The organism is Streptomyces sp. E11-3 (assembly GCF_046540415.1).
GTDB lineage: Bacteria > Actinomycetota > Actinomycetes > Streptomycetales > Streptomycetaceae > Streptomyces.
In genome coordinates this window covers 2811298-2868169 of the sequence record NZ_JAZGRL010000001.1, presented here as the reverse complement: position 1 = coordinate 2868169, position 56872 = coordinate 2811298, and the positions used below count along the sequence as shown (strand labels likewise).

General features: G+C 70.5%; 51 protein-coding genes and 1 pseudogene (1 of these 52 cut by a window edge). 32 read left to right on the top strand and 20 right to left on the bottom strand.

The annotated features are described in order from the left end of the window. Window positions 1–872, top strand: partial view of a tripartite tricarboxylate transporter substrate binding protein gene (locus tag U9R90_RS12915; RefSeq protein ID WP_411056585.1) — the 3' portion only. It extends 97 nt beyond the left edge of the window; the window shows 872 of its 969 coding nt (coding positions 98–969); the start codon falls outside the window, past its left edge; its stop codon occupies window positions 870–872. A gap of 502 nt (window positions 873–1374) precedes the next feature. Here the strand turns inward: U9R90_RS12915 and U9R90_RS12910 are convergent. The 5 genes from U9R90_RS12910 to U9R90_RS12890 form a co-directional block, all read right to left on the bottom strand. Next, on the bottom strand, window positions 1375–2130 hold the full coding sequence (locus U9R90_RS12910) for a succinate dehydrogenase iron-sulfur subunit (protein ID WP_411056584.1): 756 nt from the start codon (window positions 2128–2130) through the stop codon (window positions 1375–1377). Beyond that, on the bottom strand, window positions 2130–3884 hold the full coding sequence (gene sdhA / locus U9R90_RS12905) for a succinate dehydrogenase flavoprotein subunit (RefSeq protein WP_411056583.1): 1755 nt from the start codon (window positions 3882–3884) through the stop codon (window positions 2130–2132). The genes U9R90_RS12910 and sdhA overlap by 1 nt, the downstream gene beginning before the upstream one ends. Window positions 3885–3909: 25 nt before the next feature. Further along, a complete protein-coding gene (locus U9R90_RS12900) occupies window positions 3910–4374 on the bottom strand; it encodes a succinate dehydrogenase hydrophobic membrane anchor subunit (RefSeq protein WP_411056582.1) in 465 nt (154 codons plus the stop codon). A gap of 5 nt (window positions 4375–4379) precedes the next feature. Continuing rightward, window positions 4380–4760 (bottom strand): succinate dehydrogenase, cytochrome b556 subunit, encoded by a 381-nt coding sequence (gene sdhC, locus U9R90_RS12895; RefSeq protein WP_411056581.1) that lies wholly within the window; start codon window positions 4758–4760, stop codon window positions 4380–4382. Between the two features lie 136 nt (window positions 4761–4896). Continuing rightward, window positions 4897–5421: a 2-oxo-4-hydroxy-4-carboxy-5-ureidoimidazoline decarboxylase gene (locus U9R90_RS12890; RefSeq protein WP_411056580.1), complete on the bottom strand. Its 525-nt coding sequence runs from the start codon at window positions 5419–5421 to the stop codon at window positions 4897–4899. A gap of 376 nt (window positions 5422–5797) precedes the next feature. On the opposite strand from U9R90_RS12890, the gene U9R90_RS12885 reads away from it, so the two are divergent. The 4 genes from U9R90_RS12885 to U9R90_RS12870 all read left to right on the top strand — a co-directional run bounded on the left by U9R90_RS12885 (window position 5798) and on the right by U9R90_RS12870 (window position 9377). Then, the gene (locus U9R90_RS12885; RefSeq protein WP_411056579.1) at window positions 5798–7453 is read left to right on the top strand and encodes a beta-N-acetylhexosaminidase; all 1656 of its coding nucleotides are present in this window, start codon (window positions 5798–5800) and stop codon (window positions 7451–7453) included. Between the two features lie 149 nt (window positions 7454–7602). Next, complete coding sequence (locus U9R90_RS12880) at window positions 7603–8097, top strand: hypothetical protein (RefSeq protein WP_411057727.1); 495 nt, start codon at window positions 7603–7605, stop codon at window positions 8095–8097. Between the two features lie 146 nt (window positions 8098–8243). Further along, entirely contained in the window at window positions 8244–8801 is a 558-nt protein-coding gene (locus U9R90_RS12875; protein WP_411056578.1) for a hypothetical protein, read from the top strand. Window positions 8802–8960: 159 nt separating this feature from the next. Next, on the top strand, window positions 8961–9377 hold the full coding sequence (locus tag U9R90_RS12870; protein WP_411056577.1) for a DUF6278 family protein: 417 nt from the start codon (window positions 8961–8963) through the stop codon (window positions 9375–9377). 13 nt (window positions 9378–9390) lie between these two features. Here the strand turns inward: U9R90_RS12870 and U9R90_RS12865 are convergent, their stop codons facing one another. The 3 genes from U9R90_RS12865 to U9R90_RS12855 form a co-directional block, all read right to left on the bottom strand. Then, window positions 9391–10167: an SDR family NAD(P)-dependent oxidoreductase gene (locus U9R90_RS12865; RefSeq protein WP_411056576.1), complete on the bottom strand. Its 777-nt coding sequence runs from the start codon at window positions 10165–10167 to the stop codon at window positions 9391–9393. A 100-nt stretch (window positions 10168–10267) separates the two neighbouring features. Further along, a complete protein-coding gene (locus U9R90_RS12860) occupies window positions 10268–11437 on the bottom strand; it encodes an MAB_1171c family putative transporter (RefSeq protein ID WP_411056575.1) in 1170 nt (389 codons plus the stop codon). Further along, the gene (locus U9R90_RS12855) at window positions 11427–11909 is read right to left on the bottom strand and encodes a hypothetical protein (protein WP_411056574.1); all 483 of its coding nucleotides are present in this window, start codon (window positions 11907–11909) and stop codon (window positions 11427–11429) included. Before U9R90_RS12855 ends, U9R90_RS12860 begins: the two co-directional genes overlap by 11 nt. Window positions 11910–12355: 446 nt before the next feature. On the opposite strand from U9R90_RS12855, the gene U9R90_RS12850 reads away from it, so the two are divergent. The 4 genes from U9R90_RS12850 (at window position 12356) to U9R90_RS12835 (ending at window position 15941) form a co-directional block, all read left to right on the top strand. Continuing rightward, window positions 12356–12973 (top strand): RNA polymerase sigma factor, encoded by a 618-nt coding sequence (locus U9R90_RS12850; protein WP_411056573.1) that lies wholly within the window; start codon window positions 12356–12358, stop codon window positions 12971–12973. Further along, a complete protein-coding gene (locus tag U9R90_RS12845) occupies window positions 12970–13884 on the top strand; it encodes a hypothetical protein (RefSeq protein ID WP_411056572.1) in 915 nt (304 codons plus the stop codon). The genes U9R90_RS12850 and U9R90_RS12845 overlap by 4 nt, the downstream gene beginning before the upstream one ends. A gap of 282 nt (window positions 13885–14166) precedes the next feature. Then, on the top strand, window positions 14167–14841 hold the full coding sequence (locus U9R90_RS12840; protein ID WP_411056571.1) for an RNA polymerase sigma factor: 675 nt from the start codon (window positions 14167–14169) through the stop codon (window positions 14839–14841). Further along, entirely contained in the window at window positions 14841–15941 is a 1101-nt protein-coding gene (locus U9R90_RS12835; protein ID WP_411056570.1) for a hypothetical protein, read from the top strand. The genes U9R90_RS12840 and U9R90_RS12835 overlap by 1 nt, the downstream gene beginning before the upstream one ends. 259 nt (window positions 15942–16200) lie before the next feature. Here U9R90_RS12835 and U9R90_RS12830 read toward each other — a convergent pair whose 3' ends face one another. After that, window positions 16201–17124, bottom strand: coding sequence for a L,D-transpeptidase family protein (locus U9R90_RS12830; protein ID WP_411056569.1), 924 nt, complete (start codon window positions 17122–17124; stop codon window positions 16201–16203). Window positions 17125–17371: 247 nt separating this feature from the next. Between U9R90_RS12830 and U9R90_RS12825 the strand changes: the two genes are divergently transcribed. The 12 genes from U9R90_RS12825 (at window position 17372) to U9R90_RS12770 (ending at window position 32421) form a co-directional block, all read left to right on the top strand. Then, window positions 17372–18952 (top strand): methylmalonyl-CoA mutase, encoded by a 1581-nt coding sequence (locus U9R90_RS12825; protein ID WP_411056568.1) that lies wholly within the window; start codon window positions 17372–17374, stop codon window positions 18950–18952. A gap of 324 nt (window positions 18953–19276) precedes the next feature. Beyond that, window positions 19277–20338 carry a hypothetical protein gene (locus tag U9R90_RS12820; RefSeq protein WP_411056567.1) on the top strand — a complete coding sequence of 354 codons (1062 nt, stop codon included), beginning with the start codon at window positions 19277–19279 and terminating at the stop codon, window positions 20336–20338. A 731-nt stretch (window positions 20339–21069) separates the two neighbouring features. After that, on the top strand, window positions 21070–22719 hold the full coding sequence (gene iscB, locus U9R90_RS12815; protein ID WP_411056566.1) for an RNA-guided endonuclease IscB: 1650 nt from the start codon (window positions 21070–21072) through the stop codon (window positions 22717–22719). Next, window positions 22709–23935 carry a M20 family metallopeptidase gene (locus tag U9R90_RS12810; protein WP_411056565.1) on the top strand — a complete coding sequence of 409 codons (1227 nt, stop codon included), beginning with the start codon at window positions 22709–22711 and terminating at the stop codon, window positions 23933–23935. The genes iscB and U9R90_RS12810 overlap by 11 nt, the downstream gene beginning before the upstream one ends. 208 nt (window positions 23936–24143) lie before the next feature. Beyond that, a complete protein-coding gene (locus U9R90_RS12805; RefSeq protein WP_411056564.1) occupies window positions 24144–24482 on the top strand; it encodes a hypothetical protein in 339 nt (112 codons plus the stop codon). A 337-nt stretch (window positions 24483–24819) separates the two neighbouring features. Beyond that, window positions 24820–25875, top strand: coding sequence for a BMP family lipoprotein (locus U9R90_RS12800; protein WP_411056563.1), 1056 nt, complete (start codon window positions 24820–24822; stop codon window positions 25873–25875). A 326-nt stretch (window positions 25876–26201) separates the two neighbouring features. Then, window positions 26202–27797 (top strand): ABC transporter ATP-binding protein, encoded by a 1596-nt coding sequence (locus U9R90_RS12795; protein ID WP_411057726.1) that lies wholly within the window; start codon window positions 26202–26204, stop codon window positions 27795–27797. Next, a complete protein-coding gene (locus tag U9R90_RS12790) occupies window positions 27794–28930 on the top strand; it encodes an ABC transporter permease (RefSeq protein WP_411056562.1) in 1137 nt (378 codons plus the stop codon). Before U9R90_RS12795 ends, U9R90_RS12790 begins: the two co-directional genes overlap by 4 nt. Further along, the gene (locus tag U9R90_RS12785) at window positions 28930–30195 is read left to right on the top strand and encodes an ABC transporter permease (protein ID WP_411056561.1); all 1266 of its coding nucleotides are present in this window, start codon (window positions 28930–28932) and stop codon (window positions 30193–30195) included. The genes U9R90_RS12790 and U9R90_RS12785 overlap by 1 nt, the downstream gene beginning before the upstream one ends. Continuing rightward, the gene (locus tag U9R90_RS12780; RefSeq protein ID WP_411056560.1) at window positions 30192–30581 is read left to right on the top strand and encodes a cytidine deaminase; all 390 of its coding nucleotides are present in this window, start codon (window positions 30192–30194) and stop codon (window positions 30579–30581) included. The genes U9R90_RS12785 and U9R90_RS12780 overlap by 4 nt, the downstream gene beginning before the upstream one ends. 148 nt (window positions 30582–30729) lie before the next feature. Beyond that, window positions 30730–32010 carry a thymidine phosphorylase gene (locus U9R90_RS12775; RefSeq protein WP_411056559.1) on the top strand — a complete coding sequence of 427 codons (1281 nt, stop codon included), beginning with the start codon at window positions 30730–30732 and terminating at the stop codon, window positions 32008–32010. A gap of 60 nt (window positions 32011–32070) precedes the next feature. Continuing rightward, complete coding sequence (locus tag U9R90_RS12770; RefSeq protein WP_411056558.1) at window positions 32071–32421, top strand: hypothetical protein; 351 nt, start codon at window positions 32071–32073, stop codon at window positions 32419–32421. Here the strand turns inward: U9R90_RS12770 and U9R90_RS12765 are convergent. The 3 genes from U9R90_RS12765 to U9R90_RS12755 all read right to left on the bottom strand — a co-directional run bounded on the left by U9R90_RS12765 (window position 32323) and on the right by U9R90_RS12755 (window position 35278). After that, complete coding sequence (locus U9R90_RS12765) at window positions 32323–33312, bottom strand: sigma-70 family RNA polymerase sigma factor (RefSeq protein WP_411056557.1); 990 nt, start codon at window positions 33310–33312, stop codon at window positions 32323–32325. The two genes, U9R90_RS12770 and U9R90_RS12765, sit on opposite strands and share 99 nt — an antisense overlap. 79 nt (window positions 33313–33391) lie before the next feature. Next, the gene (locus U9R90_RS12760; protein WP_411056556.1) at window positions 33392–33949 is read right to left on the bottom strand and encodes an SAM-dependent methyltransferase; all 558 of its coding nucleotides are present in this window, start codon (window positions 33947–33949) and stop codon (window positions 33392–33394) included. An 18-nt stretch (window positions 33950–33967) separates the two neighbouring features. Next, window positions 33968–35278 (bottom strand): MFS transporter, encoded by a 1311-nt coding sequence (locus tag U9R90_RS12755; RefSeq protein WP_411056555.1) that lies wholly within the window; start codon window positions 35276–35278, stop codon window positions 33968–33970. Window positions 35279–35439: 161 nt separating this feature from the next. Here U9R90_RS12755 and U9R90_RS12750 point away from each other — a divergent pair. Beyond that, window positions 35440–36342: pseudogene (locus U9R90_RS12750) on the top strand (LysR family transcriptional regulator); the annotation flags it as partial. Window positions 36343–36702: 360 nt separating this feature from the next. Here the strand turns inward: U9R90_RS12750 and U9R90_RS12745 are convergent. Continuing rightward, window positions 36703–37371 (bottom strand): uridine kinase, encoded by a 669-nt coding sequence (locus U9R90_RS12745; RefSeq protein WP_411056554.1) that lies wholly within the window; start codon window positions 37369–37371, stop codon window positions 36703–36705. Window positions 37372–37458: 87 nt separating this feature from the next. Here U9R90_RS12745 and U9R90_RS12740 point away from each other — a divergent pair, with 87 nt between their 5' ends. Then, complete coding sequence (locus U9R90_RS12740) at window positions 37459–37863, top strand: hypothetical protein (RefSeq protein ID WP_411056553.1); 405 nt, start codon at window positions 37459–37461, stop codon at window positions 37861–37863. Between the two features lie 81 nt (window positions 37864–37944). Here the strand turns inward: U9R90_RS12740 and U9R90_RS12735 are convergent, their stop codons facing one another. The 3 genes from U9R90_RS12735 to deoC are packed head-to-tail and all read right to left on the bottom strand — an operon-like array spanning window position 37945 to window position 41220. After that, window positions 37945–38835: an aldehyde dehydrogenase family protein gene (locus tag U9R90_RS12735; protein ID WP_411056552.1), complete on the bottom strand. Its 891-nt coding sequence runs from the start codon at window positions 38833–38835 to the stop codon at window positions 37945–37947. Further along, on the bottom strand, window positions 38828–40267 hold the full coding sequence (locus U9R90_RS12730; RefSeq protein WP_411056551.1) for an aldehyde dehydrogenase family protein: 1440 nt from the start codon (window positions 40265–40267) through the stop codon (window positions 38828–38830). Before U9R90_RS12730 ends, U9R90_RS12735 begins: the two co-directional genes overlap by 8 nt. 5 nt (window positions 40268–40272) lie before the next feature. Then, window positions 40273–41220, bottom strand: a complete 948-nt coding sequence (deoC, locus tag U9R90_RS12725) for a deoxyribose-phosphate aldolase (RefSeq protein ID WP_411056550.1) — start codon at window positions 41218–41220, stop codon at window positions 40273–40275. Window positions 41221–41310: 90 nt separating this feature from the next. Between deoC and U9R90_RS12720 the strand changes: the two genes are divergently transcribed. Together U9R90_RS12720 and U9R90_RS12715 are read left to right on the top strand one after the other, a co-directional pair. Continuing rightward, window positions 41311–41883: a PH domain-containing protein gene (locus U9R90_RS12720; protein ID WP_411056549.1), complete on the top strand. Its 573-nt coding sequence runs from the start codon at window positions 41311–41313 to the stop codon at window positions 41881–41883. 397 nt (window positions 41884–42280) lie between these two features. Then, window positions 42281–42895 (top strand): Maf family protein, encoded by a 615-nt coding sequence (locus U9R90_RS12715; protein WP_411056548.1) that lies wholly within the window; start codon window positions 42281–42283, stop codon window positions 42893–42895. A 5-nt stretch (window positions 42896–42900) separates the two neighbouring features. Here the strand turns inward: U9R90_RS12715 and U9R90_RS12710 are convergent, their stop codons facing one another. After that, the gene (locus U9R90_RS12710) at window positions 42901–43557 is read right to left on the bottom strand and encodes a DUF1326 domain-containing protein (protein WP_411056547.1); all 657 of its coding nucleotides are present in this window, start codon (window positions 43555–43557) and stop codon (window positions 42901–42903) included. Window positions 43558–43844: 287 nt separating this feature from the next. On the opposite strand from U9R90_RS12710, the gene U9R90_RS12705 reads away from it, so the two are divergent. The 3 genes from U9R90_RS12705 to U9R90_RS12695 all read left to right on the top strand — a co-directional run bounded on the left by U9R90_RS12705 (window position 43845) and on the right by U9R90_RS12695 (window position 48219). Further along, window positions 43845–44588 (top strand): DUF2182 domain-containing protein, encoded by a 744-nt coding sequence (locus U9R90_RS12705; RefSeq protein WP_411057725.1) that lies wholly within the window; start codon window positions 43845–43847, stop codon window positions 44586–44588. A 26-nt stretch (window positions 44589–44614) separates the two neighbouring features. Beyond that, window positions 44615–47623: a helix-turn-helix transcriptional regulator gene (locus U9R90_RS12700; RefSeq protein WP_411056546.1), complete on the top strand. Its 3009-nt coding sequence runs from the start codon at window positions 44615–44617 to the stop codon at window positions 47621–47623. Window positions 47624–47802: 179 nt separating this feature from the next. Further along, complete coding sequence (locus U9R90_RS12695; RefSeq protein WP_411056545.1) at window positions 47803–48219, top strand: DsrE family protein; 417 nt, start codon at window positions 47803–47805, stop codon at window positions 48217–48219. 81 nt (window positions 48220–48300) lie between these two features. Here the strand turns inward: U9R90_RS12695 and U9R90_RS12690 are convergent, their stop codons facing one another. Further along, window positions 48301–48753, bottom strand: coding sequence for a hypothetical protein (locus U9R90_RS12690; protein WP_411056544.1), 453 nt, complete (start codon window positions 48751–48753; stop codon window positions 48301–48303). A gap of 373 nt (window positions 48754–49126) precedes the next feature. Here U9R90_RS12690 and U9R90_RS12685 point away from each other — a divergent pair, with 373 nt between their 5' ends. Then, window positions 49127–50884 (top strand): biotin carboxylase N-terminal domain-containing protein, encoded by a 1758-nt coding sequence (locus U9R90_RS12685; RefSeq protein WP_411056543.1) that lies wholly within the window; start codon window positions 49127–49129, stop codon window positions 50882–50884. A 120-nt stretch (window positions 50885–51004) separates the two neighbouring features. After that, entirely contained in the window at window positions 51005–51610 is a 606-nt protein-coding gene (locus U9R90_RS12680) for a TetR/AcrR family transcriptional regulator (RefSeq protein ID WP_411056542.1), read from the top strand. 76 nt (window positions 51611–51686) lie between these two features. Here the strand turns inward: U9R90_RS12680 and U9R90_RS12675 are convergent, their stop codons facing one another. After that, window positions 51687–52643, bottom strand: coding sequence for a DeoR/GlpR family DNA-binding transcription regulator (locus U9R90_RS12675; protein WP_411056541.1), 957 nt, complete (start codon window positions 52641–52643; stop codon window positions 51687–51689). Window positions 52644–52810: 167 nt separating this feature from the next. Continuing rightward, window positions 52811–54259, bottom strand: a complete 1449-nt coding sequence (locus U9R90_RS12670) for an NAD(P)H-quinone dehydrogenase (RefSeq protein WP_411056540.1) — start codon at window positions 54257–54259, stop codon at window positions 52811–52813. Window positions 54260–54397: 138 nt separating this feature from the next. Between U9R90_RS12670 and U9R90_RS12665 the strand changes: the two genes are divergently transcribed. Together U9R90_RS12665 and U9R90_RS12660 are read left to right on the top strand one after the other, a co-directional pair. Next, window positions 54398–54835: a gamma-glutamylcyclotransferase gene (locus U9R90_RS12665; protein WP_411056539.1), complete on the top strand. Its 438-nt coding sequence runs from the start codon at window positions 54398–54400 to the stop codon at window positions 54833–54835. Window positions 54836–54973: 138 nt separating this feature from the next. Next, entirely contained in the window at window positions 54974–55804 is an 831-nt protein-coding gene (locus U9R90_RS12660) for a purine-nucleoside phosphorylase (protein ID WP_411056538.1), read from the top strand. The last annotated feature ends 1068 nt before the right edge of the window (window positions 55805–56872 follow it).

Sequence of the window (56872 nt, the reverse complement as noted above, 5' to 3'; positions counted from 1 at the left end):
GGCTCATGGTGCCGACCCCCGCGGGCGGTGGCTACGACGTCACCGCCCGTACGGTCGCCCTGGCGCTGGAGGAGTCGGGGCTCACCGCCGAGACCGAGGTCTTCAACCTCAACGGCTCGGCCGGTACGACCGCGCTCACCCGGCTCGTCCACGAGTCGGGCAACGACAAGCTGCTGATGCAGATGGGCCTCGGCCTGGTCGGCAGCGCCCTGACCACCGACGCGGGCCGGCCCGTGACCGACGCGACCCCCCTGGCCCGCCTCATTGAGGAGCCCGAGGCCGTCGTCGTGCCCCAGGGGTCCCCGTACCGCACCCTGGACGACCTGGTCTCGGCCTGGCACGGCGAGCCGGGCCTGCGTGCGGGGGTCGGCTCGCATGTCGGCGGTCCCGACCACCAGGCGCTGATGCTGATCGCGGAGACGGTCGGGCTCTCTCCCGCCACCGTCTCCTTCGGCCGCTACGACGGCGGCGGCGAACTCCTCGCGGCGCTTCTCAGCCGCAAGGTGGACTTCGCCCTCACCGGCTCCGCCGAGTACCGGCACGCCATCGCCGCGGGCCAGCTGCGGGTGCTCGCGGTCACCGGGCCCGCGCGGGTGCCGGGCATCTCCGCGCCGACCCTCCGCGAGGCGGGCCATGACCTCGAGGTGGTCAACTGGCGCGGCCTGCTGGCCCCACCCGACCTCACCGACCGCCAGCGCGCGGACCTGCTCACCCTCCTGGACCGGCTCCGCGCGACCCCGCAGTGGCGTCGGGCGCTGCGCTCCAACGGCTGGACCGACGCGTACCTCTCGGGCGATGCCTTCGCCCGCTTCCTCACCGCCGAGAACGAGCGGGTCGACACCCTCCTGACCCGACTCGGCCTAACCCTCTAGCCCGCGCCGGGGCTGCGCCGTCGGGCGTGCGTCCACGGTGCGGGGTGTCGGGGGTGAGGGCGCGCCCTCGGGCTTGTTGTCACGGTGCCCCGTGGCGAGGGGTTGTGCTCACCCTCCCCCACTCTCGACTTCGCTCGAGCGGGAGGTGCCCCCCTCGCCCTGCGGAACGATTGCCCACAACGGTGGGGCGCAAGCCCCCACGCCCCCGCAGGCGCGTAACCGGCCGGAGGGGACGGGGCGGGGGGTGCGCGCGCAGCGCCGACGGTCCACACCGGGACCCCTATGCCACCACCGGATCAGACGTCGGCGTGAGCACGTACCCCCCGACGCGGCCCCGCCCCACAACGAAGCAGAGCGCACCCCGCGGCACAGAACACGCGGCCCCGCCCCCCAACGAAACAGCGCGCACACCTACCGCACCCCGTACAGCCGGAACGGCCGAGGGTCCCGTCCCCCAGACGAACTGGGGGGCGGGACCCTCGGCGGCGTACAGCCAGGCGGATTAGTAGCGGCGCGTGATCAGCGCGCGCTTTACTTCCTGGATGGCCTTCGTGACCTCAATGCCACGCGGGCACGCGTCCGTGCAGTTGAACGTCGTGCGGCAACGCCACACGCCATCCTTGTCGTTCAGGATCTCCAGCCGCTGCTCACCCGCCTCGTCACGCGAGTCGAAGATGAAGCGGTGCGCGTTGACGATCGCCGCCGGGCCGAAGTACTGGCCGTCGTTCCAGAACACCGGGCACGAGGACGTGCACGCGGCGCACAGAATGCACTTGGTGGTGTCGTCGAAGCGCTCGCGGTCCTCCGCGGACTGCAGACGCTCGCGCGTCGGCTCGTTGCCCTCGGTGATCAGGAACGGCATGACATCGCGGAACGCCTGGAAGAACGGCTCCATGTCGACCACGAGGTCCTTCAGGACCGTGAGGCCCTTGATGGGCTCGACCGTGATCGGCTTGTCCGGGTTGATGTCCTTGATCAGCGTCTTGCAGGCAAGCCGGTTGCGCCCGTTGATCCGCATCGCGTCCGAGCCGCAGATGCCGTGCGCGCAGGAGCGCCGGAACGTCAGCGTGCCGTCCGTGTCCCACTTGATCTTGTGGAGGGCGTCCAGGACGCGCTCCTTCGGATCGATCTTGATCTGGAAGTCCTCCCAGATCACCGCGTCCGACTCCTCCGGGTTGAACCGGCGGATGCGGAACGTGGCCGTGATGTAGGCGGCCTGAGCCTGGGCCTCGGCCTTGTCCAGTACGGGGGTAGCCATCAGTACTTACGCTCCATCGGCTGGTAGCGGGTCGTCACGACCGGCTTGTAGTCGAGCCGGACCGAGTCCTTGCCGTCATCGGCGACCTCGCGGTACGCCATGGTGTGGCGCATGAAGTTGACGTCGTCGCGGTTGGGGAAGTCCTCGCGGTAGTGACCGCCGCGCGACTCCTTGCGGGCCAGCGCGGAGACGGCCATCACCTCGGCCAGGTCGAGCAGGTTGCCCAGCTCGATGGCCTCCAGGAGGTCGGTGTTGAAGCGCTTGCCCTTGTCCTGGACGGACACCCGCAGGTAGCGGTCGCGCAGCTCGGCGATCTTCTCGACGGCGCTCTTGATCGTCTGCTCCGTACGGAACACCATGACGTTGGCGTCCATGGTCTCCTGGAGCTCCTTGCGGATGTCCGCGACCCGCTCCTGACCGGTGGACTCACGCAGCCGCTCGACCTGCGCCACGACCAGCTCGGCCGGGTTCTCCGGCAGCTCGACGTAGTCGGCCGTCGCCGAGTAGTCGGCGGCGGCGATACCGGCCCGCTTGCCGAAGACGTTGATGTCGAGGAGCGAGTTGGTGCCCAGGCGGTTGGCGCCGTGCACGGAGACACAGGCGACCTCGCCGGCCGCGTACAGGCCCGGCACGACGGTGGTGTTGTCCGCCAGGACCTCACCCTCGACGTTGGTCGGGATGCCGCCCATGGCGTAGTGCGCGGTCGGCTGGATCGGAATCGGGTCGGTGTACGGCTCGATGCCCAGGTACGTACGCGCGAACTCGGTGATGTCCGGGAGCTTGGCGTCCAGCTGCTCGGGCGGCAGGTGGGTCAGGTCCAGGAAGACGTGGTCGCCCTCGGGACCGCAGCCACGGCCCTCGCGGATCTCCGTGTAGATGGAGCGCGAGACGACGTCACGGGACGCGAGGTCCTTCATGACCGGCGCGTACTTCTCCATGAAGCGCTCGCCGTCCTTGTTGCGGAGGATGCCGCCCTCACCACGGGCGCCCTCCGTCAGCAGGATGCCCATGCGCCAGATGCCCGTCGGGTGGAACTGGAAGAACTCCATGTCCTCCAGCGGCAGCCCACGGCGGTAGCAGGCGGCCTGCCCGTCACCGGTCAGGGTGTGCGCGTTGGAGGTCACCTTGAAGAACTTGCCGGTGCCGCCGGACGCGTAGACCACGGACTTGGCCTGGAAGACGTGGATCTCGCCGGTCGCGAGCTCGTACGCGACGACACCCGCGGACTTCTTGACGCCGTCTTCCTCGACGATCAGCTGGTCCAGGACGTAGAACTCGTTGAAGAACTCCACGCCCTCCTTGACGCAGTTCTGGTACAGCGTCTGGAGGATCATGTGACCGGTGCGGTCCGCGGCGTAGCAGGCCCGGCGCACCGGGGCCTCACCGTGCGAGCGGGTGTGGCCGCCGAAGCGGCGCTGGTCGATGGTGCCGTCCGGGGTGCGGTTGAACGGCAGGCCCATCTTCTCGAGGTCCAGGACCGCGTCGATGGCCTCCTTCGCCAGGATCTCGGCGGCGTCCTGGTCGACCAGGTAGTCACCGCCCTTGACCGTGTCGAAGGTGTGCCACTCCCAGTTGTCCTCTTCCACGTTGGCCAGCGCGGCGGCCATGCCGCCCTGCGCCGCGCCGGTGTGGGAGCGGGTGGGGTAGAGCTTGGTCAGCACGGCGGTGCGGCTGCGCTTGGTGGCCTCGATGGCCGCGCGCATTCCCGCGCCGCCGGCGCCGACGATGACGGTGTCGTACTTGTGGATCTTCATCAGTTGATTCCCTCGGTCCCGTGGCCTAGATGTTCGGGTCGAAGGTGAAGATCACCAGCGTGCCCAGCAGGATGGTGAACACCGTGGCGGTGTACAGCAGCATCTTCAGCCAGAAGCGGTTGGTGTCCCGCTCCGCGTAGTCGTTGATGACCGTACGCAGGCCGTTGGCCCCGTGCAGCATCGCCAGCCACAGCATCACCAGGTCCCAGGCCTGCCACCACGGCGAGGCCCAGCGGCCCGCGACGAAGGCGAAGCCGATCTTGGAGACGCCGCCGTCCAGGACGAGCTGGATCAGCAGGTGGCCGAGTACCAGGACGACGAGGACGACGCCCGAGAGCCGCATGAACAGCCAGGCGATCATCTCGAAGTTGGTGCCGCGCCCCTTGGGGGTCTTCTTGGTGCGCTTACGCGGCGGCTCGATGACGGGCGCGGGGTTGTCCACGTCGTAGAGGGTGACGCCGTCGACGGCGCCGGTGGTGTCGGTAGACATCAGCGTCAGCTCCCGAACAGTTCACGAGCGGCGTGGCCGAGAACCGGGTACAGCGCCCCGGCCATCAGTACGGCCCAGAAGGCGACCACGGTCCACAGCATCTGCTTCTGGTAGCGCGGGCCCTTCGACCAGAAGTCGACGGCGATGACGCGCAGGCCGTTCAGTGCGTGGAAGAGGATTGCGGCCACCAGGCCGTACTCCAGCAGTGCCACGATCGGCGTCTTGTAGGTAGCCACGACAGTGTCGTACGCCTCGGGGGAGACGCGGACGAGAGCGGTGTCGAGGACGTGCACGAACAGGAAGAAGAAGATGAGGACACCGGTGACTCGATGAGCCACCCATGACCACATGCCTTCCCGGCCGCGGTACAGCGTTCCAGCCGGCACGGAAGAACCCTCCGGGAGCGGGGATTGGGGTCGGCCGGCTTCGATGTCGGTCTGACCCGGCCGGGTACGGTCCACCGGCCGCTCGTCATCGTATCGACGAGTTGTCGGTGCGCTCGCTCGGGGTCCTTAGGTGTGATCAAAGAGGCACGTACGGGCTATCAGGTTGTCCGGAATCCGGAAATTCCCGCGCTTTTTCCGCTACCTGGAGTAGTTGGGTGACCCGGGTGCGGGCCAGCTCGCGGAGTTCCTCGGCGGCGACCGCGCGCTCCTCGTCGCGCTCGTTGCCGAGCCGGGAGCGCAGGCCTGACAGGGTGCGGTCGAGGTGTTCGTCCGGCCGGACGCCCGCCAGGCTGATCACGAAGGCGTGGCCGAAACGGCTCTCGTACGCGGCGTGGGCGGCCCGCAGCGCGGTGAGCGCGGCCCTCGGCGTGTCGCCGTGCCGTGGGTGCGGCGGCTCCTCGGCGGCCAGCGCGGCGCAGCGGTCGGCGAGCGGCAGGTCGTAGCTGGCCTCGTCGACGGCGGCGAGCAGCGCGCCCAGGTCCGGGTAGGGGCGGTGGGCGGCGACCCGCCGCGCCCACAGAGGGCTGGCACAGCAGCTGAGCAGGGCGTACTCGGCGGTGGCCGCAGGGGCGCGGTTGAAGAGCTCGAGTCCCGGGTGCACGGTGGAAGCGGTGGGCGTGGGCAGCGTGCGCTCCAGAGCAGAAAGGGCAAGAGGGGAACGAGGGGAACAAAGGGAAGCAGAGTGGCGCCACGCTATCGACGTGTCGTGAGAGGCGTCCGACGGATGCGCGAATTTCACCCGGACGGGAGAGTTTCGACACGTGCGGTGGACGGTGGAGGGGATTCTGGTCCGCCACTTCGCCCCTCATGGGAGGTTTCTGACGTGACGCGAACTCTCTTGAGCGTAGGGCTTCCATGGGCATGTCGGCCATGTCGAGCATGACGGGACAGGCCGGACGGGTCATACCCGCGATACCGGCCATACCGGTTATGCCGGTTATACGGGTCGGCCCGGTCGGCGTGTCGGGTGCGGTCCGGTGACCGGGCCGCTGAGCGGGCGACAGGCGCTGGTCGCGGGCGGCCTGGTCGCCGCGGGCGCCGTGGTGCTGACCCTGACCCTGTGGCCGGACGGCGACGGCCCCGCGGGCGGCGGCCCCGGGGAGCGGGACCGCACGGACGTCACCCCACCGGCCGCGACGACCCCCGTCTCGCCCAGCGCGCCGCACTCCGACGACCCGAGCCCCCGCCCCAGCCCCTCCTCGTATCCCCTGTCGCGGGCGCCGAGCGTCATACCCGCCGTACGGGAGCACAAGGCGGCCCGCGGCCCCGGTTGGCGGCCCGCCGACGGGGGCCGGGTCGTGGTCGCCAAGGCGGACGCCGAGCGGCTCGCGGACGAGGGACGGCTGCTCGCCGGCGAGCTGAAGCTGGCGTACCGCGAAGGGGTGAAGGCGCGGGCGGGCGACGTCGAGCTGGCCCTGGTGTCAGGGAAGGCGAACCGGGAGGCGTACACCCTGAGCGTGAAGGACCGGCGGGCGAGGATCTCCGGGACCGGCGAGGCCGGGGTCTTCTACGGCACGCGCACGCTCAAACAGGCGGTGCGCGCGGACGGCACGGCACCGGAGGGCGTCGTACGCGACCGTCCCGCCAAGCCGCAGCGCGGGTTCATGCTGGACACCGCGCGCAAGCATTTCACCGCACGCTGGATCGAGAGCCGGGTACGCGAGCTCGCCGACCTCAAGTACAACCAGCTGGGCCTGCACTTCTCCGACGACCAGGCGTTCCGGATCGAGTCGGACTCGCACCCCGAGGTGGTCTCCGCCCAGCGCCTCACCAAGGCCGAGGTACGCCGCATCGTGGACCTCGCCGCGCGGCTGCACATCACCGTCATCCCGGAGATCGACTCGCCGGGGCACCTCGGCGCGGTCCTCAAGGCCCACCCCGACCTGCAACTGCGCGACACCCGAGGGCAGCCCGCGCGCGGCGCCGTCGACATCTCCAAGCCGGGCGCCGCGCGCATCGTGGACGACCTGCTGAGCGAGTACGCGGAGCTCTTCCCGGGCGCGTACTGGCACCTGGGCGCCGACGAGTACCTCGCGCTGACGGTGCGTGACCCGGAGGCCTCCTATCCCCAGCTGGCCCGCCTCGCGCGGGAGAAGTACGGGCCTGGCGCGCGGGTGCGGGACCTGGCGACGGGGTGGCTGAACGACCGGGCCGATGAGGTCCGTCAGTACGGCAAGCAGCCCAAGGCCTGGAACGACGGTTTCTTCCGCGGCGGCACCGTCGCGGCGGCCGGGGACATCGAGGTGGAGTACTGGACCGGCAAGGAGCTGGGGGCGCGCGAGCCGCTGGAGTATCTGAACGCGGGCCGCAAGCTGGTCAACCTGAACGACGAGTACCTCTACTACGTCCTGGGCGAGCCCAACGAGTTCCGCTACCCGACCGGCCAGCGGATCTACGAGCAGTGGAACCCGCTGGTGCTGCGCGGCAGCCGGCCGGTGCCCACGCGCTTCGACGGCCAGATCCTCGGCGCCCGGCTCGCCGTGTGGTGCGACCTCGCGGACGCCCAGACACCAGCCCAGGTGGCGGCGGGGGTCAGGATGCCGCTGCGGGCGCTGGCGCAGAAGGTGTGGGACCCGCGGCAACCCTCGATGCCCTGGGCTCAGTTCGTACGACTCGCCGGGAAACTGGACTGATCCCGGCTCCGGGTTCGGGCCCGGTTTCAGGTCCGGTTCCGAGCCGGATTCGGGTTCGAGTTCGGATTCGGTTTCGGATTTGGTAGCGAACTCCCGGTTCGGTGTGTTGGATTTACCGGGAGCCGCTGTCGAGCATGGGGGATACACGCATGGGGTTCTGGGGGTATTACGTGGTGGGCCGCAGCGACCGGCCGCTCGCGGAACTGGCCGCGCTCAGCGCCGTGAGCGAGGGGCTCACCCTGAACGAGCGGCGGGCCGACGGCTGGCAGATCTGGGAGGCCACCGTGCCGGAGGTGGGCTCGATGAGCTCACTGGCGCGGGAGACGGGCGCGCCCGCGCTCTTCGGGTTCGTGATGGACAGCGAGTGCGTGGCCGTCGAGGCGGCCGGGCCCGAGAGCGGGGCGTGGAACGCCTGCCTGGACCGGGAGGCGATGGCCGGGTACCTGAGCGGCGACGGCAAGGAGCCGGACGACCTGTTCCTGCCCGCCAGGGACGCCGCCGAACGGGCCGTCGCCTGGGCGGCCGAGGCCGGGCACCGGGCCACCGCCGAGGAGCTGACCGACGTACTGACCGCGCCCGCCGAGCCCTCCGCGGAGCTGCTCTTCTTCCGCTTCCTGGAACGACTGGGCGTTCCAGAGGCGTGAGGGTGTGCACGTGGATGTGGATGAGGATGCGTATGAGGATGTGCGTGAGGGTGCTGTGATGTCTCCGTGATGAAGCGGTGACCCTGTGACATTTCCAGGGAGCGGAACGCAGAAAGGGAAGTGCAGCGTCCGCAACAGGAGATGTCATGAGCCTCGTGGAACAGATGGCCGGAGCCGATGAGCGCGGCCTGGCCGCGAGCGGTCTCGCGTGCCTAGACCGATGCCTGCCCCTGCTCGGCGACCCCGGCGCCCCGGATGACGCCCTGCGTCCGCTGTGGGCGCGCCTGGAGCGCGGCGAGGACTGGTCGGAGCAGCTGGCGGCGGTACGGGTCACCCTCGCCACCCCGGATGCCGGGGACGAACCGGCCGCCCTCACCCGCCGGATGCTCGACGCCGTGCCGGAGGAGCGCGCACCGGACGCGCTGCGCGGCTGGGCCGACGCCTGCTCGGTGGCGGCGTTGCAGATCCACCGGCTCCTCGGCACGGCGGCCGACGAGGAGGTGCCGTCGGAGCAGCTGCGGGAGGGTGTGACGGAGAGCGCGGGACCGCTGGTCGCGGGCGAACTCCGTCGCCAGACCCGGATCCTGGAACTGCTGTCGACCCGTGGCGTGGGCGGCCTGCGCCAGGCGCTCGACGTGTCCACGGAGGGCCGTCGGGTGCTGCGCGCGGTGGTGTCGCGCCGGGCGAGGGGCGGCCAGGCTTGACGCGGACCGCCGTCCGCCGAGCCCGCAGACCTTCACACGGGGGCGGCCTGATCCCGGCAGGGCGACTTCCTTGGTGAACATCGCGAACCCACGGTACCCCTAGAGGGTATCTACTGAAAGGGGGAGTGATGATCTACGAACCCGGAGCGCTGAATAAGTGTGATCGCACCACAGACGACGAACACCACCGCCGCGCGCAAACCCGCACGCTGGGCCGCCGACCTGGTCTCCATGCTGCGCGAGGGCGCCCGCCTGCGCCTGGACTACTCCCCGCCGAGCCTGTGGGCCCTGGACCGCCTGATCGGCGAACTACGCCGCGAGGACCCGCCCTACGAGGCGGTCGCGGCGACCCTGCGCGACATCGGCGCCTACACGGGCGAGGTCCTCGTACGCCAGGCGGACGCCGCCTGGGAGGAACCCCCGTTCGGTGACGGCCCGGTGGTACGCACCCCGGACGACCGCCTCTGGGACCCCCTGGGCGAGGCCCGCCGCTGCTTCGAGAACGAGGGCGAGGCGTCGCTGCGGCTGCTGTGCCGTGACGCGATGGGCGCCCGGACCCCGGGGAGTGGCGGATAGGCGAGGGGACTGGTCAGTCGGTGCCTACCGGGGGCCTGCGAGGGCGGGCCATCTTCTTGGCGACCACCGAGCGGGGCAGGTGGCGGGCCGCGAGGGCGTAGGCCTTGTAGCGCCAACCCGTGATGCTGACCGGGCGGTTGTGGTGGAGGTCCTTCAGGGCCTGGCTGACCACCGCGTCGGCCTCCAGCCACGCCGACGCGGGCAGGGAGCTCACGTCCATCCCGGCCCGGTCCTGGAACTCCGTACGGGTGAAGCCGGGGCAGACGGCCAGTACCCGGACCCCGTACGGCGCCAGGTCGACGCGCAGGGACTCGCTGAACGCCGTGATCCACGCCTTGGCGGCGCCGTAGGTCCCGGTGGGCAGCAGGCCGGCCACCGAGGAGAGGTTCAGGATGGCGCCCCTGCCGCGCGCCCGCATCACCGGGGCGGCGGCGTGGCTCAGTCGCAGCGGCACCCGGACCAGGAGGTCCAGCATCCGCTCCTCGTCCTCCAGGGGGCTGTACGGGAAGGGCGCCGCCAGACCGAACCCGGCGTTGTTCACCAGGACGTGGACGGGCTCGTCCGGTGAGGTCAGGCGCTCCTCGACCGTCCGGCATTCCGCCGGTTCGAGGAGGTCCGCCGCGAGGACCTCGACGCTGACGCCGAAATCCGTACGCAGCGTGTCGGCCGCGCGCTCCAGGCGCGCCTTGTCGCGGGCGACCAGGACGAGGTCGCAGCCCTTGGCGGCGAAGCGGCGGGCGAATGCCGCGCCGAGGCCCGCGCTGGCGCCGGTGATCAGAACCGTAGTCAAGGAACTTCGCTTTCAGAGTGCTGGTTTGAGGGGGGCTTGGGGTGGCTGTGGGTGGCTTCGTCGAATTGTTTCAGGTGCCCGCGGGCGTCCGCAGGTGACTTCAGGTGGTCTCGGGCAGCGGTGGCTTGAAGCTGCGGGTCGAGGCCGAGCCGTACGCCTGGGCGACGTTGACCAGAAATCTCTTCTCCGCGTCGAGGTCGCTGCTCGCCAGCGTGGGCGTACTGAAGGAACTCCGCTGCTGTGGAAGGTCGTTGGCCTTCGCCCGGCGGGCCTCCTTCACGACGCACGCGAGTACGGCCGCGTCGCGGTCCGTCGGCGGCACGCCGGAAGCGGCGACGTGGCTGCGGGCGAGGTCCGGGACATGGGGCTCGATGTAGTCATTGAGGATCAGGATGGCGTCGCGGCTCTCGATGACCTTGCGGTAGACGAGCAGCCTGCGGGGGGCCGGGGGCCGCAGCAGTTCGACCAGCCTCGGCCGGGGCTCGGCCAGCGCCACATGCGGCACGGCCCGTACGAGGTCTCGCCACAGCGGCCACAGCCGCCACGCGGCGGAGATGTCGGAGCTGGCGCGGCGCAGCGCGACGGCCGTCGGCACCAGGATGGCGGCCGCCCTCAGCAGGCCGTGCAGGTTCATGAGGAGCGGCAGATACGGGAGCGACCAGGTGCTGTCGAGCGTGATCCGGAGCAGATAGCCGAACCAGAAGAGTCCGGCCAGGGCCGTGCCGAGGCCGAAGAGCCGCAGACACAGGGCGAGGCTGCGGCTCTCGGTGTGCCCGCTGTAGCGCCAGCACACGAAAACACAGATGACGTTCGCGAGCAGGTGCGCGGCGATGAGCGTCAGCCAGTAGGCGGTGGAGGGCGTGGGATCTCCCACCGGCGGGACGCCGTGTGCTCCGTGCGGCGGCGCTGCCAGGTCGAGGGCCAGCAGGATCGCCATCATGACGCCCGCGGTGACGGCCGAGCCGGTCTTCAGGCGGCGGCCGCCCATGGAGGCGGCGACGAAGTAGAGCACGGCGCCCGCCGAGAGCACTCCGACCATGTTCCGCGCCAGTGCGACGGCGTGGGTCGAATCCGCGTTCCGCATGGCGAAGTCGACGACGTCGGGAAGATTGAGCGTCATCGCGGCCGCCGCCGAGGCTACGGCGAGCCACAGTCCGCGCTGCTGCTGTGAGCGGGCGGCCGCGCGGGTGCGCATCAGTACGGCGAACCAGAGGCACACCACACTGGGGACCGCGAGCCAGTTCCCGAAGTCCGTTATCTCAGTGGACATCGGACTCCCTCACTCCTAGCGCCGATTCGAGTTTCGCCAGCACGCCGCGGGGCTGCGGTTGCTCGGAATGCGGGGTGTCCGCGTTCATCCGTATCAGGCTGGCGAGCATTTCGGCCTCCTGTTCCTGGCGGGTGGAGTAGTTGGTACGGCCCAACAGCTGCTGGACGTGCGCCGGTTCCAGGTCGGGAAGGAGTGGTTGAGCGCGGTTGATGTCCTCCGGGTCCAGCGTGTTGTGGCCGAACAGGATGTGTCCGATCTCGTGCAGCACGATGTGCTCCTGGTGGAGCAGGGAGGTCTGCGCCTCGTAGAAGACGTAGTCGTCGCTGGAAGTGGCGAGCCACAGGCCGCAGACGCCCGATTCACCAGCCTCTCTGGGGAGCGGGTGGCGGTGCAGCGGCCTGCCGCGCTGTTCCGCGACGCGGCCGCAGAGCGCGTCAATCGAAAACGGGTGAGGTATGTCGAGGCCGGTCATGACCGACTCGCAACGCCTGCGTAGTTCGAGGAATTGCTGCGACATAGGCTCACGCTCCCCTTTTGGCCCGTTCCCCGGGCAGCGTTGATAGGCGTACATGGCAGGCGGCATCGCCAATGAGTACAGAAGATCCGCCGGCCTTGGCAAACGTTGGTCCGGGCGGGGCGGGTAATCCAGCCATTCCCACGGGGATTTGGCTGGCCAGGGGCACGCAACGGCCTTTCGCGGCGGATTGTGACGCCGGACTTTGATGGTGGACCGTGCCGCCGGACTGTGACAGCAGGGATGCGAGGGGCGCGAGTTGACGTGCCGGAGCTCGGGTCGGGGCCCCGGGGTGCGACGGGTCCGGCCATGGGGATCCTGTGACACTTCTGTGCGGATCAGCGCTGTATGGGTGGGGTCATGGACACGGTGACCCTTGCCGGACCGGCGCGAAGAGGGACGTATTGGGTCAGGGTGGGGAGTCCCGTCGTGCGCGTGCGTACGACGAGGAACTCGGTGCGGCCGTCGCTCGGGCCCAGGGAGGGGACGACGAGGCCTTCGCGGTCGCGTACCGGCTGGTGCAGCCCGGAATGCTCGGCTTTCTGCGGGGGATCGTCGGGGACGACGCCGAGGACGTGGCGGCGGACGCGTGGCTGGAGATAGCCCGCGATCTGGGGCGCTTTCGCGGTGACGGTGCGGGGTTTCGCGGCTGGACGGCGACCATCGCGCGGCACCGGGCGCTCGACCACCTGCGGCGGCAGAAGAAGCGGCCGCGCGAGTCGGGGCTTGAGTCGGAGCTGTTGGAGCTCCCTGGCAGCCTTGATACGTCCGCCGAGGCCATGGAGGCGATCTCCACCGAGCGCGCGCTCGAACTGATCGCGGGGCTGCCGCCGGACCAGGCCGAGGCGGTGCTGCTGCGCGTGGTCGTCGGGCTCGACGGGCCGGGCGCCGCACGGGTGTTGGGCAAGCGCCCCGGGGCCGTACGGACCGCGGTGCATCGAGGGCTGAAGCGACTGGCGGGACAAGTGGGGCGGCCCGGTGTGACGGATGACGACACCCGGACGCTGGGGGATACGAGATGAATGCCGACCGGCCGTCGCCACCCAGGGACCTGTACGACGAGTGGCGTGTTCAGCCTGAGCAGCACGAGGGGCGTGACGGGCCCGGCTCGCCGCGGCTCGACGCGCTGCTGGACGCCGCCGCGCGGCCGTCCGCCGTCGACCCCGGCGCGGAGGCCGCCGCGGTCGCCGCCTTCCGTGCCGCACACGAGTCCGGGGTCCGTACGGGACGCACCCGGCGCCGGGACGACTGGCGGCCGCGTTCCTCGCCGTGGCGCCGGGTCGCGCGGCGGGCCGCGCTCGGGACGCTGGTCGCGGGGCTGACGGTGGGCGGTGTCGCGGTGGCCGGGATCGGGGTGCCGGGTCCGGGTACGGACTCGCGGGGCGAGCGGACGGGCGAGCCGGGCGGCGGGGCCGTGTCCAGGCCCGCGCCCAGCTCCGCTCCGGTCGAGTCGGCGCCGCGGGTGGTGCCCGAGTCGGCCGCTGCGGAGCCCACGGACGCGACGGGTGCGAAGGCGGCGAACCCACGGCCCGGGAGTTCGCCGTCCGCGGGCGGCGCGCCGCCGACTCAGGCATCCGACACCAAGGCGCTGTGCCGCGCGTACGAGAACGCGGACGACAGCGCGCACGACAGCGCGCACGACAGCGCGGACGACGACGCGAACGACGACGCGAACGACGACGCGGACCGCAACGCGAACGAGAACGAGAACGCGGACGGCAACGCGTACGAGAACGCGGACGGCCGTCAGCTCGGGGGTGTCGCCTGGGAGCGCCTGGTCACGGAGGCGGGTGGCGAGAAGTCCGTCGCGGCGTTCTGCGCGCGGGAGCTGGGCCACGCGACAGGCGGCCCGGTCGGCGACTCCACCGCAGGTCACCCCACCGCAGGTAACCCCACTCCCAGTCCCGGCCGACGGGGAGGACCCGCGGACTGACACCCGTTTGGGTGAGCGTTTGGGTGAGCAGGTGAGGGATACCCGACGTATGCGAGGGCAGGCGGGTGGAGGATGCGCGGCCGGGGCCGCCACCCCCCACAGGAGAGGCCCCGGCCGACGCACGGTACGGACCGTGTGACGGCCCGTACTCCCTTCAGCGCCGTGGGTGCGTTTTGTGTCACACCCCGCTCGGTGACCTCATTGTTGCGTGTTGTACAAACGTGGACGGGCGGCCCATTCAGGCCGTACCGTTCTGCATCGCGCCGGGCTAGGGAGAAGTTAGTGCTGGGGGACGACGCGGAGCTGACCACCGCGGTGCTCGCGGCACAGGATGGGGACGAGAGTGCGTTCCGTTCTGTGTACCGCGCTGTGCACCCGCGGCTCCTGGGATACATACGGACACTGGTCGGCGACCTGGACGCCGAGGACGTGGCGTCCGAGTCCTGGTTGCAGATCGCCCGCGATCTCGACCGGTTCGAGGGCGACGCGGACCGCTTCCGCGGCTGGGCGGCGCGTATCGCCCGCAACCGCGCGCTCGACCACATCCGGATGCGGGGCCGCCGCCCCGCCATCGGCGGGGACGAGACGGAGCTCACCGTGAAGCCGGGCGACGCGGACACCGCGGGCGAGGCGCTGGAGGCGCTCGCCACCGGCGACACCTTCGCGCTGATCTCCCAGCTCCCGCAGGACCAGGCTGAGGCCGTCGTCCTGCGCGTGGTGGTCGGGCTCGACGCGAAGAGCGCGGCTGAGACGCTGGGCAAGCGCCCCGGAGCCGTACGCACCGCCGCGCACCGCGGCCTGAAACGGCTCGCGGAACTGCTCGGTGACCAGGCCGGCGACGCCGACGGGCTGGCCGCCGTACCGCCGCAGCGGGGGCGGCGAGGGGGCGCGGCGAGCGCTCCGACAGGCCCCGGCGGTGTGACGCATTCGCGTTCGCGGACGCAGAAGGACATGTGATGACCGACGAGTACGACAAGTGGCTGGACGAGGATGTCGCGGAGCTGTTGCTACGCGGCGAGTCCCTCGACGCCGTACTCGACGCCTCCGACACCCCCTCGCGCGCGCGAGCCGAGCGGCTCGCCGACGCGCTCGGCGCGGCACGGGACGGGCTGCCACCGCACGGCGACCCCGTCCCGGGCGCGACCGGCGAACTGCCCGGCGAGGCCGCCGCGGTCGCCGCGTTCCGGCAGGCCCACGCATCAGCGGGAGCCCCCGCCCCCGAACCGGCCATCGCCGTCAGCCCCTCGCGGGGCGGCACCGCCGCACACCGCCCGTCCCGCATCCGCTGGGGCCGGCCCATGCGCTACGGGATCGCCGCGGCGCTGGCCGCCTGCACCCTCGGCGGAGTCGCCGTAGCGGGCGGCGCCGGAGTGCTGCCCGCACCCTTCGGCGGCGACGGCGGCAGCAAGGGCGAGCCGCGCCCCGGCACCTCCGTCTCCGCGGCGGTCACACCCCCGGACACCCTGATGTCCCCCTCGCCCGGCTCGCCGGACCCCGGCCACAGCCACGGCGACCATACCGACGACCCCAGTGCGGAGCCCGACGCCGGAGCCTCCGATGGCGGTAAGAAGTCCCAGGCGCCCGGCGGCGGTTCCCCGGACGGCGACGAGCAGGGGCAGGACAACGGGCAGCCCGAGGCGGGCCGCGACCTGACCCCACAGGAGAAGCGCGACCTGTACCAGCGCGTCTTCGACGTCTGCCGCGACTACCAGAACGGCAAGCCGCTGCCCGCGGACAAGCGCCGCCGCCTGGAGCGCGCGGCCAACGGTGCCGGGAACGTGGAGAAGCTCTGCGACCGCGCCCTCGCGGTGGAACGGGACGGCGAAGGCGAAGGCCGTCCCGACGGCGAGGACGGCCAGGAGAAGCACGACAGCGACGGCGACGGGGACGACGCGGACCGCCGTCCCGAGGGCGAGCAGAAGCCCGGCGCGGGCAACGGCCGGGGCGAGGACGCCGAGCAGAGCCTGGACGAGACCGGATCCTCGGTCACCAGCCGCCTCGGCACCGCTCCGGAGGCACTCCAGATCCAGCCGTCGGAAAGTTCGATCAGCTCCTGATCCTCAGGGGTGTGACACTTTCCGGCCTCGTGGCGCAGTATGAAGTGAGCCGACTGGTCATCGGCGATCGCACGAGCCGAGGTTCCCCCCGTACCCGCGGCTCTGTGCACCAGGCGAGGGTGGGACACGTTCCCCCGGTCCCACCCTCGCCCTCTCCCCCCTTTGCGCCTAAACCGGCGCCGCTCTCGCGGACCGGGTGCTCGCCGTCGTGGTTCCTCAATTGATGGTTGCGGTCCTTGCGGGCGCGCATGGGCGGGCGTCACCAGTAGATGACCACCTTGTCGCCCGTGCGCACCTGCGCGAACAACGCGGCGATCTTCTTCTCGTTCCGTACGTTCACGCAGCCGTGCGACGTCCCGCTGTAGCCGCGTGCCGCGAAGTCCGACGAGTAGTGCACCGCCTGGCCGCCGCTGAAGAACATCGCGTACGGCATCGGGGTGTCGTAGAGCGTCGAGTGATGGTGCCGGGACTTCCAGTACACGCTGAACTCGCCCTCGCGGGTCGGCGTGTACTGCGAGCCGAACCGCACATCCACCGTCGACATCGCCCGGCCGTCGACCATCCAGGTGAGCGTGCGGCTCTTCTTGCTGATGCACAGCACCCGGCCCTGCAGGCAGCGCGGATCGGGTTTGGCGGCCGGCTGGTCGCCCGCCGCGTACAGCTCGAAGAAGCCCGGCTTCCTGGTCATGTCGAGCAGCCGCTGCCAGGTGACCTCGTCGGTCTCGCCCGTCGCGGTCAGGCCGCGCTTGGCCTGGAAGCCCTTGACCGCGGTGACCGTGGACCCGCCGTACGACCCGGTGGGTCCAGGACCGCCGAACCAGGCGATCTGCCGCAGCCGCGCCTGAAGGTCCCGTACGCGCTCGCCCCGGTCACCCTTGGTCAGCAGCACCTTGGGCTGTGCCGGGGCCTTGGAGGGCCCCTTGGACGGCACACCGGGCGATGCCTCCGACCCCGCGGGCGACTTCCCGTCCGGAGACTTCCCGTCCGGTGACTTCCCGCCCGGCGACGGGCTCGGCGCCGACGTCAGCGGCGGCGGCCGCTTCCCGCCCAGGCCGTCCTGACCATCGCCCGCCGCGCCGTCCACCGCCTGGGCCGTACAGCCCGCGGTGACCGCCACGACGGCGACGGCCGCCAGAGATCTCCGCCGCACCGATCCCCGCCGCATCCCGGATGTCCTGCGCATGTGGCCCCCCACTGCTGCCTACCGACCCCGACCGACCTCTACGGATCCCTGCCGTCCCCGACAGTTCCGTGTGCCTCCTGGGATGTCCTCCGTACGGAAATGGTTCCCGCGCATGATGGAAGTGAACGCACGCTGTGAGCTGCTGTGAGCAAGGTCCCAGCGTGCGGCCCTCCACCCGACGCGCCCCCGCCGCTACAGTCCGTCGCGAGGGTCGTCGATTACCGGCAAGTAGCAGGAGGCACAGCACATGGCGCGCGAGTCTGAGTCCGGACTGCCCATTGAGCCGGTCTATGGACCGGACGCCCTCGACGGCTGGGACCCGGCCGACAAACTGGGCGAGCCCGGCGTATACCCCTTCACCCGGGGCGTCTACCCGTCGATGTACACCGGACGGCCGTGGACGATGCGCCAGTACGCGGGTTTCGGCACCGCCGTCGAGTCCAACGCCCGGTACAAGCAGCTGATCGCGAACGGCACCATGGGTCTGTCGGTCGCCTTCGACCTGCCCACCCAGATGGGCCACGACAGTGACGCCCCGATCGCCAGCGGCGAGGTCGGCAAGGTCGGTGTCGCCATCGACTCGATTGACGACATGCGCATCCTGTTCGGCGGCATTCCGCTGGACAAGGTCTCCACGTCGATGACGATCAACGCCCCCGGCGCGCTGCTCCTCCTCCTGTACCAACTCGTCGGCGAGGAGCAGGGCGTAGCAGCCGACCAGCTCACCGGCACGATCCAGAACGACGTGCTCAAGGAGTACATCGCCCGCGGCACGTACATCTTCCCGCCCAAGCCGTCGCTGCGCCTGATCGCGGACATCTTCAAGTACTGCAAGGCCGAGATCCCGAAGTGGAACACCATTTCGATCTCCGGCTACCACATGGCGGAGGCGGGCGCGTCTCCCGCGCAGGAGATCGCCTTCACGCTCGCCGACGGCATCGAGTACGTCCGTACCGCCGTCGCCGCCGGAATGGACGTCGACGACTTCGCGCCCCGCCTCTCCTTCTTCTTCGTCTCCCGTACGACGATCCTCGAAGAGGTCGCCAAGTTCCGTGCCGCGCGCCGGATCTGGGCGAAGGTGATGAAGGAGGAGTTCGGCGCCAAGAACCCCAAGTCGCTGATGCTGCGCTTCCACACGCAGACCGCGGGGGTGCAACTGACGGCCCAGCAGCCCGAGGTGAACCTGGTCCGTGTCGCGGTCCAGGGCCTGGCGGCGGTCCTTGGCGGCACCCAGTCCCTGCACACCAACTCCTTCGACGAGGCCATCGCCCTGCCGACGGACAAGTCGGCCCGGCTGGCCCTCCGTACCCAGCAGGTCCTGGCGTACGAGACCGATGTCACCGCCACCGTCGACCCGTTCGCCGGGTCGTACGTCGTCGAGAAGATGACCGACGACGTGGAGGCGGCCGCGCTGGAGCTGATGCGGAAGGTCGAGGACCTGGGCGGCGCGGTCAGCGCCATCGAGCACGGCTTCCAGAAGAACGAGATCGAGCGCAGCGCCTACCGCATCGCCCAGGAGACCGACTCGGGTGAGCGCGTCGTGGTCGGCGTCAACCGCTACCAGCTGGAGGCAGAGGAGCCGTACGAGCCGCTGCGCGTCGACCCCGCGATCGAGGCGCAGCAGGCCGAGCGCCTGGCCAAGCTGCGCGCCGAGCGCGACCAGGGGGCCGTGGACGCGGCGCTGGCGGAGCTCCAGGAGGCGGCCAAGGGCGACGCGAACGTGCTGTACCCGATGAAGGACGCGCTCAAGGCGCGGGCCACGGTCGGGGAGGTCTGCAACGCGTTGCGGGAGATCTGGGGGACTTACGTCCCCACGGACGCGTTCTGAGCGGGGGCGTGCTGCTCGCAATGCCTGCGGCCCTGGGTGGCTGAGGCCAAGGATTGGTCCCCCACCCCGCCCCTTCCCGAAAGGCCTCGCCGGCCGGGCTCGCCGGACGGGCTGAAAATTCAGCCCGTCCGGCGATTGAGGACCGGGGTCTGGGGCGGAGCCCCGGTTTCGGGAAGGGGCGGGGCAGGGGAGAAGAACCCGCCCTGACCTCCCGCATCGGCGCCTGGCGCAACCTCCCCTCCCAACNCCCGGGCGCGGGGGGGCCCCCCGGCCCCGTCCGCCCAGCCCACCCCGACCGCCGACCCGGACGGCACGCTCGCGTTCGTGGAGAGTCCGGTCCAGCTGCTCAACGTGCTGGAGTGGGCGCACTCCGACTCCGGCACACAGCACGCGGGCGCCGGCCTACCCGCGTCCGGTCCCCGCGCGTCCACCGGGCTCACCGTCATCGTGCTGTCCCCGGTCGACCCCATGTCACGCGGCCAACTGCGCCGGATGGCCGAACTGGCGCGGGACGAGGGACACACCGTGCGCTGGGAGGAGGCGCGCGGCGGGGCCGGTGCGCCGGTGAAGACCATCGGCGGTCTGACCCGCGTACTGCGCGCGGCACGCCGGGTGGTCATCGGCGACCCGTTCTCGCGCTACGTACAACTGCTGCTCACGCTCACCACCGCCCGCGACCTGGTGGTGGTCGACGACGGCACGGCCACCATGGAGTTCATCGCCCAACTCGCCAGCGGCGAGCGCCTGGTGCGCTGGCACCGGCGCGGCGGCCGCCCAGGGGCGCGGGACATGGTCTTCGCGCCCTTCTCCGCTTCAGCGCGCCGCCGCCTCACCCCGTCCGGCGAGCGCAACGTCGAGGTTTTCTCCTCGATGCCGGTGGAGCCCCCCGCGGGCATCGAGGTCACCGAGAACGACTTCTCGTGGACCCGTGCCCGCTTCGAACCCCCGCGGATCGCCAAGGGCGCGGACATGGTGGGTACTTCACTTGTCGAAACGGGCGTGGTGGACCGTGACCGCTACCTGGAGGCGGTCAAGCGACTGGCCCGCACCCACGGCGCCACCCGCTACTTCGCCCACCGCAGGGAGCACCCCGAGAAGCTGCACCAACTGTCCACCGAGACCGGCCTCGAAATCGTCCGCCCCGACCTTCCGCTGGAGCTCGTCGCCCGCAGAGGCCCCATCGGCCGTACGATTCTCAGTTTCCCGTCTACCGTGGTGCACACCCTTCCCCTGGCCCTGGCCGGCACCGGGGTCGAGGTGGCGGTCTGTGACATTGATCCCGCCTGGCTGACGGACCACGCGTCACCGCGCGCCCAGGGCTTCCTGTCCGGCGTCACGGGCACCGCTCGTGACGTGCACCGATTGCAGTCCGTTCGCATCGCGTGATGCGCACGGCAACCGGCTACGAGGGCGTCGGTCTGAGCGTCAGCTTCGGCCTGGGCGCGACCCCGGGTTGAGCAGCGGGAGGGGGAGGAACGACTCCTTCTCAGCCGCCCGACTGTCCCGGCCGGAGTGGTGGGCCTGCGGCGCGCGATGTCCCTGTGGTGGATAGTTCGCGGCCTTGGGCCGCTTCCTATTTACCCGCGCCATGCTCGCCCCCAGCGAGAACGAACCGGGGGCCAGGGACGCCACCGCGATGGACCCCGAGGTGATCACCCAGCTCCTGATGCACACGGAGCGCGACTAGAACTTGGGCAGCATCTTCACCAAGCTGGGCCTGCTCCCGGCCGGTGGCGACAACCGCCGCGTACTGGCGGTCCTCGGGTACCTGGAACAGTGATCTGCCATGCGAGATTCTGATGATCGCGGACTGCTCTCCGGCCGCTCCACTCGTGACCTGCGCGGTCTCTGATCCCCACGCACCGCGTAACGTAACGCGAACGAAATGTCATACCCGCCGTACGGCGAGGTCATGCGCACTACGCCTGACTTTGTTACGTCAATCTGGCTGAACTTTTGTTGATCTAGCGCTAGTTGTGCCGTCCGGCGTCCTACCCTCCAAGGCAGGGTGAACCAATTGGTAACGGGATCCCCTCACATCTGAGGGGCCTCAGCTCAGCGGGCTGAGGCCCGCCGTTACCAGCACCAGCCATCGCCGAAGTAGGAGGTGACCGAAGATGGCTACGTTCCACGTAGGGCAGAAGACCAACCCGACTGTGCTTCCTCAGCAGTCGGCTCTTGAACTGTGGGCAGCAGACAACCCCGGGATCAGGGACGAAACGGGCTCACAGCGCCGCCACGCGGCATCCGGCGTGGAACATGTGCGAGGGGAGATCGTCGACCGCGCACCTGCAGCCGACGGCGTCACCCCCAACCCTGCGGTTGGGGAGGAGGCACGTGAGTGCCACTCCGCCGTGTTCGTTCTCGAGAAGCACGGCGTACCGTTGCAGCCGACCACACCTGCCAGGGCCCGCAAGCTGCTCAAGTCCGGTCGAGCGGTCGTTTCCCGGCACACCCCCTTTGTCATCCGACTCAAGGACCGCGCCGCGGCCGACTCGGAGATCGACGGGGTGGAAGTAGGGATCGACCCTGGCTCGAAGCACACCGGCATCGCAGTGTTCACGACTCAGGCCGGCGAGAGGCGAGGCCGGTATGCGATTCAACTCGACCACCGGGGCGCGCGGATCAAGAAGAGAGTGGATCAGCGCGCCTCCTTCCGGAGAGGGCGCCGTTCGCGAAATCTGCGCTACCGTGCGCCTCGCTTCCTCAACCGAAGCCGTCCGGAGGGCTGGCTACCGCCATCGTTGCAGCATCGTGTGGACACCAGCGTGGCGTGGGCGGAACGCGTCGCGCGTTGGGCACCTGTGCGAGCGACGCATCTGGAGTCGGTCGCATTCGACCTCTGTGCCCTCAGTGCGGGCAGGCCCCTGGGAGAGGCGGAGTACCGGCAGGGCACCCTCGCCGGATATGAGGCACGCGAGTATCTCCTGGTCAAGTGGGGGCGATCCTGCGCCTACTGCGGCGCCGAGGGCGTCCCGCTGAACATTGACCACGTCTTCCCTCGCGCTCGAGGCGGCTCCGACCGCATGTCCAACCTCACCCTGGCCTGTGCCGCGTGCAATCAGAGCAAGGCGGATCGCCTTGTGCAGGAGTTCCTCGCGGGCCAGCCGAAGCTGCTAGCGAAGATTCTTGCCCAGACCAAGGCCCCGCTGCGCGATGCGGCAGCTGTCCACTCGACTCGTCGAGCGCTGTGGCGAGCGCTCGACGATCGCTGGCCTACCCACTCCGCATCCGGTGGGCGGACCAAGTACAACCGCACCCGCATTGGCCTGCCGAAGACGCACACGCTGGACGCGCTTGCCGTCGGCGCACTCGCCTCGATCAGTGAGGTCGTGTCCAGGGTGCTGGTGGTCGGCTGCACTGGTCGCGGAACCTACACCCGCACGCGCACCGACAAGTACGGCTTTCCCCGCCTGCGACTGCCTCGGCGTAAGCAGTTCTTCGGCTTTGTCACCGGCGATCTGGTGCGCGCAGTTGTTCCCGCGGGCAGTAGGCAGGGCGCGTACGTGGGGCGTGTCGCGGTCCGTTCCACCGGCAAGTTCAATATCACCACCCGTCACGGCACCGTCCAGAGCATTCACCATAGGCACATCAGCCTCCTCCAGCGGGCTGATGGATACGCGTACGTCACCAGGCCCGAGGCGACGTCGAGCGTTTCGCGTTACCACACCGAGGGTGCTTCCCTGAACTCTTTGAGTGAGAGATGCACCGTTCCTACCCTCGGCAGCGGCCGGGGCCTCCAGCAAGGACATAGCGATGATCGTTGAGACCAAAGCCGAGTCCGCTCCCGCGGCAACTCTGCCCGGCGCGCTCCCCGAAGGGCTGCGCGTCGAACTCATCGCCTTCCGCCGTGACTTGCACATGCACCCCGAACTCGGCAACCAGGAGTTCCGGACCACCGCGGCCCTCAAGACCCGCCTTGAGCGAGCGGGGCTCAAGCCTCGGGTGCTCGAGACCGGTACGGGACTGGTGTGCGACATCGGCGCGCCGGACAGCGCGCGCCCCATGCTGGCTCTCCGCGCGGACATCGACGCGCTGCCCATCCCGGACGTCAAGGTCAGCTGCCCGTACCGGTCCACCGTCCCGGACCGCGCCCACGCCTGCGGCCACGACGTGCACACCACCGTCGTGCTCGGTGCGGGTCTGGTGCTCGCCGAGCTCGCCCGTGAGGGCCGCCTCCCGGCTCCGGTACGGCTGATCTTCCAGCCCGCCGAGGAGGTGCTGCCCGGTGGTGCCGCGGACGCCATCGAGTCCGGAGTCCTGGACGGCGTCGGGAGGATCATCGCCGTGCACTGCGACCCGCGCGTGGACGCCGGGCGGATCGGGCTGCGGCACGGCCCGATCACCTCCGCCTGCGACCGCCTGGAGATCTCCCTGGACGGCCCGGGCGGCCACACCGCGCGCCCGCACCTCACCACCGACCTGGTCACCGCGGCCGCCAAGGTCGTCACCGAGGTCCCCGCGCTGGTCTCGCGCCGGATCGACGCACGCTCCGGGCTCGCCGTCACCTGGGGCCGTATCGAGGCGGGCCACGCCTGCAACGTCATCCCGCAGCACGCCGAGCTGTCCGGCACCGTGCGCTGCCTCGACCTGGCGGCCTGGCGGCAGGCGCCCGACCTGGTGCACGCCGCCATCCAGGAGATCGCGGACCAGTACCGCGCCAAGTCGGAGATCAACTACATCCGCGGCGTCCCGCCGGTCGTCAACGACTCAGCCGTCACCGACCTTCTGCAGGACGCCATGACGGCGCGCCGTGGCGCCCAGGCGATCGAGGACACCGAACAGAGCCTCGGCGGCGAGGACTTCTCCTGGTACCTGGAGCATGTGCCGGGCGCGATGGCCCGGCTCGGGGTGCGTACGCCGGGCGAGTACACGGTCCGCGACCTCCACCAGGGCGACTTCGACGCGGACGAGTCAGCCATCACGGTCGGCGTGGAACTCTTCACCGCGGCGGCGCTCCTGGACGCCGAGACCAGGGGCTGAACCCTGGGAAACCGGCCAGTTGGAGGAGGGCGCGGGCCTACGGTCTCCGCCAGCAGGCTGAGCCGCCTTCCTCCCGCTGGATGACGCGCCCCTGACATGATCACTCGTACTGTCATCGCTGACCACGTCGCAGATGGATCACCGCGATCATCACGACCACCACGGTGTCCGTGAGCGCGACGATCAGTACGAACAGAGGGGGAGTGCCTTGACCGGCACCTACAGGAAACTCGGCACGATGACTTCGGTGCTCGGCCTCGCAGTCGCGGGTGTGACGCTGAGTGCGGCGCCTTCCCAGGCCGCCGTCGGGCCGAAGGGCTGCAGCGCGTACGTGTCCCACACGAACAACCACGTCGCGGTCGCCATGTGCGCTTCCGGTAACGGCACCTGGCGCGTTATGGCCAAGTGTGCGGGCCCCGGCCGCGTCAACGGGCCGTACAGGGGTGACGAGGGATACCGCACGCGCGGCAAGGAGAAGGCCTCGGTGCTGAACTGCGGTAGCTCCGGCTACCCGATCGAGCTGAAGGTCGTCGACAAGAAGGCCTAAGAACCCGGCCGGGCAGGGCCGCAGGTTGACGTGAACGGCCCGTGGGAACGCCCACGGGCCGTTCCGCTGCGCCACCGCCCGCAGCGGGAACAGCTCGCCCCGACCGTGATCGTTCGGCGGAGGCGCGGCGTGGCGCACGCATTCGCGTACCTCTTGTTCCCGTCCGGAACAAATGGTGACCTGCGGTTTTACCGGACCGAAGCGACCTGACACCTGTCCGAAACGCTTCGATTGGATAACAGGCGCTGAACCCCTCTTTACGCGACATCTACGCGCGTTAAGCTCCCGGTAAGTCAGCCCCGGTCGGGGCGCTTCCTTGAGTGAAGGGGTACCCATCGTGCGCCGGGTGACCAAGATCGTCGTTAGCGGTGCAGCCACCGCTGCTCTCGCCTTCTCCGCCACTGCCTGTGGCGACAGTGACAGTGACTCGTCCAGCAGCTCGTCCGAGAAGGGCATCGGCCTCGCCTACGACGTCGGTGGCCGTGGTGACCAGTCGTTCAACGACGCGGCCGCCGCCGGCTTCGACAAGGCGAAGAAGGAATTCGACATCGGGGGTGCCGAGAAGGAGCCCAAGGACAGCGAGTCCGATGCCGACAAGGTGCAGCGCCTGACCGAGATGGCCCGCCAGGGCTACAACCCGGTGATCGGCGTCGGCTTCGTGTACGCCAAGGCCATCGACGAGGTCGCCAAGAAGTTCCCGAAGACCAGCTTCGCGATCGTCGACGACTCCTCGAAGCAGGCGAAGAACGTCGCCAACCTGGTCTTCACCGAGGAGCAGGGCTCGTACCTGATGGGCGTGGTCGCCGCCAAGACGACCAAGACCGACACGGTCGGCTTCATCGGCGGTGTGGACACCCCGCTGATCAAGAAGTTCGAGGCCGGCTTCAAGCAGGGCGTCGCGGACACCAACCCCGACGTCAAGGTCCTGACCGAGTACATCACCCAGATGCCCGACTTCAAGGGCTTCGCGGACCCGGCCGGCGGCAAGCGCATCGCGAACGGCATGCTCGGCAAGAAGGCCGACGTCATCTACCCGGCGGCCGGCGGCTCCGGCGGCGGTGCCTTCGAGGCGATCAAGACCAAGGGCAACGCCTGGGGCCTCGGCGTCGACTCGGACCAGTACAAGATCCCGTCGCTCTCGGGCGTGAAGGACGTCATCCTGACCTCGATGCTCAAGAACGTCGAAGGCTCGGTGTACGACTTCATCAAGTCGGTCGAGGACGGTAAGCCGCAGTCCGGCGTCGTCTCCGCCGACCTGGCCCAGGACGGTGTCGGCTACGCGAAGTCCAACCCGGAGTTCGTCAAGATGACCGAGACCATCGCCGCGGTCGACGAGGCGAAGAAGAAGATCGCCTCCGGCGACATCAAGGTCGCGACGGAGCCCAAGAAGTAGCTCCCAGGGCTCAACGGGCCGACCCTCCAGGGGACTTGATCCCCTGGAGGGCGCCCCGGACTCAGCGGAACAAGTGAAGACCGCCGGGCTCGGGGGAGTAGTACCGCACTCCTCCCGGGCCTTGCGTCGATCTCACCCCTTTTCTCGCTGACTCTACGCGCGTAGCATGTGCATGTCAGGATACGGTCTGCACCCGGCGGCTCCCCGCAGCGGCCGCATGCCCCTGAACGGCACCGCCTTCCGCATCACCACTCTTCGCACCACGCCTTTCGCACCATCACCACCTCCTCTGTCACCTCCTTTCCTCCGCCCCGAGGGAGTGCGCCATCACAGCCTCCACCGAGACCGCGGCCGTCGAGCTCCGCGGCATCACCAAGCGATTCCCCGGCGTCGTCGCCAATCACGACATCGACATCACCGTCCGCAGGAGCAGCGTTCACGCTCTGGTCGGTGAGAACGGGGCCGGCAAGTCGACGCTGATGAAGATCCTCTACGGCATGCAGAAGCCGGACGAGGGCACCATCACCATCGACGGCGAGCAGGTCTCCTTCGCCAGCCCCGGTGACGCGATCGCCCGCGGCATCGGCATGGTGCACCAGCACTTCATGCTCGCCGACAACCTCACCGTCCTGGAGAACGTCGTCCTCGGCGGCGAGAAGCTGTACGGCATCGGCTCCAAGGCACGCAAGAAGATCCTGGAGATCTCCAAGGCCTACGGTCTCGGCGTCAACCCCGACGCCCTCGTCGAGAACCTCGGCGTCGCCGACCGCCAGCGCGTGGAGATCCTCAAGGTCCTCTACCGCGGCGCCCGCACCCTGATCCTCGACGAGCCGACCGCCGTCCTGGTCCCGCAGGAAGTCGACGCGCTCTTCGCCAACCTGCGCGAACTCAAGGCCGAGGGCCTGGCGGTCATCTTCATCTCGCACAAGCTGGGCGAAGTGCTCAGCGTCGCCGACGACATCACGGTCATCCGGCGCGGCACCACCGTCGGCACGACCATCCCGTCCGAGACGACCCCCCGCGCGCTCGCCGAGCTGATGGTCGGCAGCCAGCTGCCGGTCCCGGAGACCACCGAGTCCACGGTCACCGACCGCGTCGTCCTCGACGTCAAGGACCTCACCCTGGGCGCCGAAGGCCGCAAGCCGCTCCTGGACCACCTCACCTTCGCCATCCGCGCGGGTGAGGTACTCGGCATCGCGGGTGTCGAGGGCAACGGCCAGAGCGAGCTGATCGAGACCCTGATCGGCATGAGGCACGCCGACTCCGGCACCATTTCGCTCGCCGACGACGACATCACCGCCTGGCCGACGCGCAAGCGCCGCGAGCAGGGCGTCGGCTACATCCCCGAGGACCGCCACCGGCACGGCCTGCTCCTGGAGGCCCCCCTCTGGGAGAACCGTATCCTCGGCCACGTCACCGAGAAGCCCAACTCCAAGGGCATCTGGCTGGACCCGAAGGGCGCCAAGGCCGACACCGAGCGGATCGTCGAGGAGTACGACGTACGCACCCCCGGCATCGAGGTCACCGCGGCCTCGCTCTCCGGCGGCAACCAGCAGAAGCTGATCGTCGGCCGCGAGATGAGCCACACCCCGCGCTTCCTGATCGCCGCCCACCCCACCCGCGGTGTGGACGTCGGCGCGCAGGCGCAGATCTGGGACGCGATCCGCGAGGCCCGGCGCGAAGGCCTCGCCGTCCTGCTGATCTCCGCCGACCTGGACGAGCTGATCGGCCTGTCCGACACCCTGCGGGTCATCTACGAAGGCCGCCTGGTCGCCGACGCCGACCCCGCCACCATCACCCCGCAGGAACTGGGCTCGGCCATGACCGGCGCCGCTTCCGGCCACCTGGAGCACCCCGAGGACTCCCCGCCCGGGAATTCCGCCGCCGACGACTCCGCGCAGACCGGGGGAGAGGACCGATGACACAGCAGACCCCCAAAGAGCTGAAGCGGGAGCTCCTCAAGGAGCGGGTGATCCTGGCGCTCGCCGCACCCCTCCTCGCCCTCGCAGTGGCCGTGGCACTGACCTCGATCATCCTGCTCGCGACCGGCAAGAACCCCTTCGAGCCGTACTCGCTCATGGTGAGCTACGTCGCCGAGTGGCCCGATGTGCAGGTCCTGGTCATCAACCAGACCATCACGTACTACTTCGCGGCGCTCGCGGTCGCCATCGGCTTCCGCATGAACCTGTTCAACATCGGTGTCGAGGGCCAGTACCGCCTCGGCGCCTGTGTCGGCGCCATCGTGGGCTTCAACCTTCCCGCCCCCGGCGTCCTCAAGATGGTCGCGGTCATCGTCACCGCCGTACTGGTCGGCGCGATCTGGTCGGGCATCGCGGCGCTGCTCAAGGTCACCCGCGGCGTCAGCGAGGTGATCGCCACGATCATGCTGAACGCCATCGCCACCGCGATCATCGGCTACCTGATCCAGAAGGACGTCTTCGGCCACCAGCCCGAGGGCTCCAACGCGGTCACCACCGGTGAACTCCCCGAGTCCGCCTGGTTCCCTGGCATCCCCTACGGCGACTACGAGATCTTCGGCTTCCTGGTCATCGCGGTGCTGTGCGGCGTCGGCTACTGGGTGATGCTCAACCGCACCCGCTTCGGCTTCGACCTGCGCGCCGCCGGCGCCTCGGGTTCCGCGGCCCTCGCCTCCGGCGTCAGCGGCCGCAAGATGGTCGTCATCGCGATGCTCGCCTCCGGCGCGCTGGCCGGCCTGATCGGTATGCCCGTACTGCTCGGTGAGACCCACACCTTCGTGTCGGACTTCCCGGCCGGATACGGCTTCACCGGCATCGCCATCGCACTGCTCGGCCGCAACCACCCGCTGGGCATGGCCTTCGGCGCGCTCCTGTGGGCCTTCCTCGACAAGGCCGCCACCACCCTCGACGACAACGGCTACGAGTCCGAGATCTCCGTGATCATGCAGGGCATCATCGTGCTCGCCGTCGTCATCGCGTACGAGTCCGTGCAGCGCTGGGGCCTCAGGCGCCAGCAGCAGAAGGTCGGGGCCGAGCTGGCCGCCGCTGCGAAGAAGAACGAGGAGGTGGCTGTCTGATGGCCGCCACGGCATCCGCTCTGGGGCAGCCCGAGGCCACGCCCGCCGCCCCCCGCAGGTCAGGCTTCGACTGGCGCCGTACGCTCTACTACGCGCTCGGCGGCCTGGTCCTCTTCTCGCTCGTGAGGGCCATCACCGGCACCAACGACATCACCTCCGTCGGCCAGGTGGCCGCCGCGATCTCCGTCGCCGTCCCGATCCTGCTCGCCGGTCTCGGCGGTCTGTGGTCGGAGCGCGCGGGCGTGATCAACCTCGGCCTCGAAGGCATGATGATCTTCGGCACCTGGTTCGGTGCCTGGGCCGGCTACCAGTGGGGCCCGTGGACCGGCGTCGTCGTCGGCCTGCTCGGCGGCGCGCTCGGCGCACTGCTGCACGCCATCGCCACCGTCACCTTCGGCGTGAACCACATCGTCTCCGGTGTCGCCATCAACATCCTGGCGCTCGGCGCGACCCGCTTCCTGTCCAAGCTGACCTTCGGCGCCGAAGAGGGCGGCAGCGCCACCCAGTCCCCGCAGGTCGACTCGCTCGGCTCGCTGACCGTGCCAGGTCTGTCGGACTGGCTGGTCTCGCTCAACGGCAAGCACTGGTTCCTCATCTCCGACCTCGCGGGCTTCCTCGGCGCCCTGACCACGCGGCTGTCCTGGCTGTCGGTCATCGCCGTGGTGCTGCTGGTCGCCACCTACTTCATCCTGTGGCGCTCCGCCTTCGGCCTGCGCCTGCGCTCCTGCGGCGAGAACCCCATCGCGGCCGAGTCGCTCGGCGTCAACGTGTACCTCTACAAGTACGTCGCGGTGCTCATCTCCGGTGCGCTCGCCGGCCTCGGTGGCGTCTTCCTCTCCGAGGTGGCCGCACCCTTCTACCGCGAGGGCCAGACCGTCGGCCTCGGCTACATCGGCCTCGCCGCGATGATCTTCGGTAACTGGCGTCCTGTGGGTGTCGCGATGGGCGCGCTGCTCTTCGGCTTCACCGGCTCGCTCAAGGAGCGCGGCGCGGAGAACGTCATGGCGATGTTCCTGCTGCTCGGCATCCTCCTGATCGTGGTCGCGGTGTGGCAGGTCGCGCGGAAGAAGTACCTCCAGTCCGGCCTGGCCGCGCTGGCCGGCCTCGGCGCGGTTCTGACGTATCTGACCGTGGACGCGGTGCCCAAGCAGTTCATCGGCGCTGCCCCGTACATCGCGACGCTCCTGGTCCTGGCCCTGGCGGCGCAGAACCTGCGGATGCCGAAAGCGAACGGCAAGCCCTACCGCAAGGGGCAGGGCAAGTGACGGGCGTCGACTGGGAAGCCCTACGGGACGCGGCGCGCGAGGCCATGTCCCACGCGTACGCCCCGTACTCGGGCTTCCCGGTCGGCGCGGCGGCCCTGGTGGACGACGGCCGCACGGTCACCGGCTGCAACGTCGAGAACGCCTCGTACGGTCTGGGCCTGTGCGCGGAGTGCGGCCTGGTCTCCGCCCTCCGCCTCTCGGGCGGCGGCCGCCTCACCCACTTCACCTGCGTGGACGGCACGGGCGGCATCCTGATGCCCTGCGGCCGCTGCCGCCAGCTGCTGTACGAGTTCGGCGGCCCCGAGCTTCTGCTCGACACGGCGCATGGCATCCGCCCCTTGTCGGCCTTGCTGCCGGACGCTTTCGGCCCGGAAAACCTGTCTTAAGCCCCCTACTCCCGCCCTTCTTTCAGCCCGGCCGGCGTTTGAGGCCATCTTTGAGCCCGGCCGGCGTCTGAGGCCTTTCGGGAAGGGGCGGGGTGGGGGACCCATCCCTGACGCGCACCCCCACCCACCTCTGGAAGGGACCCCACCCATGGACGTCATCTCCGTCATCCGCACCAAGCGGGACCGCGGCGAACTGACCCCCGAGCAGATCGACTGGGTCATCGACGCCTACACCCGCGGCGAAGTGGCCGACGAACAGATGTCGGCCCTGGCGATGGCGATCCTCCTCAACGGCATGAACCGCGCGGAGATCGCCACCTGGACCGCCGCGATGATCCGCTCCGGCGAGCGGATGAACTTCGACGCCCTGTCCCGCCCGACCGCGGACAAGCACTCCACCGGCGGCGTGGGCGACAAGATCACCCTCCCGCTCGCCCCCCTCGTCGCCGCCTGCGGCGCCGCCGTGCCGCAGCTCAGCGGCCGCGGCCTCGGCCACACCGGTGGCACCCTGGACAAGCTGGAGTCCATCCCCGGCTGGCGCGCCCTGCTGTCCAACGCCGAGATGCTGGACGTCCTGGACACCACCGGCGCCGTGATCTGCGCGGCGGGCGACGGCCTCGCCCCCGCCGACAAGAAGCTGTACGCGCTGCGCGACGTCACCGGCACGGTCGAGGCGATCCCGCTGATCGCCTCGTCCATCATGTCGAAGAAGATCGCCGAGGGTACGGGCTCCCTGGTCCTGGACGTGAAGGTGGGCTCCGGCGCCTTCATGAAGAACATCGTGGACGCCCGCGAACTGGCCTCCACGATGGTCGGCCTGGGCACGGACCACGGAGTGAAGACCGTGGCCCTGCTCACCGACATGGCCACCCCCCTCGGCCTGACGGCGGGCAACGCCCTCGAAGTACGCGAGTCCGTCGAGGTCCTGGCAGGCGGCGGCCCCGCGGACGTCGTCGAGCTCACCCTCGCCCTCGCGCGCGAGATGCTGGACGCGGCCGGAATCAAGGACGCCGACCCGGCCAAGGCCCTGGCGGACGGCTCCGCGATGGACGTCTGGCGCCGCATGATCGCGGCGCAGGGCGGCGACCCGGACGCCCCGCTGCCCACATCCCGCGAGCAGCACGTCATCACGGCCCCGTCCTCCGGAACCCTCACCCGCCTCGACGCGTACGACGTCGGCGTCGCCGCCTGGCGGCTCGGCGCGGGCCGGGCCCGCAAGGAGGACCCGGTCCAGGCCGGCGCCGGTGTCGAGCTGCACGCCAAGCCGGGCGAGCAGGTGACCGAGGGCCAGCCCCTGCTCACCCTGCACACGGACACGCCCGAGCGGTTCGAGTACGCGATCAAGTCCCTGGAGTCGGCGTACGACATCGCGGCACCGGGCACGGGCGACTTCACCCCGAGCCCGATCGTCCTCGACCGCATCGCCTGATCCGTTCGGAGACCTGTGGGAGGGGCGATGAGTTCCGCCCCTCCCACAGGTCACCCCTGTGTGACAGCTACCGAACCGATCGTCGTCGCCCTCGGCCCCCGGGTCACCCGGGACGAGGTGCCACGGCTGTGCGAGCAGGCGCGCGTGGCACTGGAGCACTCCGGTGCCACCGAGCTCATCTGCGACGCCGCAGCAACCGTCGAACCCACCCTGGCCGTCGTGGACGCCCTCGCCCGGCTGCGGATCACCACCCGCACCGCCGGGGCCAGGATGCGTATCCGGGACCCCAGCACCCGGCTCTGCGAGCTGTTGCTACTGGTCGGACTTGTCGAGGTGCTGGGGGAGGTCGAACATCGGGAACCAGCGGTCTGTGTCCAGGAAGTTGGTGATCTCGACGATCCTCCCCCCTGAGATCTCGACGACCTGAAGCGCCCAGGGCTCGTACCGCCCGGGCGTCTCGGTCGGGTGGTACTGGCCGAAGGCCGGCGTACCGTTCGCCACCGTCGGGACCAGCAGGGAGCCGCGGCAGACGGCGCCATGGCCGAGCATCCAGCCGGTGATGTCGCCGTACCCCGTGAGCCACAGGTCGTAGGGCGGCATGGAGAGCACAGCGTCCTCGTGCAGCAGCGAGGTCAGTGCGTCCATGTCGTAGCCCTCGAAGGCGGAGACATAGCGGTCGAGGAGTTTCTTCTGATCCTCGTCGAGCGGGTTGGCGAGGTCCGTCTCGCGCATCTCCCGCTCCGCGATGGTGGCCCGCGCCCGCTGCAACGCGCTGTTCACCGACGCGACCGAGGTGTCGAGCAGCTCGGCGACCTCGCTCGCCTTCCAGGCCAGCACCTCGCGCAGGATGAGCACCGCGCGCTGCTTGGCGGGCAGATGCTGCAGCGCCGCGACGAAGGCGAGCCGCACCGTCTCGCGCGCCACCGCCGTCTCCGCGGGGTCGGCAGTGGACGGCAGCACCCGGCCGTCCGGCACCGGCTCCAGCCAGGTGATCTCGGGCCGCTCGCTGAGCACCGCGCGGGCCACCGGCTGCGGCTCGGTCAGGTCCATCGGCCGGGCGCGCTTGTTCCCGGCGTTCAGCATGTCCAGGCAGACGTTGGTGGCGATGCGGTACAGCCACGACCGCAGCGACGAGCGCCCCTCGAACCGGTCGTACGCACGCCAGGCGCGTACGAAGGTGTCCTGCACCGCGTCCTCGGCCTCGAACCCGGAGCCGAGCATGCGGTAGCAGTAGCCCGTCAGCTCGGTCCGATGCTTCTCCAGGCCAACGTCCAACTCACTCTTGGTCGCGCTCTCACTCATCGAGTCCACCCCTGCTGAGCCTCCGACACCAACACTTCGGAAGCTACCGCACCCCACTGACAATCGGCCCCCGAAGCGCTCAGCCGCCGTGCTCGGCCGACTCGTCGGAGGAGGGTGTCCGGTGCCGCGCGCTCACCGCGAGCAGGGTGCCCCCGTCAGCCAGCGGCCGCTGCGCCGCGCCGGCGTGGAACCCGGCGTCCCGCAGATGCCGGAGCAGCGCCGACTCCAGCGGGCCGACCGCGCGCCCCCGGGGCGGTGCGAAGCACAGCAGCAACCGCCCGCCGGGCCTGAGCGACTGGCCGACCACAGCCAGTTCCCGCGTCGCGGGCCCGGTCCAGAAGAGGTTGACGTCAACGGCCAGGATCCCGTCGTACGTCCCCAGGGACGCCGGGTCCGCATCGGCCAGCGCCAGCTGCCGGAACTCGGCACGTCCGGCGTCCACCTTCGCGGCGTTGCGCGCCCGGGCGGCGGCGACCGCGGCGGCCGACCGGTCGATGGCCACCAGCCGCCCCCGCGCAAGCCGCTCACACATCAGAGCCGCGGCGACCCCACGCCCGCAGCCGACCTCCAGAACCCGCTCATCCGGCCGCACACCCAGCAGTTCGACCGCCACCGACAACCGCTCAGGAACCCGCATACACCTTCTCTAGCGGGATTACGCGTGCGAGGCCAGCACCGGCCGCCGCTCCACCCGTGCCGTGTGCGCGCGCTCCACGCGGGCCGCGTGGGTGCCGTACAGCGTCACCGACACCACCCCGAGCACCGCGACCAGTCCGAGGAGCACCGTGCCCTGCCAGCCCAGAGCGTGGAAGGCGATCGCGCCGAGCGTGCCACCCACGCTGCTGCCCAGGTAGTACGCCGACTGGTAGAGGGCCGATGCCTGTGCCCGGCCCACCTCGGCCGTCCGGCTCACCGAAGACGACGCGACCGTGTGGCCCGCGAAGAACCCCGCGGTGATCAGCACCAGCCCCAGCAACACCAGAGCCAGCACATCAGCGAGCGACAACAGCAACCCAGCAGCCGTCGTCCCCACCGCCAGGTACAGGGCCCCACGCCGCCCGATCCGCGCGACCAGCCGCCCGGCCGCGGCCGACGAGGCCGTACCGACCAGGTAGATCAGGAAGATCGACCCGACAACTCCCTGCGGCAACGAGAACGGAGCTTCGACCAACCGATACCCGATAACCGTGTACACGGCACCGAACACCACCATGAACAGCGCCCCGATGACATACAGGCGGCACAGCAGCGGATTGCCCAGGTGCCCCCGTACGGTCCGCGCCAGCTCGCGAGGCCGCAGCGACCCCGCCTTGAAGTGCTGGGGCTTGGGCAGCAGTACGCGGAACAGGACCGCGCACACCAGCGCCATCAGCCCCACCGCGGCGAGCCCGGCCCGCCAGCCCCAGGCCTGCGAGACCCATCCGGTCACCACTCGGCCGCTCATCCCGCCGATGCTGTTGCCCGCCACGAACAGACCGATCGCCGCGACGAGCGCCTTCGGGCGTACCTCCTCGGCCAGATACGCCATCGCCGACGCCGGCAGCCCCGCCAGCGCCGCACCCTGCACGGCCCGCAGCGCCACCAGCCAGCCGAGGCTGGGCGCGAACGGCACCAGCACGCCCACCACCACGGCGACCGCCAGCGAAGCGGTCATCACCGTGCGGCGCCCAAAGCGCTCCGACAGCGCACTCAACGGCAGCACACACAGCGCGAGCGCCCCGGTCGCGGCCGACACGGTCCAGCTCGCGGTGTCGGCCGTGACGCCGAACTCGGCGGAGATCGCGGGCAGCAGCGCCTGCGTGGAGTACAGCACCGCGAAGGTGGCGAGCCCGGCCGCGAACAGCGCGAGGTTCATCCGGCGGTAGCCGGACCCACCCGGAGCCAGGCGAGAGTCAGAGGAAACATGGGAATCAGAGGTGGGGGCGCCCGCTTGGTTAGCGAACGCCCTGCTACTGGCAGGAGGCATGCCGTAAATCTAAGGAGGCCTCCCTCATGCGTCCAATGCATAAACTTGCCATAATCCATCCCATGCAGCATGACCGCAGCGCAGCACCCACTAAGCCGCAATTTGTTGCTGCGAAAAACAATCCAACTCCCCCCGACCCGGGTCCCGACTCCTGGTCCACCCTCCTCGCCCCCCGCCTCGCGTACTTCGCCGCGGTGGCCCGTACCGAGCACGTCACCCGTGCCGCGCAGCAGCTGGGCATCCCGCAGTCCACACTCTCCCGCGCGCTGGCCAGGCTCGAACAGGACCTGGGCGTCGACCTGTTCGCCCGCCGCGGCCGGACCCTGTCCCTCACGCCCGCCGGCCGGACCTTCCTGACCTCGGTCGAACGCTCGCTCGCCGACATCGACCGCTCCGCCGAAGACGTACGGGCGGACGCCGACCCGGCCACGGGCAAGGTCGCCTTCGGCTTCCTGCACACCATGGGCTCCGAGGCGGTCCCCGAACTCATCCGGGCCTTCCGTGTGGACCACCCCCGCGTGCGGTTCAGCCTCGTCCAGAACTACGGCGAGTGGATGATCGAACGCCTCCGCTCCGGCGAGCTGGACCTCTGCCTGACCTCACCGGTCCCCGACGCGCCCGACCTGGTCGCCCGGCGCCTGGCCGAGCAACGCCTGCGCCTGGTCGTCCCGGTGGACCACCGCCTCGCCACCCGCAAGCGCATCCGCCTCGCCGAGGCCGCCGACGAAGCCTTCGTCACCCTCGAACCTCCCTACGGCCTGCGCCGCATCGCCGACGCGTTGTGCGCCGAGGCCGGGTTTCGGCCTCGGGTCGCCTTCGAGGGCGAGGACGCGGAGACCCTGCGCGGCCTGGTCGCGGCGGGCCTCGGCGTCGCCCTCCTGCCGCCCCCGGCGTTCGCGCGCCCCGGCGTGGTCGAACTCACCGTGACGGCGCCGCGCGCGGTCCGCGAGATCGGGGTCGCCTGGCTGGCGGGCCACCCCGACACGCCCCCCGTGGCGGCCTTCAAACGCTTCCTCCTCACCCAACGCGGAACCATCGCCCCCGCCGGCGCGCTCCTCCCGTAGCCCCGGGGTGCGTGCTCTTTGCCGCGCCGCCGCGCGGGGTGCGCGCTGTTTCGTTGTGGGGCGGGGCCGTGTGTTCTGTGCGGCGGGGTGCGCGCTGTTTGTTGTGGGGCGGGGCCGCGTCGGGGGGTACGTGCTCCCGCCGACGTCTGATCCGGTGGTGGCATAGGGGTCCCGGTGTGGANCATGGGGAAACCGGGGGACCATGGGGGGTCCCACGGGGGACAGAGGGAACGGACAGCGGGACCGGAGGCCGGGGGGTCTCCCGGTCCCGCTGTGCGCGTTTTGCGCCTGAACCGGCGCCGCTCTCGCGGACCAAACTGCTCGCCGTGGGGTTGCTCAAGTGGTGGTTGCGGCTTCGGGCTAGGGCGTTGACGTGCGGGCTTTGACGCAGCGTCCCGCGGCCGCCGCCGCCAGCCGCCCCAGGGCCTCCTCCTTGCCGCACGGGTGCGCGCCGAGCGCGGCCTGGCGGGTGACGATGGTGCGCTCGGCCCGCATCAGCCGCCAGCCGCGGCGGAGCAGGAACGGCACCGACTTGCGGCCCTCCTTGAGGTCCCGCAGCAGCCGCCGCCGGAACGTGGTGCTGGGGCGGCCGCGCAGGCACAGCGCGTCGGCCAGGACGCCCAGTTCCCGGCAGCGCTCCACGATGTCGGCAGCGAAGACCCCCTCCGCCACGAACAGCGGTGTGCGCTCGATGTCGAGCGACTCGGTGCCGGTCCGCGCGCTGGTGGCGATGTCGTAGACGGGTACGCGGGTACGCCCCTTGCGGCACAGCTCCGCGATCGCGGTGACCGCGGCGTCCGCGTCCCAGGCCCGCGGGGAGTCCCAGTCGATGTCCGTGCTGCCGGTGACGAGAGGCAACGTGGGGTCGTCGCCCTCCTTGTAGAAGTCGTCGAGAGACAGCACGGGCAGCCCGGAGCGGGCCGCGAGCGACGACTTTCCGGAGCCGGACGGGCCGGTCAGCAGCACGACCCGGGTCGGTATCGGGGGATGGGAGCTCACGGGACACCAGTGTGAGGCATTGCGCCGCATGGGCGACCCCAGGGGACGGCCTTTGAAACATGAGTCACACGCGAACTACGATCCGTGCGCACTCGATTACGGATAGGTGGCCAACGCATGGCAGGACAGGCAGCAGGACGCACGGCACGGCACGCGGCGCCCGGGAGGCAGGCCCGCGCCCTGTTGCGTACGGGGCTGACGCTGGCCGTGGCGGGCGCGGCGCTCGGGGCGGGCGGTGCGGCCGGTGCGGAGCCGCTGGACGGGATCGTCTCCACCTCCCCGGACCAGCCGCTGACCAAGACCGTCACGGACACGGCGGCCAGCGCCCTGGCCCCGGCGAAGAGCCTCCAGCTGGACCCCCTGGCGGGCACCGGCGTCGACCCGCTGGACAACGCGGCCGGCACCCAGGTCGCCGACTTCCAGCCGGTCTCGACGGCCGACGCGACGTACCCGCTGACCAGCGGCGGGGCCTTGGAGGACCTGCCGGTGGCGGGCGACGCGCTGGGACTGCTGCCCGGCTAGGGGGCGTCCGGGACGAGAGAAGCCCCGCCTTCCTGGACGGAGGAAGGCGGGGCTGGTCTGTGGACGGGCCTGTAACGGGCCTCAGTAGGCCGAGCCGGAGGCGCCCAGGGACCCCGTGGGGTGCCAGACCGTCTTGGTCTCCAGGAACGCCGTCAGGCGGTGCGTGCCGGGGTCGGCCGCGAAATCCACAGCCTGTGGACGGAGGACGCGCTTGAGGTTGTCCGCCGCCGCGATCTCCAGCTCCTTCGCCAGTACGTCGTCGTCCGCGCCCGTCAGATCGAGCGCGTTGACGTCCTGGTGCGCGGCCAGCGGGGCCGCGAGCTCCGCCGTACGGCCGGAGAGGACGTTGACCACGCCGCCGGGAAGGTCGGACGTGGCCAGCACCTCGGCGAGCGACAGCGCCGGGAGCGGCGCCTGCTCGGAGGCGACGACGACCGCGGTGTTGCCGGTCGCGATGACCGGGGCGAGCACCGAGACCAGACCCAGGAACGACGACTCCTGCGGCGCGAGAACGGTGACGACGCCCGTCGGCTCCGGCGTGGAGAGGTTGAAGAACGGCCCGGCGACCGGGTTGGCGCCGCCCACCACCTGGGCGATCTTGTCGGTCCAGCCCGCGTACCAGACCCAGCGGTCGATCGCCGCGTCGACGACCGCCGCCGCCTTGGACTTGGAAAGCCCCTCGGCGTCGGCCACCTCGCGGACGAACTGGTCCCGGCGCCCCTCCAGCATCTCGGCGATGCGGTAGAGGATCTGGCCCCGGTTGTACGCCGTGGCCCCCGACCAGCCGCCGAAGGCCTTGCGGGCGGCGACGACGGCGTCGCGCGCGTCCTTGCGGGAGGACTGCGGCGCGTTGGCGAGCCACTTGCCCTTTGAGTCGGTCACTTCGTACACCCGGCCGCTTTCGGAGCGGGGGAACTTGCCCCCGACGTACAGCTTGTAGGTCTTGAGCACACTCAGTCGCGAATCAGACATCGAGGTACGCCTCCAGGCCGTGGCGACCGCCCTCGCGGCCGAAGCCCGACTCCTTGTAGCCGCCGAAGGGCGAGGTCGGGTCGAACTTGTTGAATGTGTTGGCCCAGACGATCCCGGCACGGAGCTTGCTCGCGACCGAGAGGATGCGCGAGCCCTTCTCCGTCCAGATGCCCGCGGACAGGCCGTACTGGCTGTTGTTGGCCTTCGCGACGGCCTCGTCGGGCGTACGGAAGGACAGCACCGAGAGCACCGGGCCGAAGATCTCGTCCCGGGCGATCCGGTGCGCCTGGGTGACGTTCGTGAAGAGCGTCGGGGCGAACCAGTAGCCCGCCGACGGCAGTTCGCAGGGCGCGGACCAGCGCTCGGCGCCCTCGGCCTCGCCGGTCTCGGTCAGGGCCGTGATCCGGGCCAGCTGCTCGGCGGAGTTGATGGCACCGATGTCGGTGTTCTTGTCCAGCGGGTCGCCGAGCCGCAGTGTGGCGAGCCTGCGCTTGAGCGAGTCGAGCAGCTCGTCCTGGATCGACTCCTGGACCAGCAGCCGCGAGCCCGCGCAGCAGACCTGGCCCTGGTTGAAGAAGATGCCGCTGACGATGCCCTCGACGGCCTGGTCGATGGGGGCGTCGTCGAAGACGATGTTGGCGCCCTTGCCGCCCAGCTCCAGGGTGACCTTCTTGTCGGTGCCCGCGACGGAGCGGGCGATCGCCTTGCCGACGGCGGTCGAGCCGGTGAACGCGACCTTGTTCACGTCCGGGTGCTCGACCAGCGCGGCGCCGGTGTCGCCGTACCCCGTAAGGATGTTGACGACACCCTTGGGCAGTCCGGCCTGCCGGCAGATGTCCGCGAAGAACAGCGCGGACAGCGGAGTGGTCTCGGCGGGCTTCAGCACGACCGTGTTACCGGTGGCCAGCGCCGGGGCGATCTTCCAGGCGAGCATCAGCAACGGGAAGTTCCAGGGGATGACCTGGCCCGCGACGCCGAGCGGGCGCGGATTCGCGCCGTACCCCGCGTGGTCGAGCTTGTCCGCCCACCCCGCGTAGTAGAAGAAGTGCGCGGCGACCAGCGGAAGGTCCGCGTCGCGGGTCTCCTTGATCGGCTTGCCGTTGTCCAGGGTCTCCAGGACAGCCAGCTCGCGCGAGCGCTCCTGGATGATCCGGGCGATCCGGAAGAGGTACTTGGCGCGCTCGGCGCCGGGCAGCGCCGACCACTTCTCGAAGGCCTTGCGGGCGGCCTTCACGGCACGGTCGACGTCAGCGGCCCCGGCCTGCGCGACCTCGGAGAGAACTTCCTCGCTGGACGGCGAAACGGTCTTGAAGACCTTCCCGTCGGCGGCGTCGGAGAACTCACCGTCGATGAATAGCCCGTAGGAGGGTGCGATATCGACGACGGAGCGCGACTCGGGAGCGGGTGCGTACTCGAAGATCTGAGATGTCATGGCGATCAGTCCACCGTCACGTAGTCGGGGCCGGAGTAGCGGCCGGTGCTCAGCTTCTGACGCTGCATCAGCAGGTCGTTCAGCAGTGAGGACGCCCCGAAGCGGAACCAGTGGTTGTCCAGCCAGTCCGCGCCCGCGGTCTCGTTCACCAGCACCAGGAACTTGATCGCGTCCTTGGTGCTGCGAATGCCACCGGCCGGCTTCACACCGATCTGGATACCCGTCTGGGCCCGGAAGTCGCGCACGGCCTCCAGCATCAGCAGCGTGTTCGCGGGCGTGGCGTTCACCCCGACCTTCCCGGTCGAGGTCTTGATGAAGTCGGCGCCGGCGAGCATCCCGAGCCAACTCGCACGCCGGATGTTGTCGTACGTGGACAGTTCACCGGTCTCGAAGATGACCTTCAGCCGGGCCTGGCCGCAGGTCTCCTTGACGGCGACGATCTCCTCGTACACCTTCAGGTACTTGCCGGAGAGAAAGGCGCCACGGTCGATGACCATGTCGATCTCGTCGGCTCCGGCCGCGACGGCGTCGCGTACGTCCGCGAGCTTCACGTCGAGAGCGGCGCGCCCCGCCGGGAAGGCGGTGGCGACGGAGGCGACCTTGACGCCGGACCCCGCCACGGCTTCCTTGGCGGCCGCCACCATGTCCGGATAGACGCAGACGGCGGCGGTTCTCGGGGTCGTACGGTCGGTGGGATCGGGGTTGACCGCCTTGGCGCCGAGCGCCCGGACCTTGCCCGGGGTGTCCGCGCCTTCCAGCGTGGTCAGGTCGATCATGGAGATGGCCAGGTCGATGGCGTACGCCTTCGCCGTGGTCTTGATCGAACGGGTGCCGAGTGAGGCGGCGCGGGCTTCGAGTCCGACCGTGTCGACGCCGGGCAGTCCGTGCAGGAAGCGGCGCAGCGCACGGTCCGACGCGGTGGCGTCGGCGAATGCGGGTGCAGTGGTGGGCATGGTCACGAGGGGAGCATATCTACGCGCGTAGCGACTTGTGAAGCCCCCGGCTCTCTCGACCGAAAACCCGAGTGGTGGAGAATCGATCCCATGACGAGCTCTGACCGGCAGTCCGCCGAGCCTGCTTACGCCGACCGAATCTTCCGCTCCGGCGGAGGCATCGTCGGCGGCGTCCTGCTCCTGGCACTGGGCGCGTGGCTGGGTGGCGACGCCCTGATCCGCGGTGAGGGCCGGGTGCCGTGGCTGGCGCTGGCGGCGATGCTGTTCGCGATGCCGCTGGTGGTCGCGTTCACCCTGCGACCCGCGGTCTTCGCGAACGACGACCGACTCCGGGTGCGCAATCCCTTCCGTACGATCACGCTGCCCTGGGCGTCGGTCGACGGGCTGCGGTCCGCGTACACCACCGAGGCGTACGTGAGGGACGGGGTGAAGTACCAGCTGTGGGCCATCCCGGTGTCCATCCGGGCCCGCAAGAAGGCCCGCAAGCCCGGCGCGGACCGGGCTCCGTCCGACCAGGCGGTCGACGAGCTGAACGAGATCGCCGAGAGCCACGCGCAGAGCCCAGGCGCCCAGGGTGAGCCCGAGGTGCGCTGGGCGTACGAGGTCCTGGTGCCGTGCGCCGTGGGCGCGGTGCTCCTCGCGGCGCTCCTGCTCTTCGGCTAGTCCTTGGGGCGCGGCGGGCGCGGCGGGCGCGGTCGGCGGCGGGTGACGCGCCTGCCCTTGCGTCGGGGTGCGCGCTGTTTGTTGTGGGGCGGGGCCGCGTGCTTTCTGCCGGGGNCGACGGTCCACACCGGGATCCATCTCCCGTACCGGGTGCGACGTCGGCGTGAGCACGTACCCCCCGACGCGGCCCCGCCCCACAACGAAACAGAACGCACCCCCACGGCCGCGCTGAAGAGCACGTGCCCCCCCAGCGCGCCCCCGCCCCACAACAAAACAGAACGCACCGAGCCGCACCGCCCAGCGAGCCGCACTGCCAACCAACCGAAGCGCACCGCGAAGCCACAGCGCCGCCTAGGCCATTCGGGTGACCCGCCCGCGCTTGGTTACCCTGATCCCCATGTCCGCACCCCGCCGCCTCGTGCTCGCCTCCCAGTCCCCCGCCCGCCTCGGCCTACTCCGCCAGGCCGGACTCGCACCCGAGGTCATCGTCAGCGGGGTCGACGAGGACGCCGTGACCGCCCCCACACCCGCCGAGCTCGCCCGCGTACTGGCCGAGGCGAAGGCCGCCGCAGTGGCCGCCCGCGCCGAGGCCAAGGGCGCGCTGGTCGTCGGCTGCGACTCGGTGCTCGAACTGGACGGCCAGGCGCTCGGCAAGCCCGCCGACGCCGAGGAAGCCACCGCCCGCTGGAAGTCCATGCGCGGCCGCGCAGGCGTCCTACGGACCGGGCACTGCGTGACCGACACCGCGTCCGGCCGGTCCGCATCCGCCACCGCGTCGACCACGGTCAACTTCGGCGAGCCGTCGGACGCCGAGATCGCCGCCTATGTCGCTTCGGGCGAGCCGCTGTACGTGGCAGGGGCCTTCACCCTGGACGGCCGCTCGGCGCCGTTCATCGACTCCATCGAGGGCGACCACGGCAACGTCATCGGTATCTCGCTGCCGATGCTGCGCCGCCTGCTCGCCGAACTGGACGTGTCGATCACTGACCTGTGGGCCGCCAGCGCGGAGTAGCCGCGTCAGCTCGGCCCCGCCCAGTCGAAGGGGATGTGCTTGCTGGACTGCCCCTCCCGGCTCCATTTGAAGCCGAAGGCGTCGGCACGGTGCGCTGTCGCGCGGCCCCAGGTCGCGACCTGACCCGGACCAGTCTCCGAGCCCGGCAGGTTGGTCGTCTGCACGCGCGCGCCGTCAGGTGTCGTCGGTCCGGTGAGAGCCGTCGCGCTGGCCTCGACCCGGCCCGGAATGGTGGCCTTCCAACCGCCGAGGTCCTCGTCTACCTGCACGTCGATGGGAGCAAAGTCCATGCCCCGCATCTCGGCTCCGAACATACTGCCGAACTTGGCGGGCCAGCTTCCGGCCTGACCACCGAAGATCATCTGCAGTGCCTCGCGCTGCGCGTCGTTGGCCTTCTCGTCAAAGAAGACGGCCGCGTACGGGTCGGAGTGCTCGCCGGCCCACACGTTGCCGGTGAACGAGGCGAGCATCACCACGTTGAGACCGTCCAGCGGCACATCGCCGTAGCGCCCCTCGCGTACGTGCCAGGCCATGATGCCCTCGCAGTCACCGTAGGTGGGCGTCTGCGCGAACGAACACGGGCACGGCACATCGCACTTACAGGTGTCGAACCAGTCCCCGGACGCATGCCACTTCGGAACGGTCTTCGCTGTCTCAGTCATGTCCTCGCCTCCTCGCGACCCGCACCGGGTGAATCGGATGGGCGGCGATCTCGCGGCGAACACATCACCATGGGACACCGCATCCACTCGGTGACACGGGTCATCACCCTCCATTTTCCTCCTCTCGCCGTTGGCTGTCGTGCGCTGACGTACGGGAGCCAAGAGGCCCAGGCCGGAGCGGACACCGGGCGATCACCGGCCTTCTGTGATGGCCTGGAAGGGTGTTCCGCAACCGGCCACCCCTCTCCGCGCCCCTGCGCCCGGGCAATCTGCTCCCCGCCCGGGCGATGACCGCCGCCTGGTCGCTGATGCTGCTGCTGGCCGTGCTCGCATGGGTGCTTGTGGTGGGGCAGGCCGACGGCAGCATGGACATGGGGCCAGGGACGATGGGCCTCGGCCTGCCGCTGTTCCTGCTGCTGTGGGTGATCATGATGATCGCCATGATGTTCCCGTCCGTGGCGCCGGTGGCCGTCACCTGGGTGCGGGCCATCGGCCGTCAGTCCTCCGGCGCGGTCCGCGCGGCTCGGACCACACAGTTCGTCGGCGGATACCTGATCGCCTGGACGGCGTTCGGACTGATTGTGTACGGGATCCTCACCGTGACCGGCAACGTGGTCGAAAGCCACCCCGAAGCCGGGCGCTGGATCGGCGCCGGCGCCTTCCTGCTCGCCGGGCTGCACCAGCTCAGCCCGCTGAAGAACATGTGCCTGAGCCACTGCCGAAGCCCCATGGGCCAGCTCGTGCAGTACACCGGCTACCGGTCGGGCGGCGCCCGCGACCTGCGCGTCGGGATCCACCATGGGCTCTACTGCGTAGGCTGCTGTTGGGGGCTGATGATCGTCCTCATCCCGCTGGGCACGATGAACATCGCGGCGATGGCCGGACTCGCGGCGGTGATCTTCATCGAGAAGCTGTGGCGGCTCGGACCGGTGTTCAGCACCGTGGTCGGTGTGGCCTTCCTGGTCCTGGCCGCACTGGCCCCGTTCCAGAGCTGGCTGCTGCCAGGACTGGAGCAGCACGCAGGGATGTAACAGGCCAGAGCGGTAAAATCGCCCACATGGTGGCGTGGTCACCGCTGGTGGGCCGGGCGGCCGAGAGGGCAATCCTGGAAACGGCCCTCGCGCGGTGCCGTGCCGGTACAGGCGGACTTGTCCTGGTGAGCGGGGACGCGGGTGTCGGCAAGAGCCGACTCGTGCGGGACGTCCTCGCCGACTGGGACGGCCGACTGCTGCGAGGTATCGCCACCCCGGGCGCCGGGACGTACGCGCCCCTGTCGGATGTGCTGCGCTCCGTCGCCGAGGAGTTCGGCGACGACGCGCTGCCGCAAAGCGTCAGCGCGCTGCTGGCGACACCGGGCACGAGCGGCGGCGAAGCCGGACACCCCGCCGCAGTCCGCACGCCAGAAACAACGCCCACCCCCGCGCCAGAGGCGACAGCCGACCACGCGGCCTTGGTGGCGGACGTAGCGCGTACCTTCCGCGATCTCGGTCGGCACCGGGAGACCGTGATCGTCCTTGAGGATCTGCACTGGGCCGACGCCGCGGCCGTCGAACTGGTTCCCGCGCTCACAGCGGCGCTCGCGACAGAGCGGGTGCTGCTGCTCGCCACGTACCGCGCCGACGGACTGCCGCGCGCCCACCCCATCCGCCACATGCGCAACGAAGTACGCCGCTCCGGCCACTTTGCGGAACTCGCGCTCCGCCCACTGACCGCCGACGAGACCGGGGAACTGCTCGCCGGACTCCTGGACGGGACCCCCTCCCCGGCCCTGGTCGCGCAGGTGCACGACCGGGCCCAAGGGCTGCCCTTCTACATCGAGGAGCTCACCGCGGCACTGACCGAGTCCGACGGCCTACGCCGCACCGAAACTGGACCCGGCACCGGATCTGGCACCAGCACCGGCGTAGACCTCGCCCCAGACGCCGTGCTGCCTATCCCCGACAGCGTCACGGACGCCGTCCTGGTCCGAACCGAGGGACTGAGACGGCGACACCAGCCGGTGGTGGAACTCGCCGCAGTCCTCGGCGTACGGGTCGAGCTCCCCGTACTGGCCGCCCTGGTGGAGTCGGACGGTCCGAACGGCTCGGATGGCATCGACGCGCTGCTGGAATCCGGCCTGCTACAGGAGGCGTCGGACTGCAGGACGTCGGACCACAGGGCGGCAGACAACAGATCCGCGGTGTTCCGGCACGCGCTCGTCCGGGACGCGTTGTACCGCACCATCCCCTGGGCCCGCCGCCGCGCCCACCACCAGCGGGTCGCCGCGACGCTGGAAGCCCGCGGCGCGCCGCCCGAGACGGTCGCCGCGCACTGGACCGCCGCGAACGAACACCAGCGTGCGAGGCCGCTGCTGCTCGCCGCGGCCGCGCGGCTCTGCTCGGTGCACGCCTACCGGGACGCCGCCGCGCTGGCCCGGCAGGCGCTGGAGAGCTGGCCCGAAGGCGTCGACCCCGAGCGCCGGATCGTCACGCTGGAGCGGCTTGCGGAGTGCGCCGAGCTCTGCGGGGAACCGGCGTCGGCTGTGACCGGATGGGCCGATGTCGCGGCGGTACGCCTCTCCCGTGGCGACCTCGCGGGCGCCGGGTCCGCACAGCGGAGGCTGGCCAACGCCGCCGGTCTGATGGGCGACCGGCCGCGCGTGGCCGCTGCGCGGGAGGCCGCCGCCGAGGCGTTCACGGCGGCGGGCCGACGCGACGAGGCGGCGGCGGAGCATCTCGCCCTGGCCGAGCAGTGGAAGTCGGCGGCGTACCTCACCAAGGCCCTCGACCAGGTGATCGCCGCGGCAGCGGACGCCGAGGCAGCGGGCCGCACCGACCTGAGAGCACACGCCCTGGCGCTGCAGGGCGCGCTGATCGCGGCGCGCGGAGACGGGCGGCGGGGCGTCGCCCTCGCCCGGTCCGGGCTGGCGCTCGCCCTGACCGGCCAGCCGGGGGCATCGACAGGCGAGACGTACTACGAGCTGGCCGAGGCGCTGGAGTACGCGGCCGACTACGCGGCGGCGGCCGGCGCCTACGAGGCGGCCTTCGAACTGTGCCGCGACCAGGAAGCCACCGAGCTGGCGCGGGTCTGCTTCACCTGCACATCGCCGGTGGTACGGCTCATGGGCGACTGGGACCGCGCGCTGGCCATCTGCGCCGAGACCCTCGCCGACGAGCAGGCCACCGAGTTGCTGCACATGGTGGCGCGGGAGGAGACGGGGCTGATCCGCGCGCTGCGGGGGGACCGGCGGCGGGCGCGGGGACCGCTGCGGCGTGCCGCCCTCTTCGGCCACGCCGAGGAGGTCTTCGGTCTGGAGGTGGGCGCGGTCTGGGGCCTGGCCCTGGTCGCCGGGCTCGACCAGGACGAGCCGGGTGCCCGCGCGTCCGTATCGGCCCTGCTGGAACTCTGCCGCGCCAAGGAGGACCTGCACTACGCGCTGCCGGCGCTCCGCTGGAGCGCCACGTTCCTGGCCGAGCGCGGCGACCGCGACGGTCTGTCGCGCTGCCACCGGCTGCTCGCCACCGCCGCGACGCGGAACAGCTCGTCCAAGGTTCTCGCGGCCCTGGCCCACGCGGGGGGAGAGCTCGCACTGGCGGACGGTGACGCGGGGCAGGCGGCGGAACAGTTCGGCCGGGCCGTGGATCTCCTGCACGGCGTTCCGGCGCCGTACGAGAAGGCGCTCAGCCAGCTGCGCCGGGGCACGGCACTGGCCGCGTCAGGCGATCGGGAGACCGCGGTCTCGCTGCTGACCAGTGCCTATCGCATCGCCCGCCGACTGGGCGCCAGACCGCTGGAACGCGACTGCGCGACCGCGCTGGCGGCGATGGGCGAGCAGGTCGACCAGCGGCTCGGCCGCCTCGCCGCCCGCTCGTTGGAGCCCGCCGGACTCACCCGCCGGGAGAAGGAGGTGCTGCGCCTGCTGGCCGGTGGCCTGACCAACCGCGCGATCGCCCAGGAGCTCTTCGTCAGCCCTCGCACGGTCGACATGCATGTACGTCATCTGCTCGACAAGCTCGACTGCTCCTCCCGGACGGCGGCGGCCCGCCGCGCGGCGGAGCTCGGTCTGACCGATGCCGCCACGCCCTGACCGATGCCGCCACGCCCGCCCAGCCGCCCCTCCACCGCCTGCCCACCGCCTGCGCGGGCGTCGAAAGTACGGCGACAGCCTGCCAGGAATACGGCAGCACCGCGCATGTTCTCCTCGTCCGCGCTGCCTAGCGTGGGATGCGGTTAGCCGGTACGGGGCGGGGAGAGGAGACAGCGGTCATGGACAAGCTGGCCATCGTCGTCCGGGACGACGCCTACGACAAGATGCTCACCCCACTGACCTTCGCCTGGCTCTACGCGGAGAAGGGCGTCCAGGTCGACATGCTCTTCGTGCTCTGGGCGGTGCGCGCCCTCACCAAGGAGGGAGCCGCCACGCTGGAGATGGAAGGCCGGCACGCCGCCGACGCGGACGCGCTGAAGGCCAAGATGGTCAAGGACGGAGAGCCCACCGAGATCATCGACTACCTCACCTACCTCAAGGGCACCGGCAACGTGAACCTCTACGCCTGCCGGATCGCCGCCGGCTCGTTCGACGTCGACGAGTCGAACCTGATCCCGGAGGCCGAAGGCATCGTGGACGCCACCTGGTTCCTTGAGGAGAAGGCGACCAAGGCGGACCACTGCCAGTACTTCTGACGCCATCCTTCTGACCTCATCGGTACGGCCTCCGGCCTGGAAACGGCCAGAGGTCGTACGTACGCGCTCGGGCGTACGCGCTCAGGCCGGGGTGGCCTGCACGCCGTGCCCGCCGGTGCGCTCGCCGGTCTGCCCGCCGGTCCCCTCGCCCGCGTACGACATCAGGCTCAGCACGATCAGCCCCAGCGCCACCATCAGGAACCCGAACGCGAGCCAGCCCACCAGACCGACCGCGAAGGCGCCGAGCAGCCCGTGTGTGACGGCCGCGCTGATCAGCACCCCGCGGGCGAAGCCGCCGAGGGCGCGGTCGCGCAGTGCCGCGCGCAGCAGGAGTACCCCGCAGAGCGCGAGGTAGAGGCCGAACACCCCGCCCGCGACCCAGGCGGAGACGGACATCACACGCGGGTCGAGGCCGCCGAGCGACATCGCCTGCTTGTCGACGACCAGGCCCAGGAACCCGTTCAGCAGTCCGATGCCCGCCGCCTCGGCGAAGAGCACGAGCGCCGCCACCAGAGCGACCGGTCTACGCGCCACGGCGCTCCACCCTCTTTCGACTGATTCCTCTGCCCCTGTGCGTACGTTGGGATCAGCGCGAACGTTACTAACGGGTAAAGCGGCGGACAAGAGGCAGGCGCGCGGCAAAGATGGAGCTGCCGTTTCGTAGGGTCCCCACAAAGAAACGCGAGGGGCCGCTGACCTCACTGACAGAGACCTTCACCACACCGGAGAGTTACTCTGCAGTTCGGGAAGCCCGCGTACGGTGGGGCGACAAGGGACTTCGCGGGTTCGGGCGGGCCCGAACCAAGCGCAGCCCAAGCCAGTGTGGGCAAACTCACCGCAGGGGACGGGTCGTAGTGCCGTGTCGGCAGTCCCTAAACTCGGCTTGTTTCAAGGAGAGGGAGCCATCGTGCGCAAGGTGCTCATCGCCAACCGTGGCGAAATCGCTGTTCGGGTGGCCCGGGCGTGCCGGGACGCCCAGATCGCGAGCGTGGCCGTGTACGCCGATCCGGACCGGGACGCACTGCATGTGCGCGCCGCGGACGAGGCGTTCGCGCTGGGCGGTGACACCCCGGCCACGAGTTATCTGGACATGGCCAAGGTGCTGGCCGCGGCGAAGGACTCCGGGGCGGACGCGATCCACCCCGGCTACGGATTCCTTTCCGAGAACGCGGAGTTCGCGCAGGCCGTTCTCGACGCTGGTCTGATCTGGATCGGGCCGCCGCCGCAGGCCATCCGCGACCTGGGTGACAAGGTCGCCGCCCGGCACATCGCGCAGCGTGCCGGGGCCCCGCTGGTGGCCGGTACGCCGGACCCGGTGTCGGGTGCGGACGAGGTGGTGGCCTTCGCCGAGGAGCACGGGCTGCCCATCGCGATCAAGGCCGCCTTCGGTGGCGGCGGGCGCGGGTTGAAGGTGGCCCGCACCCTGGAAGAGGTCCCCGAGCTGTACGACTCGGCGGTGCGCGAGGCGGTGGCCGCGTTCGGCCGCGGCGAGTGCTTCGTGGAGCGCTACCTGGACAAGCCCCGGCACGTGGAGACCCAGTGCCTGGCCGACCAGCACGGCAATGTGGTCGTCGTGTCCACCCGTGACTGCTCGCTGCAGCGCCGCCACCAGAAGCTGGTGGAGGAGGCCCCGGCGCCCTTCCTGACCGCGGAGCAGAACGCCGAGCTGTACGCGGCGTCCAAGGCCATCCTCAAGGAGGCCGGGTACGTCGGCGCGGGCACCGTGGAGTTCCTGGTCGGCACCGACGGCACGATCTCCTTCCTGGAGGTCAACACGCGTCTGCAGGTGGAGCACCCGGTCACCGAAGAGGTCACCGGTATCGACCTGGTCCGCGAGATGTTCCGCATCGCCGACGGCGAGGAGCTCGGCTACGGCGACCCGGCGGTGCGCGGCCACTCCTTCGAGTTCCGTATCAACGGTGAGGACCCGGGCCGCAACTTCCTCCCGGCCCCGGGCACCGTGACCACGTTCGCCCCGCCGTCCGGCCCGGGTGTGCGTCTGGACGCGGGTGTGGAGTCCGGCTCGGTGATCGGTCCGGCCTGGGACTCGCTCCTTGCCAAGCTGATCGTCACCGGCGCCAGCCGTGAGCAGGCGCTGCAGCGTGCGGCGCGTGCGCTGGCCGAGTTCACGGTCGAGGGCATGGCCACGGCCATCCCCTTCCACCAGGCCGTGGTCGTCGACCCCGCTTTCACCAGCGATCCGTTCACGGTCCACACCCGCTGGATCGAGACCGAGTTCGTCAACGAGATCACCCCGTTCGCCGCCGCGCCCACCGACGCCGAGGCGGAGGACGAGGCGGGCCGTGAGACGGTCGTCGTCGAGGTCGGCGGCAAGCGCCTGGAGGTCTCGCTGCCGTCGTCGCTGGGTATGTCGCTGGCTCGTACGGGTCTGGCGGCGGGCGCCAAGCCCAAGCGCCGGGCGGCGAAGAAGTCCGGCACCGCCGCGTCCGGCGACACCCTGGCCTCGCCGATGCAGGGCACCATCGTCAAGGTTGCGGTGGAGGAGGGCCAGGAGGTCAAGGAGGGCGACCTGGTCGTCGTCCTGGAGGCCATGAAGATGGAGCAGCCCCTCAACGCGCACAAGTCGGGCACCGTCAAGGGCCTGTCCGCCGAGATCGGCGCCTCCCTCACCTCCGGCGCCGCCATCTGCGAGATCAAGGACTGACGTCCTACCGAGCTGCTGTACGTACGGAGCAGGGGCCCCGCCGAGTTTCCGGGGGGGGCCCCCGCCCGTTGGCGCGGTGGCATGCTGGAGGCACGCGCAGGCCCAGGGAGGACGGCGGCGATGACCACCGATTCGGCGCAGAGCTCGGTACGCCCTATGCGAGCCGACGCACGGCGCAACTACGAGCGGCTGCTCGGCGTGGCCCGTACCGCCTTCGCGGAGCACGGTACGGACGCCTCGCTTGAGGACATCGCACGCCGTGCCGGGGTGGGGATCGGCACGCTGTACCGGCACTTCCCCAATCGGCACGCCCTGATGAGCGCGATCTTCGAGGACGCGGTGGACGAACTGCTCGCGCGTTCGCGCGAGCTGCTCGACGATCCGCAGCCGTGTGGGGCGCTGGTCGCCTGGCTGCGGGACATCATCACTCACGCGGGTGAGTACCGGGGGCTCTCCCGAGCTCTCATGTCGGTTTCGTACAACGACAGTTCGGCGCCTTCGGGGTCGGCGCTCTCGCGGTGCAGTGTGCCGATGCGTGAGGCGGGTGGGGCGTTGCTTGCGCGGGCGCAAACGGCTGGATCTGTGCGCTCGGATGTCACAATCGGTGACCTTCTTCAGCTGACCAACGCGATTGCGCTGGCCGCGGAAGAGACACCGTCCGACCCGGAGTTGGCGGACCGCTTGCTGACGCTGACGCTTCAGGGGCTGGCGCCCAGGTGCGGGTAGGTGGGGGGTGCGGGTCAGGGATTGAACCCCACCCCGCCTCTTCCCGAGAGGCCTCAAACGCCGGACGGGCTGACTTTCAGCGGCGCCGCAGGTCCGCCACCCTGGCCCGTTCCTGCCCCGGTGGCTGCTGATCGTTGAGCGGGGTCGCGCTGCGCAACTGGGGGGCCGCGCCGCGGCGTTGGCCCGGTAGGGGGACGTCCCGGCGTGGCTGGCGCCCCGCCGGGACGGGATCACCGCCCGCCCCCTGGCCGGAAGGCCCCGCGATCGCGACCTGGACGCCCTGGTCGGCCAGGGCCTGGAGCTCGGTCGCGGCCCGTTCGTCATGAGCGGGTGGCTCGTCGGTGACGAGCCGGGTGATCACATCCGTGGGCACCGTCTGGAACATGGTGTCGGTACCCAGCTTGGAGTGGTCGGCGAGCACGACGACCTCCGCGGCGGCCTGCACCAGCGCGCGGTCGACACTGGCCGACAGCATGTTGGACGTGGACAGACCGCGCTCGGCGGTCAGACCACTGCCGGAGAGGAAGGCACGGGAGACGCGCAGCCCCTGCAGGGACTGCTCGGCACCGCTGCCCACCAGGGCGTAGTTGGACCCGCGCAAGGTGCCTCCGGTCATCACGACCTCAACGCGGTTGGCATGGGCCAGCGCCTGGGCGACCAGGAGGGAGTTGGTGACGACCGTGAGACCGGGTACCCGCGCGAGCCGACGGGCCAGCTCCTGGGTGGTGGTACCCGCCCCGACCACGATGGCCTCGCCCTCCTGGACGAGACTCGCGGCGAGGTCGGCGATGGCGGTCTTCTCGGCGGTCGCGAGATGGGACTTCTGCGGGAAGCCGGACTCCCGTGTGAAGCCGCCCGGTAGTACCGCACCGCCATGTCGGCGGTCGAGGAGTCCTTCTGCCTCCAGCGCCCGCACGTCCCGCCGTACGGTCACTTCGGAGGTCTGGACGACGCGGGCGAGCTCACGGAGCGACACGGCCCCGTTGGCGCGCACCATTTCGAGGATCAATTGGCGACGTTCTGCAGCGAACACGAAACTGACAGTAACCCCAACGACCGTCTGCTTTCAGCAGTTTGCGCCGAATAACAGAAGTTGTTCGCACTGGGTTATCGGAAGTGGTATAAGCAGGGCCCAGCCAATCCGGTCACTCCGGACGGCTGGGCCACGTGCGCCACTGGCGCCGCTGAAGAGGGGCTGCGCTACAGCTCGGCAGCGGTCTTGCGGGTGTGCAACTGCCGTGCCACCTCGGCGATCGAGCCCGACAGGGACGGGTACACGGTGAACGCGTTCGCGATCTGTTCGACCGTCAGATTGTTGTCGACGGCGATCGAGATGGGGTGAATCAGTTCGGACGCACGCGGCGAGACGACCACGCCGCCCACCACGATGCCCGTACCGGGGCGGCAGAAGATCTTGACGAAGCCGTCCCTGATGCCCTGCATCTTGGCGCGCGGGTTGCGCAGCAGGGGCAGCTTGACCACGCGCGCGTCGATCTTGCCCGCGTCGATGTCGGCCTGGCTGTAGCCGACGGTGGCGATCTCCGGGTCGGTGAAGATGTTCGCCGACACGGTCTTGAGGTTGAGCGGTGTCACCGTCTCGCCCAGGAAGTGGTACATCGCGATCCGGCCCTGCATGGCCGCGACGGAGGCGAGCGCGAAGATCCCGGTGACGTCACCGGCCGCGTACACGCCGGGCGCGGAGGTCCGGGAGACCTTGTCGGTCCAGATGTGGCCGGACTCCTTCAGTCTGACCCCGGCCTCCTCCAGGCCCATGCCCTCGCTGTTCGGAATCGCGCCGACCGCCATCAGGCAGTGCGATCCGGTGATGACGCGGCCGTCGGCGAGGGTGACCTCGACGCCGTCGCCGACGCGCTTGGCGGAGGCGGCGCGGGAGCGCGCCATGACGTTCATGCCGCGGCGCCGGAACACGTCCTCCAGGACGGCGGCGGCGTCCGGGTCCTCGCCGGGCAGCACCCGGTCGCGGGACGAGACCAGGGTGACCCGGGAGCCCAGTGCCTGGTAGGCGCCGGCGAACTCGGCGCCGGTCACACCGGAGCCGACCACGATCAGCTCTTCGGGGAGCTCGTCGAGGTCGTAGACCTGCGTCCAGTTGAGGATGCGCTCGCCGTCCGGGAGCGCGTCCGGGATCTCGCGCGGGTGGCCGCCGGTGGCGATCAGTACGGCGTCCGCGGCGAGGGTCTCCTCGGTGCCGTCGGCGGCACGGACCACGACCCTGCGCGAGCCGTCCAGCGCCTGGCGGCCGTCCAGCCTGCCGCGGCCGCGCATGACTCGGGCGCCGGCGCGGGTGACGGATGCGGTGATGTCGTGGGACTGCGCGAGGGCGAGCCGCTTCACACGCCGGTTGACCTTGCCCAGGTCGACGCCGACCACGCGGGCGGACTCCACCTCCGGAGGTGTGTCATCGGCCACGATGATGCCCAGCTCCTCGTACGAGGAGTCGAAGGTCGTCATCACCTCGGCTGTGGCGATCAGAGTCTTCGACGGCACGCAGTCGGTCAGTACCGACGCGCCGCCCAGACCGTCGCAGTCGACGACGGTCACCTCCGCGCCGAGTTGAGCCGCCACCAGGGCCGCTTCGTATCCGCCGGGTCCGCCACCAATGATCACGATCCGAGTCACGTACTCCATTGTCCCGCACCCTTCAACGCGGTTCGCCCCCGGGGCTGCGTCCGGCCGCGTCGGCCGCCCCGCCGGGTGCCACGGAGGTCGCTTCGTCCAGGTTTGCACAACAGGGCCATCACCGGTCACTGACGTACCCTCGATCCCATGTCGCTCTACGCCGCGTACGCCGGCAATCTCGACCCGCGGCTCATGTCCCGCCGCGCCCCTTACTCGCCGTTGCGTGCCACCGGATGGCTCAATGGATGGCGGCTGACGTTCGGCGGCGAGCACATGGGCTGGGAAGGCTCGCTCGCCACCGTTGTCGAGGCCCCGCGCTCCCAGGTCTTCGTCGCGCTCTACGACATCGCGCCGATGGACGAGGACTCCATGGACCGCTGGGAAGGCGTCGGCCTGGACATCTACCGGAGGATGCGGGTCCGGGTGCAGACGCTGGAGGGCGAGATGCCCACCTGGACGTATGTGCTGAACGGCTACGAGGGCGGGCTGCCGTCCGCCCGTTATCTGGGGGAGCTCGCCGACGCGGCGGAGTCGGCGGGCGCGCCGCACGACTATGTGATGGAACTTCGCAAGCGGCCCTGCTGAAGGTCCTCGCGCACCCAGCCTGACAAGGCCTTTTCCGGCCCACTTCCGGTCCGTTTGGCGGAAGGCACAACACAACGATCCGGGCACTGTATCCCTGACATCTACGCGCGTAGGGCCTGAGCGGCTACCCTCGTCCGCGTGAACGCAACTCTTACCCCGGGCATCGACGGCGGATTCGCCGACCCGTACTCCGCCGCCGACGCCGCAGCCGCCCGCCTGCGCGAACTGACCGGCGCGGAAACCCATGACGTCGCCCTGGTGATGGGCTCCGGCTGGGCCCCCGCCGTGGACGCGCTCGGCGAGGCCGAGGCCGAGTTCGCCGTCACCGAGCTGCCTGGCTTCCCGCCGCCCGCGGTGGCGGGGCACGGCGGCAAGGTCCGCTCGTACCGGATCGGTGACAAGCGCGCCCTGGTCTTCCTCGGCCGCACCCACTACTACGAGGGCCGCGGGGTCGCCGCCGTCGTGCACGGCGTGCGGACCGCCGTCGCCGCCGGCGCCAAGACCGTCGTCCTGACCAACGGCTGCGGTGGCCTGCGCGACGGCATGCGCCCCGGTCAGCCGGTCCTGATCAGCGACCACCTCAACCTGACGGCCACCTCGCCGATCGTCGGCGCGAACTTCGTCGACCTCACCGACCTGTACTCGTCGCGGCTGCGCGCGCTGTGCAAGGAGGTCGACGCCAGCCTTGAGGAGGGCGTGTACGCGCAGTTCCCCGGCCCGCACTACGAGACCCCGGCCGAGATCCGGATGGCCCGCACCATCGGCGCGGACCTGGTCGGCATGTCGACCGTGCTCGAGGCCATCGCGGCGCGCGAGGCGGGCGCGGAGGTGCTCGGCATCTCGCTGGTCACCAACCTGGCCGCGGGCATGACCGGCGAGCCCCTCAACCACGAGGAGGTCCTCCAGGCCGGCCGCGACTCGGCCACCCGAATGGGCGCCCTGCTGACCCAGGTACTGGGCCGCATCTAGCCACACCGGACCCACCGGCTCGTACGGGGAGGCTCTGGGCCTCCCCGGCCGGTCGGTCGGCCCCTGGCCACCGGGCCTCAGGCCTTGTGGCTGACGGGACGACCTCCGGCCATCCGGCCACGGGTCACCCGGCGTCCGGCCCTTGGCCCTTGGGCCTTCGGGCTGGTGGGACGGCCTCCGGCCACGGGCCACCCGGCCCACCGGCCTCCGGGCCTTGGGCCTTCCGGCGGGCGGCTGCCCCTGGCCTCCGGGCCTTGGGGCTTGTGGCTGGTGGGACGTCCTCCGGCCATCCGGCCACGGGTCACCTGGCCTCCGGCCACCGGGCCTTGGTCTGCTAGCTGGTGGGGCGATCCACGGCCACCGGGCCTTCTGGCTGGCGGGAGGTCCGCGGCCATCTGGCCTCCGGCCTTCCGGCTGGTGGGGCGGCCTCCGGCCGTCCAGCCACGGGCCTCGGGGCCTCCGGGCCTTGGGTCTTCTGGCTGGCGGGAGGTCCGTGGCCATCCGGCCTCAGGCCTTCCGGCTGGTAGGGCGGTCCACGGCATCCGGCCATCCCGGCTTGGGCTTTTTTGGCTGGTGGGGCGGTCGACTGCCACGGGGCCTTGGGCTTTCTGGCTGGCGGGCGGTCCACTGCCACCGGGCCCTGGCCTTCTGGCTGGCGGGCGGTCCAGTGCCACCGGGCCCTGGCCTTCTGGCTGGTGGGGCGGCCCCGGCCACGGGCCTCCGGCCACGGGCCTCCGGCCTTCCGGCTGGTAGAGCGGTCCACGGCATCCGGCCATCCGGCCATCCGGCCTCTGGGCCTTGGGCTGTCTGGCTGGTGGGGAGGCCTTCGGCTACCGGCCACGGGCCTCGGGGCCACCGGCCTCTGGGCCTTGGGTCTTCTGGCTGGCTACCCGGCCTCCGGCCATCCGGCCACGGGCTACCCGGCCATCCGGCCACGGGCTACCCGGCCTCCGGCCATCCGGCCACGGGCTACCCGGCCTCTGGTCACCCGGCCTCTGGTCATCCGGCCTCCGGCTACCCGGCCCCTGGCCACCCGGCCACGGGCCACCCGCCCACCCCGTCCCCCAG

Excerpts from the sequence above, each read along its gene's own strand:
- deoC (WP_411056550.1), bottom strand. The coding sequence starts at position 41,220 with ATGCCCACCACTGCACCCGCATTCGCCGACGCCACCGCGTCGGACCGT.
- U9R90_RS12910 (WP_411056584.1), bottom strand. The coding sequence starts at position 2,130 with ATGGCTACCCCCGTACTGGACAAGGCCGAGGCCCAGGCTCAGGCCGCC.
- U9R90_RS12715 (WP_411056548.1), top strand. The coding sequence starts at position 42,281 with ATGTCCGCACCCCGCCGCCTCGTGCTCGCCTCCCAGTCCCCCGCCCGC.
- U9R90_RS12760 (WP_411056556.1), bottom strand. The coding sequence starts at position 33,949 with ATGCGGGTTCCTGAGCGGTTGTCGGTGGCGGTCGAACTGCTGGGTGTG.
- U9R90_RS12765 (WP_411056557.1), bottom strand. The coding sequence starts at position 33,312 with ATGAGTGAGAGCGCGACCAAGAGTGAGTTGGACGTTGGCCTGGAGAAG.
- U9R90_RS12730 (WP_411056551.1), bottom strand. The coding sequence starts at position 40,267 with ATGACATCTCAGATCTTCGAGTACGCACCCGCTCCCGAGTCGCGCTCC.
- U9R90_RS12875 (WP_411056578.1), top strand. The coding sequence starts at position 8,244 with ATGAGCCTCGTGGAACAGATGGCCGGAGCCGATGAGCGCGGCCTGGCC.
- U9R90_RS12735 (WP_411056552.1), bottom strand. The coding sequence starts at position 38,835 with ATGTCTGATTCGCGACTGAGTGTGCTCAAGACCTACAAGCTGTACGTC.
- U9R90_RS12680 (WP_411056542.1), top strand. The coding sequence starts at position 51,005 with ATGACCACCGATTCGGCGCAGAGCTCGGTACGCCCTATGCGAGCCGAC.
- U9R90_RS12695 (WP_411056545.1), top strand. The coding sequence starts at position 47,803 with ATGGACAAGCTGGCCATCGTCGTCCGGGACGACGCCTACGACAAGATG.
- U9R90_RS12705 (WP_411057725.1), top strand. The coding sequence starts at position 43,845 with ATGACCGCCGCCTGGTCGCTGATGCTGCTGCTGGCCGTGCTCGCATGG.
- U9R90_RS12855 (WP_411056574.1), bottom strand. The coding sequence starts at position 11,909 with ATGACCGGCCTCGACATACCTCACCCGTTTTCGATTGACGCGCTCTGC.
- sdhA (WP_411056583.1), bottom strand. The coding sequence starts at position 3,884 with ATGAAGATCCACAAGTACGACACCGTCATCGTCGGCGCCGGCGGCGCG.
- U9R90_RS12720 (WP_411056549.1), top strand. The coding sequence starts at position 41,311 with ATGACGAGCTCTGACCGGCAGTCCGCCGAGCCTGCTTACGCCGACCGA.
- U9R90_RS12700 (WP_411056546.1), top strand. The coding sequence starts at position 44,615 with ATGGTGGCGTGGTCACCGCTGGTGGGCCGGGCGGCCGAGAGGGCAATC.
- U9R90_RS12860 (WP_411056575.1), bottom strand. The coding sequence starts at position 11,437 with ATGTCCACTGAGATAACGGACTTCGGGAACTGGCTCGCGGTCCCCAGT.
- U9R90_RS12790 (WP_411056562.1), top strand. The coding sequence starts at position 27,794 with ATGACACAGCAGACCCCCAAAGAGCTGAAGCGGGAGCTCCTCAAGGAG.
- U9R90_RS12745 (WP_411056554.1), bottom strand. The coding sequence starts at position 37,371 with ATGCGGCGCAATGCCTCACACTGGTGTCCCGTGAGCTCCCATCCCCCG.
- U9R90_RS12900 (WP_411056582.1), bottom strand. The coding sequence starts at position 4,374 with ATGTCTACCGACACCACCGGCGCCGTCGACGGCGTCACCCTCTACGAC.
- iscB (WP_411056566.1), top strand. The coding sequence starts at position 21,070 with ATGGCTACGTTCCACGTAGGGCAGAAGACCAACCCGACTGTGCTTCCT.
- U9R90_RS12665 (WP_411056539.1), top strand. The coding sequence starts at position 54,398 with ATGTCGCTCTACGCCGCGTACGCCGGCAATCTCGACCCGCGGCTCATG.
- U9R90_RS12880 (WP_411057727.1), top strand. The coding sequence starts at position 7,603 with ATGGGGTTCTGGGGGTATTACGTGGTGGGCCGCAGCGACCGGCCGCTC.
- U9R90_RS12810 (WP_411056565.1), top strand. The coding sequence starts at position 22,709 with ATGATCGTTGAGACCAAAGCCGAGTCCGCTCCCGCGGCAACTCTGCCC.
- U9R90_RS12785 (WP_411056561.1), top strand. The coding sequence starts at position 28,930 with ATGGCCGCCACGGCATCCGCTCTGGGGCAGCCCGAGGCCACGCCCGCC.
- U9R90_RS12710 (WP_411056547.1), bottom strand. The coding sequence starts at position 43,557 with ATGACTGAGACAGCGAAGACCGTTCCGAAGTGGCATGCGTCCGGGGAC.
- U9R90_RS12830 (WP_411056569.1), bottom strand. The coding sequence starts at position 17,124 with ATGCGCAGGACATCCGGGATGCGGCGGGGATCGGTGCGGCGGAGATCT.
- U9R90_RS12845 (WP_411056572.1), top strand. The coding sequence starts at position 12,970 with ATGAATGCCGACCGGCCGTCGCCACCCAGGGACCTGTACGACGAGTGG.
- U9R90_RS12825 (WP_411056568.1), top strand. The coding sequence starts at position 17,372 with ATGGCGCGCGAGTCTGAGTCCGGACTGCCCATTGAGCCGGTCTATGGA.
- U9R90_RS12775 (WP_411056559.1), top strand. The coding sequence starts at position 30,730 with ATGGACGTCATCTCCGTCATCCGCACCAAGCGGGACCGCGGCGAACTG.
- U9R90_RS12670 (WP_411056540.1), bottom strand. The coding sequence starts at position 54,259 with ATGGAGTACGTGACTCGGATCGTGATCATTGGTGGCGGACCCGGCGGA.
- U9R90_RS12755 (WP_411056555.1), bottom strand. The coding sequence starts at position 35,278 with ATGCCTCCTGCCAGTAGCAGGGCGTTCGCTAACCAAGCGGGCGCCCCC.
- U9R90_RS12740 (WP_411056553.1), top strand. The coding sequence starts at position 37,459 with ATGGCAGGACAGGCAGCAGGACGCACGGCACGGCACGCGGCGCCCGGG.
- U9R90_RS12835 (WP_411056570.1), top strand. The coding sequence starts at position 14,841 with ATGACCGACGAGTACGACAAGTGGCTGGACGAGGATGTCGCGGAGCTG.